Origin of the sequence: Clostridium thailandense, from assembly GCF_019207025.1 — a bacterium.
Classification (GTDB): domain Bacteria; phylum Bacillota; class Clostridia; order Clostridiales; family Clostridiaceae; genus Clostridium_AM; species Clostridium_AM thailandense.
Window position 1 is genome coordinate 57,672 of sequence record NZ_JAEEGC010000026.1, and the last position, 57,671, is coordinate 115,342.

A 57,671-nucleotide genomic window follows, 5' to 3' on the forward strand; every position below is an offset into this window, starting at 1 on the left:
ACAAGGGGACTTTGTTTATGCTTATACTTTTAAGATTGAAACATATACTTTACCACTTTTTACACTTACTAAAAATTTTACTGAGTAATCCTTATTATTTTTAAACTTTAAATCCTTGTATCCATAACTTACTGCTGCATCTTTTCCATCAGGGATATAAGATACATCTCCGCTATGTTCATGTCTTTCTATGATTTCCATGTTAAGTTTTAATGCAGTATTATATATAGTACTACTTAACTGACAAATTCCTCCACCAACGTCTTCACTTGTTTCTCCATTCACTAAAATTTTTGCGCTTTTATATCCAGTTTTGGTTTCTCTCTTTCCCACTACTTCATTAAATGAAAAAATTTCTCCTGGTTTAAGTGTAAAACTATTTATTTTTTTAGCTGCAAGCCTTATGTTATTTACCCTATTCGGATCACTATCTAATATATTTGTATTAAAGCTAGCCAAAATTTTATTCTCATTGGTTTGTTTTTTTATTGGATCTTTCTTTGGAGCTGGTTTCTGCACCTGTGCCTTTGAACCACTATTTTTTTGAGATTGCTGCTGATTTTTATTTGGTTCACTCGGTTTTGGTTCACTCGGTTTTGGTTCACTCGGTTTTACTTCACTTTGCTTAGGAATACTTTTTTCTGTTGTCTCTTGCTTTGGAATAATTTTCTCCATAGACCCTTGCTCCGGAACATTTTTACTTGTTTTGCATGCAGTAAAGAGAAATATACTTAAAACTAAAGTAGATATTATTTTTCTTGACATGCTTATCACCTCTATGGATAATATTTGCTCATGTCAGAAATATAATACATAAATTTTACGGTATCATCTCTTCGAACTCTTCTTCATCTTCAATACATGGTAATATAAGCTTAAAGGTTGTTCCCTTTCCCAATTCGCTCTCTACTTCTATTCTACCTTTATGTTCCTTAACTATTGTATAACATACATTTAATCCTAGTCCAGTTCCAGTTTTTTTAGTTGTAAAAAATGGCGTTCCTATTTTTTTCAAAGTTTCTTTTGACATTCCTTGGCCATTATCTTCTATTCTTATAAACAGTTCATTTGTCTTTTCATCATATCCTGTTCCAATTATCAATCTAGCATCCTCTGTATTTACCATTGCATCAACTGCATTTTTACAAATATTTAGTACTACCTGCTTTATTTGTGATTCATCACATAACAAGTATTCTTCATCTTTAGATAAATAAAAACTAATATTTACACCTTTCATAAGAGATGATGTTTCAACTATAGATTTTATTGATTGAACCATATCATAAATAGAAACCTCTTCTAAATGAAGCTCTCTTGGTTTTGACAATGATAGGAACTCACTAATAATTCTATTTACCTCATTAATATCTTTATTTATTTTTTGAGTATAATTTCTTACCTTTTCTTCTTGTGTCAGTATATCTATCAATTGACAACTTCCCTTTATAGTCGTTAAATAATTTCTTGTCTCATGCACAATGCTTGCACCCATCTGCCCCAGCAATGCAAGCTTCTCTTGTTGAATCATCTTTTCCTGCTGCTCTCTTAAATTTGTCATATTAGAAGCTACTCCTATTTTACCTACCATTTTGCCATTTGCATCATATATCGTAGATATATCACATAACAATCGTTTTTTTTCTCCATATATATTAGTGACCGTTATCTCATAACTCCTTTTTAAATTGCTATCACTATCATTTTTTTTATATTCCTTCTCCAAAAATACTTTATTTTTCTTCATATACTCACTATAATTCATGCCTATAACCTGTTTTACTGGTATCCCAAGAATTTCCTCATGTGCTCTATTACACATAACTATCTTGCCATCTTTATCTACTATTAAAACCAGCTTCTCCATGGCATTTAGTACTATTTGTGTTTGAAATTGTAAATTTTTTAACTGAGCATTCTCATTTTCAGTTTTTCTATTTTTATAGGCTATGGCACTAACAAATACAGCCTTATACAAATAGTAATAATATGCTATTTTCAAAATGTGCACACATATACTATTATTTATATTGATATTCCTTAACAATATAAAACTCAATTGTGTACAAAATAATAAAATCAGTACCATAAGTATATATTCATATGAAGCAATATTCTTATTTTCCTGCTTTTTCTCTAAACTATAAATGCTTATAATTGCAAATAATAAAATAATAAATCTTATATATATCAATATGTGTTCTATTTTTATCATTTGTAAAGCTTTAGGAAAATATAATATTATTATGGATATAATAACAGAAAAAACAATAGTTAATAAAAAACCTAGCTTTTTGTTTAATTCAATCATTCCTATTTTTGAAGATAGCATAATCAGAACTAAAACTTCACATAGTTTGCCTAACATAGACTGCCTAATAGAAATATTGGTATAGACTCCATTAAACCTTGTATTAGTTAAAAAATAATATAAATGAAATAAATTAAAAATTGCAATTGCAATAAATCCCAGCCAAATAAGATAATTTATACTCAACTTTTTTTCATAGGTGCTTCCAATAATAAGAACTATAGAAACAATTAAAAATATACATATAACTTCAGAGGCAGCATATATTATGTAATAACTTCTACTTTGTAATATCTGTGATATTACAAATGACAAAAGAAAACTAACTATTAGTATTAAAATACACTTACCAAATAATTGATCAGCATCATTAAAAGCTAACTCATTTTTGGTCTTCAGCTCACTCATTGTCCTTTTACCTCCAGAATAATAATTGTTATTATGTAAATTATTCCCTTATAAGCAACTATATCACATTTTTAAAAATAATAAAAGCATTAAATTTATTGTATTTAAACGTTTACTTAAAATGCAATTAAAATATTATTATGGAGCAATAAGCCTCATAAATTTATAAGGCTTATTGCTCCATAATAATATTTCACATTTTTTCTGTCTTATTTATAAATTCATTGAAACAACTTCAAATATCTATTTCTTTAGGGTCTTTACTTGACGCTATTATCTTCCACTCATCCTCTTGAAATTCAGAATCTGTAATTTTATCAACTGGCATTTTAAAATACTTTCCCTGTGCAGTTACTGCAACCTCCCCATTACTAAGTAAAATTTCTCCTGTGCCTTCAAACACTCTTCTTGTGTCTTTTATAATTCTTCCAACCACTTTTAATTCTTCATTTAAAGGCACTGGTTTTTTATATTTTAAATTTAATTCAATAGTTACTCCCCACATATTAGGATCTTTAATCATAATTGCTCTACCTATAGTTTCATCTAATATAGCAGAAGCTATCCCTCCATGCAATCTCCCAGGATAACTTTGATGTTCCTCAAGAGACTTAAATATCGCTACTACTTCATTATTTTCTATTTCATAAAAGGATGCTTTTAATCCTAAATTATTCTCCATTCCACATACTATACATTTTTTACTGTTATGCTGCTTTTTCAACACTCTATATTTCATTCCATACCTTTCCTTTCAATCCAATATGTTTCTTAGTAATATTATTTTATCACATTATTCTTGATCACAAACTAATTTTATTTCCATTCTTTTCACTAATGTAACATAACATTAATGATAATGTTGTATAATATTCCTGTAATAAATAATAGGAAGGTAGGTGTTTTAAGAAATGAAACCTGTAATTATGTTCATAACTAGTTGGTGTCCATACTGCAAACAAGCTTTTTCATTTATGGAGAACTTAAAAAAAGAGCATCCAGAATATGCAAAGATTGATGTTAAAATAGTAGATGAAGAAAAAGAACCAGAGTTTGCTAGACAGTATGACTATTACTATGTTCCTACATACTATGTTGATGATATTAAAGTTCATGAGGGCGTTCCTTCAATGGATATTGTGCGCCAAGTATTTGAAAAGGCACTTAAATAAAAAAACTTATGAGGGAACTGTTGCACTTATAGATAACCACACCAGACACTTAACTTATACTATGAGAATTATCGGTAATAATTGGGAGATGCAAACATATTTCTAGAGGACAATTGACAAAGGACATAGGACAGTGAAGGTAAGTTTTCTTCCTTACGTCAGAAAGCTAATTTATTTTTTTAGGCTTGTTTTGTGAGTGTAAAACATCGCTTATTCAAATACTCAGAAAGTAGAAGTTTCTTTTAATTTAAAGATTTTTCGTAGTGTAGCGGAGAAAAATCCTCCTTTACTGTCCTATGTCAATTGTCCTCTGTCCTCTAAAAAAATATTTAATTTGTGTTAACTGTTACCAATAAATATTTTTTATAAGTTAATTTTCGGCCGTGGATGTCTATAGTAGTGCAACAGGCTCCCTATAATTACAGCATTTAGCATAGCAGTACCTCTTTTCATGATATTGTGAAAAATTACCTTTTAACAATAATATTATCATAAAAATAGGTAAACCACACTGAACATAACTTATAAATTGATAAATAATCTAAATAAGGAAGCTTTTTTCACCAGTATAATAAATACTTAATTCATGAAGGGTTCTAGTACATGCTACATACAACAATCTTCTATCAAAATCATTTTTATATTTTTCAGCACAAGCATCATATATAATAACCACATCGAATTCTAACCCTTTTGCTAAATAGGCTGGAATAATAAAAGCACATCCTTTAGTCTCAGTGTCTGCATCTTTTAGTGCTGCAACTTTTGTCAATTCTTTTAATCTTTGTTCTATATCACAAGCTTCCTGCATTGTTTTACAAATGACTGCTATTGATTCATATCCTTTTTCAAAGCACTTATTTATATCTGAAGCAATAGCTTGATCCATTGAAGTTCTATTTTCCATATGCAGTACCTTTGGCTCAGCCTCATGTCTCTCAAAAGAAACAAGTTCACACTTTCTATTTAATAGTTTTTGAGAAAATAAATTTATTTCAACAGAAGATCTATAACTCTTATTCATAAATATCTTAACTGATTTTCTTTTATCTAATATTTCTTCAATATCATCATACAAGTTTTTATTTCCACATTTCTCAATAGTTTGATTAAAATCACCTAAGATAGTATATCTAGCTCCTTTAAATAGAAGTTTAAAAATTTGATATTGAAGCGGATAATAATCCTGTGCTTCGTCCACTACTACCTGTTTAATCTCCGAAAACTCTTCAATTCCTTCTAATTTTAGCTTAATATATAAAAGTGCAGCACAATCTTCATAGGAAATATAACCTTTTTCAAAATTTTTATTAGTTTGTTCTGCTATTTTATCTATAGTTTCAGGAAGTTGTAAACCTTCAGATAACTTAACCAAAAGTTCTTTTTTGCTAAAAAGCAACTTATACAATAGCATATAATCTATTTCTGTAAAACTATGAAGATGTTTCATAAATCTATTTGCCTCTTTAATTGCTAATAATCTGCTAAAAGGTTTTATCTCAAGAATGTGATTGCCAGACTTTTCTACAACCCTCTCAATTTTTTCAAGTCTTTTCTCTCTTAAAGGATGAATTTTATTTAATATCATATTTTCAATTCTTTTTAATCTTTTGGATATAGGCATATCTATTTTGTTTATAAGGAAAAAATTTTTGATCTCCTGTCTTGTTTCAATTATTTCACCATCGTAGTATATATCTCTAAAATCAATTAAGTTTTTTTCATAGTACTCTATCAATCTATCTAGCACCTTATGGAAAACATCTGATCCCTTAAACTGAATGCTCTGAATCCTAGACGAAAAGCTCTCCTCATCCTTAAGAGTAACTAAAGTCTCAAGCTGAATCTGCCTGCTTTCAATAGAAAATCTTTTTCCTAGAAATTTTAATATAATATCATCAAAGGTAATTTGTTCTACATTCTCCTCTCCAAGCTCTGGAAGAACATCTGAAATATACTTACTAAATATAGAGTTAGGTGAAATTATAATAACGTTGTTTATACCAAGCCTAGAGTTTAATCCTTCATAGAGTAAAAATGCAATTCTATGCAAGGCTATAGATGTCTTTCCACTTCCTGCTACTCCCTGTACAATCAGCAGCTCATTTTCAGTATCTCTTATAATAAGATCTTGCTCCTTTTGAATAGTTTCTACTATACTTCTCATCTTAGAAGATGCACTGCGACTTAAAACTTCCTGTAATATTTCATCATTAATTCTTATACTGCTGTCAAAAAAATACTTAAGCTTACAATCTTTAATTTTGTACTGTCTCTTCAAAAGTATATCTCCATTTATTATACCAACAGGTGACTTATAAGACCCTTTACCTAATTCACATCGATAAAATATACTAGAAATTGGAGCACGCCAATCATATACAAGAATATCATCATTATCTGAATCCATTAGATTATATAGTCCAATATAAATTTTTTCTACATCATCAAAACTCTCTTCTATAAAATCAAACCTTCCAAAGTAAGGAGATTTCATCATTTTATTGTATCTTTGTATACGCCTTTCCGTACTAATATAGTCTTTAGTTCCCATATTGACCTCAGAGAGGAAGTGATTCATTTCTGGTATTCTATCAAAGTCCTCTGAAAAGTGAACACTTTCCTCCCACATTTCTTTTCTCGAAGCTACAACATCGCTAAATTTATTCTTTAAAGCATCTTCTTCCCTCTGAAGTTCCTTTTTAATTACATTTAGCGTCTTTTTAAGATACAAAGTTTCCTCTTCTTGATTTTGTTTAAAATCACTCATTTTATCACCCACCTATATTTTTTTCAAAAAACTATTGACACTATCATTAATTTTGTGCTATGATAATAGCATAAATTACAATATTAATGATATACTTGTGTTAAGTGTGTCTAAAATTTAATTATACTCTAAGTTTCTTTTAATGTAAATATAGTATATTTTTCCTTGCAAAATTTTAGATGAGCGATTTGCTGATCTTTTTTTATTATCAGTTCAATAAGCTATAAATGAATTTTTAAAATCAGATTTTAGTTTATAAATTTTGTATAAAAAGAATCTGAGTAAGTATCACTAAAATATTTTAGTGATACTTACTCAGATTCTTTTTCATATAGTCAATAAATAGCTCGTACAATTCATTTGCACTAGTTTTCTCGTAACTCAAAAAGTCTTTATCTATTTTTTTTAATTCTATTGATTTTACATATTTCTCCTTATCACTGTTATATATATTTATAGCTTGAGTTAACATTGATGATACATGCTTTTCTCCAATTTTCTCTAATATAGCAAGTGTTTCTGTAACATGTTTTGAATTTAGAAATAAGAACTGTTCAAAGCCACTACTTATCTTTTTATAATTTGGCATAACGGAATCATGCTTTAGCATACAAATTAAAGTATCAATTAACAGCAACTTACTTTCTTCTTCAAGCAAGTTTTCTTTTCCTATCACTATAGCTTTACCTCGTATAATCTCTAATATTTCATTAAAGCTATCATTATAGTTTTCTAATTTTGAAGCTTCCTTTATATAATCGTTATTTACAAAAGATATATATATATCTTTGGCAACAACTCTTAATTCACTATTATCAAGTAGTACCTGATATTCAAATTCACCTTCATTTGAAAGATAAACTTCACTATGTAACCAGCTGCTTCCTTCAATATTTCCCTCTACCTCCACGACTTTAACACCTTCAAAGTTTATATATGCCTTCCCCCAATCTCCATCTTTATATTCGACACACAATTTATCTGCAGAAGGTTGGTTTAATGATATTATTTTTTCTTCATGCATTTTGTAATACGGAAATCTTTTCATACTGCTTGGTAAATACTGCTTTATCGCTTTATATTGTTTATTATATCCATTACATGCACTTCTCCAAGTATACTCTATTTCTGATTTCCACTTTAGCAGCTTTTCATATAAATCCTTGGATAATAGATTTAACACTAAAAGCCTATAATCACATATATCTTTTTTAATGTAATCTGGCAAATACTTTTTTAACAGCCTTGTCTTTTCATCAATATAATCTTCATAATCTTTTTCAACATTATCATATCTATATATTTTTTTCACTTCATTTGGTAATTCTAAAATCACTTTTATTCTTTTTTCTATTTCATTTTTTAAAAACGTTTCAATATTATCTCCAGTATAACTCTTTAAATTTTTTTTGGGACTTAACTCAAATTCAATCCAAGAAGCAAATTGAATTTGTTCATATAATTCTCTTGTTATATACCTCATCGCCCATACCACCCTATAATTATATTAATCCCTATTATTTTTCTTCCTTTTTTATAAGTCTAATTAGATTGTCCTTATGTCTAATTATTATTAAAATAGCCGCTATTGTAGTAGCTATTGTTATTGACAAAGGTAATTTCATTATAGCGCATACTATAGGTATGGTTACGCCAAGGCTGATAGATCTAATTGATACTATACCTGTGAATAATCGCAAAATAAAATAAACAGCTACTCCAGATAATGTTGCAATAGGCGTAACAAATACAAATGCTCCAAGCGTTGTGTTTACACCTTTTCCTCCTCTAAAAGCAAGAAATGGAGTATAATCATGCCCTAATATTGCTGCTACTGCAATGCTGGAAAGATAAGCAGCTTTTGGAATAGGCAAGCTCATTGTATTTGATATGTATATTCCTATAATTACAGGAATCATACCTTTTGCAATATCCATTACTTGTGTAATAAGCGATGGTTTTCTTCCGACTATCCTTTTTACATTTGTTGAACCTATATTTCCACTGCCTTTTGTTCTAATATCAATTCCATACATATTCTTAGTAACTAAGTATCCTGTTGGTATTGATCCAAATAGAAAAGATATTATCACCGTTATTATAACAACCATTTTTTCACCTCTAACTATACAGAATTTATCTTACTTATGCTCAGTTTTTCTATATACTATATTTTACCATAAACCTATGAAAAAATATAATTTTCTCATTATTACTCTAAAATTGTAACCCTAAAAACCTGTAACTTTTTCCCCTCAAAATTATACTATATTTTTCTTAACAATTCCATTTAAAGCACAATAATCTGCAATTTGTATACATATAATTCTTTTTACTTATATATACTTGTAAAGAACGAAAAAAACTTATAGTTCATTGACAAAAACCTTATAAAACATTATAATTTAATCTATAATACATTGCTTATCAAACCCTTTTAATAAATATAAATAATTGTTAAGATCAAGCTTTCATAAAAACTCTAGATAAAATATTGCAAATTTAATTATATATTAATAATAAGAGGTGTGTTTAATGAAACTTTTTGCTACCGATTTAGATGGAACTCTTTTAAATTCAAATCATAAAATCAGCAAAGAAAATGCCGAAGCCTTAAAACTAGCTCAACAAACTGGAATGGAGATATCGATTGCTACTGGAAGGATCTACTCTGATGCCCTGCATCTGTGTAAAGAAGCCAATATAAATACACATATAATATCAAACAATGGTTCTATGGTTTTTTCTAAAGAAGGAAAAAAACTAAAGGCCTGGACTATAGATAAAGAGCTTATTGAATTTGTGTTCAATTGGCTTAACAAAAATGAATACTTCTATCAGATATGCACCGATAAAAATATATTTCTTCCATATAATGCAAAAGGCCTATTAAAAAAGGATTTTGACAATGTAAAAATAAATAATCCTTTTCTTGGCGAAGACCTTATCAATGATGTATCAAATTTAGTGTTTGCTCAGGAAGGTCTCAAATTTGTAAAGTGTAAAGATGATATTTTAAAATCAAATTTAGATTTTTGCAGTATAACAGCTATTTCCCTTGACAAAGACAAGCTTAATTGTGGTAGGGATTATTATAAAAATTTCAAAGAATTATCTATGGTAATTTCACATGAGTATAATTTCGAATTAACTAATAAAGATGCTTCTAAAGGTAATTCTTTGGAATATTTAGCTGATTATTTAGGAATTCCTCTAAGTGATGTTGGAGCAATTGGAGATAACTATAATGATATATCTATGTTTAAAAAAGCAAAAATAAGTGTAGCTATGGGAAATGCTGATGCTGCCATAAAAGAAATCTGCAGACATGTTTCTGTTTCAAATGATCTTAATGGAGTAGCTCATTTTATTAACAAATTTATGAATAAATTAAAAGCTCAATCCACTCCGGCGTAACCTTTTAGGCGTAACGGAAGGATTAGATAAATACTACCGAAAGTAGACTTACACTCCGGTATATAAGTCTACTTTCTGGTGTGTTTATCTATAGATATCTACATTTCAAATACTTCTAAAAATAATTTCTCATAAGATCTTCTAAATTATCTCTCCTTCTAATAACTTTTATTTCTCCATTTTCTTTGATAAGAACCTCCGCAGGTCTAAGTCTATTATTATAATTAGAACTCATTACATAACCATAGGCCCCTGCATCTAGTACACCCACAATATCCCCTTCTTGTATTTGTGGTAAAATTATATTTTCAGATAGTATATCTCCACTTTCACATATATTCCCTACTATAGTAACCTCTTCACTTTCACTAGTTAAATTATCATTCTTTTTATATACTTCAATATCATGATGTGAATTGTATATGACAGGCCTTGCAAGAACATTAAATCCTAAATCTGTACCCACATATTTTCTATCATAATTCATTTTTATAGCATGTACTGTCCCTAAAAGCACACAACATTCTGCAGGTATATATCTTCCTGGTTCTATTTTAAATTCAAGTTCTTTTCCATGCTTTTTAGTCCAATTATATATTATAGAGTCAAGTTCCTTTCCTACAGCTTCTAAATCTAATCTTTGCTGATTCTTCTGCTTTTTATATGGTATACCGAAGCCACCTCCCATATCAATAAACTCAAGTTCTTCAAAGTTTTCAGCAATAGAAAGTAAAGCTTTCACACTTTCTAAATAGGTACTTTTTTCCATGAAGAGGGAGCCTATATGCTGATTTATGCCTATAAGTTTTAATTTATACTTATTGACAATCTCTTTAACCTCATTAATATATTGTGGATCCACACCAAATTTAGTCTTTTTCCCTGCTGTAACTACTTTTTCATTATGTCCTACACCAACCCCTGGATTAAATCTAATCGCTACTGAACCACCTCCATTTATTTTTCCAAAAAGCTCTAGTTGCGAAAGAGAATCTACACTTATAGTAACTCCTTTTTCTATAGCATATTTGAATTCTTCAGCAGACACATTATTGGGGATAAAGAAAATTTGCTCCGGTTTAAATCCAGCCTCAAGCTGAACATATATTTCCCCAGGAGACATAGCATCTACATTAAGACCTTCTTCTCTTACAATTTTTAATATATGAAAATTGCTATTTGCCTTTGCAGAAAAACTAACAGAAAATCTATCATACTTTAAAAGATTTCTCATTTCCCTGCATCTTTCTCTTAGAATTCCTTCATTATATACATAAAGTGGACTTCCATATTCCTCTATAAGTTCATTTGGTGTTGTGTTTCTATAAAAGTTCAAATTTTCTGTAATCTTATTAAATTCATTATCCATAATTTTTTACAACTCCTTTTAATACAGTTTCATTATAGTTATTATAAGAATCTATTGTCTTTATATAAAGTGACAGTTATACTTATTTTAATGATGACAGATTATATAAATCTAAGGAGGTAAAAGTGTTAGAATTATTGCCGCATTTAAATTATAAAGAAAAAATTCCTTTGTATATACAGATTTATAAATACATTAAAGATGAAATTTTGTCTGGAAAAATCCCCTCTGAAAGTAAGCTTCCATCTATAAGAAGCTTGGCTAAAGATTTAAAGCTTAGCAAAAATACAATTGAATCCGCCTATGAACAGTTAATTGCTGAAGGCTACGTGAAATCTAAAAACCGTTCTGGTCTATATGTAGAAAGACTGGACAATGAATTTAACTACTTAAAAAGTATCAATTTAAACTCATATAAAGAAAAAGTTAATAATATTTACGAACCAATAGTAAGGTATGATTTTAGTAGTGGCCAAATTGATTTAACGTCCTTTCCCTACACTAAGTTTAGGAAAATATTAGAAAACTGCGTAAATGAATATTCTAAGGAACTGCTTTTATATGGTGATCATAAAGGTGATTATGGTTTAAGACACGAAATTTCCAAATATATTCATCATTCTAGAGGAGTTACTTGTTCACCAAATCAAATAGTAATATCTTCAGGAACCCAACAATCCTTAACTTTATTAGCTCACATACTTTCAAATATTCATACATCTATAGCTTTTGAAGAACCTAGCTATTTAGGTGCAAAAGCTGTATTTAAACATTTTAACTTTAATATCACTCCTATTAACTTAGAAATAGACGGTATAGATATTGGATCTTTGTATAAAAGTATATCTCAAATTGTATATGTTACTCCCTCTCATCAATATCCTTATGGTATGGTTATGCCTATATCAAAAAGACTAAAACTACTTCAATGGGCTGAAGAGAAGGATGGACTCATAATAGAAGATGATTATGATGGAGAGTTCAGGTACAAAGGAAGGCCTATTCCATCATTACAGGGACTTGATAAGATAAACAGAGTTATATACCTTGGAAGCTTTTCAAAATCACTAATGCCATCAATGAGAATAAGCTATCTAGTACTTCCAGAAGCACTTCTCGATATTTATGAAAAACAATATAAAATTTATGAACAACCTGTACCTAGATTGCTACAAAAATCTCTTGAAATTTTCATGAAAGAAGGTCATTGGGAGAAACATTTAAGAAAATTAAGAGTATTGTATAAGAAAAAACAGGAGATACTAATAAGTTCTATAACAGAGCATTTAGCAAAGAGTGTAACTATTATTGGTTCCGATTCCGGTCTTCATATATTGCTTAAAGTTAATACAAAAATAAGTGAACAAGAACTGGTTGATAAAGCTTTGAAAGCTGGTATTAAAGTAAATCCTACTTTAGTTAACTGGATAAATCCTCCCACAAATTCCTTGCCAGTTATTTTCATAGGTTTTGCTGGAATAGAAATAGAAGACATAACAAATGCCATAAAGGATTTAAAAGAATGTTGGTTTCAATTTTAAGTTTCTCTATAAATAAGGGGGCCGTCGCACTTAGGTAAGTACGGCAGTCCCTTTATTTAGAAAACACCTTTGATTTTCCTATTAGCTGTATCTTTTTACATATGCACACCTTTTGCATAACTCTTCTACAGCACGTCTTCTTGAAAATCCATCATATAAATTTTTTGCTCTTTCTGAAGCCAATATTTTGTCTATGGGAGTTTCGAATATATTTCCTAATGCTATATTACTTTCACTATCTAAACAGCAAGGGACTACAGTTCCATCTACTAATATTCCCATTTGATCCCTTAATCCATAACAAAATACTTTATCATCTGTATTAATTTTGTTAATATCAGGCCACTCAAATTTTTCTGCCATATTTAAATACACATTGTTTCTTAGCTTTACACTATGAGATTCTTGAAGCTTTTCACTTAATTTAAAGTCTAGTTTTAGCTTAGTTTCTAACATATTTAATATATCTTTATTTGCTTTATTACTTCCCTTTAGCAAGGCACTATCCATATTCCATAATCTAATAGAGCAAATAATATTACTTTTTTCATTTGCCTCTAATATGAAATCTACTATATTATCTATATACCCATTTAAATCTTCAGCTTTATCATTTGCTTCAAAGCTACTAAGTGATATATTAACTTGTCTCAATATAGATGATGAAATTAAAATATCCTTAACACTATTTATTAAAGTTCCATTAGTGGTTATGTTAACCTTTAGCCTATTATCATGGCTTATTTCTAGAAATCTACCTAAGTTAGAGTGCAAAAGAGGTTCCCCCATCAAATGAAAATATATATGATCTGTATAAAGTTTTACAGATTTCACTATATGTTCAAAAGATTTCTCATCCATAAATTTTAACTTTCTCTCTGTTTTAGGGCAAAAATTACAGCTTAAATTACATATGTTCGTTATTTCAATGTATACCTTTTTGAATTTCTTCATTCGTTAACTCCTGTTTTCTACAAGTATATTTTAATTAAGAATCCCTTGATTTTATTTTTTAGTAATATTTAATAATTTTAGAATTATTACTCAATTATATAAATTTTCTAGGATTACTTTTATCATATTGTAGTATAACAGGATTATTGTATTTTTTACAATCTTTTTATCTAAGGAAAATATATTATATTAAAATTCTTTAAGTACTTTTCCTAACCTTTTAATTCCCTCTATAATCCTCTCATCTGGCATATTGGAATAGTTTAATCTAAAAGAATTTTTATTATTACCATTTGGAAAGAAAGATTCACCAGATACAAAGGCTACATTATTCTCTATTGCCAACTTAAAAACTTCATTGGTATCAATGTTTTTCGGAAGTTCTACCCATATAAATAGTCCGCCGTCTGGTAAAGTGTATTTTGTACTTTCCGGGAACTCTTCTTTAATACACTTTATCATTAATTCTCTTCTATGCTTATAGGTTTCTCTAATTTCAGATATATGAGCCTCTATATCAAACATTTCCATGTATCTTGCTGTCATAATTTGTGCAAATATATTAGTATGCAAATCCATACTTTGTTTAAATGGTACATACTTCTCTATAAAACTATTATCTGCACATATCCATCCTATTCTTAAACCTGGAGCAAATATTTTTGAAAAGGTACTTAAATAAATTACCCTTCCTTCTGTGTCAAAATGCTTTAAAGGCGGCAACTTTTCCCCTGAAAATCTTACTTCTCCATAAGGATTATCCTCTATTATAACTATGTCAAATTTATTTGCTAATTCTATTAATTTTTTTCTTCTATTTAAACTCATAGTTCTTCCTGTAGGATTTTGAAAATCTGGTATAGTATAAATAAATTTTGCATTAGGATTGCTAGTTAATGTTTTTTCAAGTTCCTCCATAATCATGCCTTCTTCATCCATAGGAACCTCTTGAAAATTTGGCATATATGCATTAAAGGCATTAATTGCCGCAAGATAAGTTGGGCTTTCACATATTATAGTATCACCTTCATCAATAAACACTTTACCTGAAAGATCTAGTGCCTGCTGTGATCCTGTAGTTATTATTACGTTTTCTAGAGAAGTTTCCACTTCTAAGTTTTTCATTCTCTGACAGATAGCCTCCCTTAAAGGTACATAGCCTTCAGTAGTGCTATATTGAAGAGCTGCTTGTCCATTATTATTTAAAATATCTTCACATACTTTTTTTAGTTCTTCTATAGGAAAATGCTCTGGTGCTGGTAACCCTCCAGCAAAAGATATTATTTCTGGTCTTTCTGTAACCTTTAATATTTCGCGTATTTCTGAAGCTTTAACATAATTATTTCTTTTAGAAAATCTATTTTTCATTTACGAATTCCCCCTTAATAAAATTTTAAAAATTTAGCGTATTAAAATTTGCAAGGATAACTCTGTTTTTATTAGTTTTTATAGATAAACTAACCTACAGCTGCCTCATAATATAAAATCCTGTTTGTATACCTAAAGCATTTATAAAATTATACTATAGGCATTTTAAAACATTCTGCATCTTCAAATGAATAAGCGCTTTTTTCTATTGTTTCTTTTACAGCTTCTACCAATTTACTTATACCTTCATTTATATTTTTAATGCTTTCAAAGGTAAAGTTTAACCTAATGTAGCCTTCTCCATCATTTTCTTCTGGATAAAATACATTCCCAGGAGCATATATTACTCCTTTGCTTGATGCCTTCTCAAATAATTCACGCTGTGAAATCCCTTTAGGCAGCTTACCCCATATATAATATCCACCCTCTGGAATATTGAATTTAATACATTGATTTTCATCTTTTTTAAGCGCTTTAATCATAACATCCCTTTTCTTTGAATAATTTTTGCAAATCAATTTTATATGACTTTCATAAAATCCTTCACGTAAAAAGCTATCCAGCAGATATTGAGCTGGTGCATTTGCATGAAGGTCTGTCATCTGTTTTATCATAGAAAACTTTTTAATTACCTGGGTTGATGCAGCTACCCAGCCTATTCTCATGCCTGAAAACATAGCTTTTGAGAAAGTTGATAAATAAATAACATAATTATGCTTATCAAGAGCTTTTAAGGTCGGTATAGGTACACCCTCATATCTAATCTCTCCATAGGGATCATCTTCTATTATGGGTACCTGATATTTATAAGAAAGTTCTAAAAGTCCATATCTCCTCTTTAAACTCATAACTGTACCGGATGGATTTTGAAAGGTAGGCAAAGTATATATAAACTTAGGTTTATATTTATTGAGCAATATTTCTAATATATCTAACTGCATTCCCTCTTCATCCATTGGCACTCCTACAACTTTTGCTCCTGACAACTTAAAAAGTTGAATAGCTCCCATAAAAGTTGGTTCTTCTACAATAACTACATCTCCTGGACTTATAAAAGCTCTTGCTGAAAAATCTATTCCTTGCTGTGAACCTGAAAGTATCATTACTTCTTTAGGTGCAACCATTATATCTTTAGCTCTTAATAATTCACTTATGCTCTCTCTAAATGGATAATATCCCTCAATAGGACTATGAATAAGCATATCTTTTCCAGACATCTTCCATAGTTTATCCTGTATCTTAGTTATATTATCTACAGGGTACAGTTCCGGATCAGCTATGCCTGCTGCAAAAGATATTACATTTCTACATCCTAATGCATTCATAATGTCCATAATTGTATGTTCATTTAATATAGCTATATTGGAACCAAAAAATTGATACCAAGACAAAGGTATTACTTTCCTTTCTTTTTTAGAACCTTCACTGCAACTTTGAATAATAACTCTAGTTCCTTTTCCCATGTGAGATTCTACAAGACCTAATGCTTTCAATTCTTCATAAGCTTTAACAACTGTGCTTCTACTTACTCCGAGAGTTTTTGCAAGCTTTCTCTCTGGCGGAAGTAGGAAGTCCTTTGTCATTACACCTTTATAAATCATTTCTCGTATTTGGTTTTTTATTTGTATATAAATTGGTATAGTTGAGTTTTTTTCTATGGAAATGCGCATTTAAACCACTCTTTCTGAAGTTTCATAAATGTTACGGTACCATTAGATATAATAATATCACTTTTCTCCTAGATTAAAACTACCAATTGGAATATTCCAAAGCAGTCCAATATATATACCCGCACCAGAAAGTAAATTTATACGCGGGGAGATGTTACCAAAGCCGAAGGCACATATAAAAACTTTTTTATATGCTCTTATTATTCAACTATAACTAAATTTACATTATTTTTTTCTAGAATCTTCATGAATTCTTCTTCTGGATATGCATCTGTAATTATTAGGCTTATACTTGAAAGATCACACACCTTAAAGCCTGATATCTTATTAAACTTTTTATGATCCACTAAGACTATAGACTCTTTTGATTGCTCTACCATTTTTCTCATCACTGCTGCATCTTCATCATCAGCAACAGTAATTCCATTAGCAGACACAGCCAGTGCTCCTAAAATAGCTTTATCAGCAAAATAATATGACAACATATTTATAGTAGCAGTTCCATATAAATACCTATCTTTATTGTTTAATTTTCCTCCGAGAAGAAAAATTTTTATATTAGACTTTTGAGAAAGTATATCTGCTACATTTATTGAACTGGTTATTACATTGCAAACTTTATCTTCAAGTAATTCTGCACATGCCTGAACTGTTGTTGAAGTATCTAAAATTACAGTATCTCTTTCTTTAATAAGAGAAGATGCTAATCTTGCTATTTTATGTTTTTCTTCTACATTAGAAAGAAGCCTTTCAGAGTAATTTTTTACTTCCTCATTTGTTATTGGAAGTATTGCACCTCCATGAGTTCTGACAATGGACCCTTGTTTCTCTAAGTTTACCAAGTCTCTTCGTGCAGTGTCCCTTGAAACTTTATAAAGTTTACATATTTCTTCTACACTTATTCTTCTATTTTTATTTAAATACTCTAATATAAGCTGCATTCTTTCCTCTTGATACAAATTTACCACCTCTAAACAAATAATATCCTCATTTTATATTACCACTTCTTAAATAATAGTAAATGCCTATTAGCTAAGTTCCCAAATATCTATTTGTGTTTAGATAAAACTTGTAATATGATTAATTCATGTTATAAATGCTGAGAAGGTGAAGTTAATGAAAATAACAATTCTTATAGAAAATAATAAGGACGATGCAAGAGATTTAATAAATGAACATGGGTTATCTCTTTACATAGAAAAAGATGATACACGTATACTTTTCGATACTGGCAAAAGTGATAACTTTATCAAAAATGCCGAAAAATTAGGAATTAACTTAAAAGACGTGGATCTAGTAGTTCTTTCCCATGGACATACTGATCATGGCGGAGGGCTTTTAGCTTTTTTAAAGATAAATAGTAAGGCTAAAATATATATGAAAAGAAAGGTACAAGAGAAATATTTTACAGGGTTTTTACTTTTTAAAAAAAATATTAGTATAAGTAGAAATATATTTGAAAAGCATTCTAATAGAATAGAGTATGTGGATAGCTTTACCGAAATAGTAAAAGATATTTTTATCATCACTGATATAAATAAGCATTATAAAATTCCAGATGGAAACAAATATTTGTTTGTAAAAGATGGAAATAGGCTTGTCAAAGATAGCTTCGATCATGAATTAATTATGGTTATAAAAGAAAATGAAGCTATATGTATGTTTACTGGCTGCTCTCATAACGGCACTGTCAATATGATAGAATCTGTTAATAGTTTTTTTCCACATGCTCATATTAGAGCCTTAATAGGCGGCTTTCACTTAGTTAAAATACCTGCTATAGATGCCATTGGCCCCTCAAAAGAAGAGATTGATTTACTGGTAGATAAAATTATAAGTAAAAATATAAATGAAGTATATACCGGACATTGTACAGGTGAAAAATCCTATAAAAAATTAAAGTACTTTTTAGGGGACAAAATTCAATATATGAAAACTGGAACTCAGATACAAATATAGACCAAGTCGTGTATAAAAAGTACTATCCACTTTTTGTACACGACCTTCTATTTTAGGCTACTATTTGTTCAACTTGAAATAAGTCTTCTTTTATTAAAATGTTGGCATGTTATCTAAGTTGTCACCCTCATTATCATTAGGATTACTTCTTAAATACTCTCTTCCGTTTCTTGCCTTGCCTACATTCACTCCTTCAATTAAATCGTCTTTAACCATCATAATTGCCTCATCAATTGAATAAATATTACCATTCTCTAGCATTATGTCAGTAATATCCCCATCATTATTTTTTTTAACTTTTACTACTTTTGATTTATTATCCACAATTACTACCTCCTGCTTTTTTAATGAATACTGCTGGCCTATAGTTATTAAGTATTCTATTATTAGTATCTGAAATATTTTCTCCGATATACCTCAACTATTACCTTTTTATTTTAATTTAAGCATTAATTAGAATAATTGCAGATGAATTAAGTTAATCATCGGCCGTAGGTATCTATAAGTTTGGCACATAGCTCTTCAATACTTTTAGCTTTCCTTTAATCTCATATTCCCCAAGAGCTGCTGGAATTAAAAAACTATCTCCTTTTTTTATAGCTTCACTGACTCCTGAACTTACGATTTTGCCTTCGCCATCTACACATGTAAAGATATAAAACCTTTCCTTGTCACTACTTTCTTTCACTTTATCATAAATATCATACATTTCTAATATGAATTTTTCACAAGTGCAGTACTTTATCTTGTTATAACCATTATAACCAATCTTTTTGCCAACATTTCTCTCTCCCTTTAACTCAAGATTAACAACATCTAAAGCTTTTTGAATATGAAGTTTCCTTCCTCTGTTATAATCATATACTCTATAAGTGGTATCACTGTTTTGCTGTATTTCTGCTATTATAACACCTTCTCCAATTGAATGAATTAACCCACTTTCAACAAAATATACATCACCTTTTTTTACAGAAATTCTATTCATATAATTTTCAAGTTTTCCTTCTTCAATAGCTTTCTTAAACTGTTCTTTTCTACATCCTTCCTTTGTTCCAACCACTAAATTTGCACCTTCAAAAGCTTCAACAACATACCATACCTCTGTTTTTCCACTCTCGCCTTCTACTCTCTTTGCATAACTATCATTAGGATGTACCTGAACAGATAAACTTTCCTTTGAATTTATTAGTTTAATCAAAAGTGGAAATGCTGTTTTATCAACTTTTGTTCCTAGTAATTCTTCTCCTTTCTCTTTAATCAATTCATCTAATCTCTTACCCTTAAATTCACCATTAGCTACAACACTCATACCGTTTTTATGACATGCCACATCCCAGCTCTCTCCTATATTCCCATCCGGTAGGTTGTCTCTAAATAGTTCTAAGTCTCTTCCTCCCCATACTTTTTCAAAATATAAATTTTCAAATTTTATAGAATACATGTTATACTGGTTCCTCCCAAAATAACATTTCTATATCATATTCAACTCTCTATCTAATGTTGACTGTAACCTTTGCATCTTCTCTAAGTTCATATACCTTTCCACAATCCTTGTCATATAGCTTATATTTCCCTTGTTTACTTAAAACAGGCAATTTAGCTAGCCTTACATCCTGCGTTTTATCTTCATTAACTTTCATCCTTGAAGCTACCTCCACTGCATTGCCTCCTATTCATGGTGTATTCACCTTAGCTAAAGTTTTTTACATCTATTAGATAAATAAGGACGAGAAAATGTTCACATTAATGTAAAAAAATTACCTCCAACTATCTTAGAGGTAATTTTCATTAATCCATTAATATGTTATTATGACTTATATTTCATGTTAAAGTTTACTTATCTTCTAAACTTTCCATTATAGCTAAAGCAACAGATCCTACTACACCAGATTGCTTACCCAGAGCTGCAGGAACAACTCTACAGTTTTCTCTTAAAACCTTAAAACATCTTTCGCCGACTACTTTGTTAACTCTATCAAAGACTATATCCCCCGCCAAGGACACGCCCCCTCCTAAAACTACTACTTCTGGGTCCATAATAGTTATGATGTTTGCTATACCTATTCCAAGATATTGAAGACATTTATTTAGCACATCCAAGGATAACTTGTCGCCTTTTTTAGCTTCTTGAAAAACCTCATAAGAAGTCACGACCTCATAGTTTTTCAAGGAACTATCTGCTCCAGCTTTAAGATGTTCATTAGCAACTCTAGCAATAGCTGTACCCGATGAAAGTACTTCCAAACATCCATAATTTCCACAGTTACATCTTGGTCCATCTGGCAATATAGTACTATGTCCCAATTCTAATGCATTGCAGGTGTTTCCTCGATAAATTCTTCCTTCCACAATAGCACCAGCACCAATACCAGTGCTTACAGTAATATATACCATATTTCTTGTATTTTTACCTGCTCCAAACATAAATTCACCTATAGCAGCAGCATTGGCATCATTTTCTAAATATGTAGGTATTTCAAATCTATCTTCTATAGGCCTAACAAGTTGAAAATTTTTAAAAGGTATATTTGGAGTCTCTATTATTACTCCTTTTTTGGAATCTAACGGACCTGGTGATCCTATTCCAATAGCCTTTATTTCATCAACTTTCTTACCTGTAACTTCTAATATTCTCTCAATAGCATAAATTATTCGTGATAATACCGCTTCTTCTCCATATTTAGCGTTGGTAGGAATAGTATTTTCACTTAATATATTTCCATTTAATTCTGCAAGAGCGGTGCTAATCTTTGTACCACCTAAATCTACTCCAATAACATATTGCTTTTCCATAGTAATTCTCCTATAACTTTAAAATGCATTATTTCAAAATACTTCCTTTGTCCAGCATATACTTTTCTTTGATATTCTCTCTAAACTCAAAACAAATTCTGCTCTGTAATAGTATCTACTTTTCCTCTTTTGAAAATACCTCCTCTCTTTCCTTAATAACTGGAAGCAAAGTATTTGTTTTTACTAATTCTATAAGCTCTTATAGATATCCTCTATATTTATAACTAAATCTCTAATAGTTATAAATAAACACGGCCGACACTTAACTTATGCTCCGGGATATATTTATTGAAAGAAGCAGTGTTTTTAACACATATAAAATACAAAAATGACAAGTTGGTACTTGAATAGGTTAATCTTTAAAGTTAACGATCTATAGAGAACAGCACCAGAAAGTAAACTTATACGCAGGTAGATGTTACCAAAGCTGAAAGAACATATAAAAACTTTTTTATCATTCTTAGCGAAGTATTTTAGAAAATCTTAGAGGCTTTTATATGTTTGAGGTACGAGTTTATAAAAGTTTCTTAGATTTTCTAAATACTGAGCTTTAGAATGATTAAAAGTTTTTATAGTACTGAAGCTTGGTAACATCTACCGGAGCATAAGTTTACTTTCGGTGGTGTTTGTCTATATAGGAGGAATTGTTTATTCCCCTATCCTTTAATGAAAAGCCCTCCAAAAGCCGCCTTTGGTATCTATGATATCCATAATCTCAGTAAATGGAATATCGAAAGTAACAAATCCAGATGAATATGGAGCAATTTCATAAGGATCAAAATAAATATGCAGCGCATCTTCCGTTACATAAAATGGTTGGTTAGGCTTAATTCCTTCGTATTGATCCTTCCAAATTCCTAATTCTTCTCCCTTTTTATCTATCTGTTTTTGTATTATGTCACTTAACCTTTTTACATAATTGCTGTTCTTTTTAAATAAATCTTTAAGTTCGTAAAAATCTCCATTTTTCAAATTAATATGAACATAAATTTGAGTAGGCATACCATGCGCTGCACCAAATGGATAATTATATCCCCAAAGCTCTAACACTAACAAATCTTTTTTATAAAAGGTAATATCAAACCCTCCAAGATAGGAATAATCCAACTGTTCACTGCCTACATCCTTTAGATTAGAAAGTTTCTTAAGCTCATCATTTATTATCCTCTCCTTATTTTTGTCTTTGGCTCCGCTAAGCTGAGGATAGTATACAAGATAGTCCCTATTAGGTTTATATTTTTCTTCATTTAGGATGTAACCATTGTTAAGTGGAACCTCAGTATTCTGTCTCCAAATAAGTTTACCTGCTTTATCATAATAGGAAAGTCTATAATCCACATTAGCTTTAATTATATTGTCTAACAAAGTCAAAGTTCCAGAACCCTCAACTTTAGGTAAGCTATCTACTCTTTTTCCTTGCTTATCAATAAAATAAGTAAATTTATTATCATAAACAGATGCTAAATTATTTTTATATTCTGATACACCATAATAGATAAACCCTGTTAAAACTTTGCCTTTACTATCTGAAATAGCATACTTAGATGGCATATAATTAGCCTCATCCTTAATAGGGATTCCTACAGCAAATCTGTCTTCGCCTAAGAAGTCAATTCTATTATACTTAGGCTGAATAGTATACTCTCCATTTCTATTAATAACTCCAAATTTTATTATGGTGTCCCCTTCACCTACTATAGCAGTTCCATTTTTAAAACTTTCTACTGATCCATATTTAGGAGCAACTATTATTTGTCCATTTTCATCCATCAATCCAAACTTTCCATCAATCTTTTCTTTAAAAAATAATCTTCCTTCACTTATATCCGTCACCTGTTCATACGGAAAAGTCTTTAAAATTTTACCGTTTAAATCGATAACTCCATATTTTTCATTTTCTAGTTGTACTACCGCTCTTCCGTTACTAAAGTTTCCAGCTGATAAAAATTGTGGAGGCACTACTACTTTACCTTGTAAATTAATATATCCATACTTCCACTGATCGCCTTTTTCTACTATTGAAAATAATGCTCTTCCATTATAAAATTCAGATATGAAGTTATCATTTTCAAATAACTCTTTTCCGCTTTCATCAATGACTTTATACTTTTGATTATCTGTAACAATGGCTCTCTTTTCTTTAAATCCTTGGATGTCTGAGTATTTAGGCTGTATTACATAGTTTCCAAATTCATCTATTGCACCAGCCTTATCATTTATTCTTACTATAGCTAACCCATTTTCTTGAAAATCTTCTGCAGAATCAAATTTAATTGGAATTATTAATTTTCCACTAGAATCAATATATCCATATCTTACTCCTTCTATCTCTCTCCTAGATGCTGGATATAACTCTATTTTCTTTCTTGGCACATTGAATGGTTCTTTTTTATTTACAACTTTTTTTAATGTTCCATCCATCCATGTCCATACATTTAACTCATACCACATATCATCAATTTTCCACTTTACGATGATATCTTTCTTGCCATCTCCCGTACAATCTCTTAAGTGAAAATCATATATCCTGTAGATTTTTCCTGGAGTATGTCCTATGTTGTACCAGTAATATCCTTGCTTTTTAAAAATACTCAAATATTGTTTTCCCATAAACGTATATGCTACTACAGCTTCAAACTTACCATCTCCATCTAAATCACCAAGCCTTACTGACTGCTTTAAATATGTGATAATTTCTGCTCCAAAAGGTAAAAGTATAGAGAAAAATTTTTCTATCTTTGAATTTCTAAAGTCCACAAAATCACTCCATAATTATTCATATCTGTATATTTTATGAATCTCACTCAATATTTGTGCAATAAAAACCGCAGAATTTTTCTATCCTGCGGTTTTTTTATATTAAATTCCTAATAATTTTTTTGTGTGTTCTTCTACCATTTCTGGTGTAATATCAGTTTTTCTAGCAACACCAGTATCTATTGCTGCTCTTGCTACATAAGCAGCTACCTTTGGTGCTATTCTTAAATCAAAAGCTTGTGGAATAATATAGTCAGTTTTTACTTCCTCTTCGCTTATAAGCCCTGCTATAGCATATGCTGCTGCTACTTTCATATCTTCATTTATTTCCTTTGCACGTACATCTAATGCACCTCTAAAAATACCTGGAAAAGCCAAAACATTGTTTATCTGATTTGCATAATCAGAACGTCCAGTACCTACTACTGCTGCACCAGCTTCTATTGCTTCTTCTGGGAATATTTCAGGTACAGGATTTGCCATAGCAAAAATTACTGCACCCTTATTCATTGTTTTTACCATTTCCTTAGTAAGCACTCCAGGAGCAGAAACTCCTATGAACACATCAGCACCCTTTATAGCATCTTCTAGAGTTCCTTTTACTTTTCCGCCATTAGTAATTGATGCCATATTAGCTTGAGCTTCATTCATCCAGCTTTCACCTTCACATAAAATACCCTTACGATCTACTAAAATTACATTTTTCAAACCAGCTTTTAATAGAAGCTTTGTAATAGCTATTCCTGCAGAACCAGCTCCGTTAAGAACTAATTTCACCTGGCTAAGTTCTTTCTTTACAACCTTTAACGCATTAATTAATCCAGCTAATACTACTATTGCAGTTCCATGTTGATCATCATGGAATACAGGTATATTTAATTCTTCTTTTAATCTTTTTTCAATTTCAAAACACTCTGGAGCCTTTATATCTTCAAGATTTATTCCTCCAAAAGTTGGCTCCATAAGCTTTACGGTTTCCACAATCTTATTTATATCTTTTGTATCCAAACATATTGGAAAGGCATCTACTCCTGCAAATGCTTTAAATAAAACTGATTTACCTTCCATAACTGGAAGTCCAGCTCCTGCTCCTATATCTCCAAGTCCTAATACTGCTGTACCATTTGTCACTACAGCTACCCAATTTCCTTTTGAAGTGTAGTCATAGATAGTGTCATAATTTTTATTAATTTCTAAGCATGGTTCTGCAACACCTGGAGTGTATGCCATCGTTAAATCTTCCTTATTTTTTACTGCTACTTTGCAATGCAGGGCAATCTTCCCCTCATTATCTTTGTGAAATTTTAATGCTTTTTCCCTTAGCTCACTCATTTGTAAGTCGTTACCTCCTAAATATCTGTTTTCCTGGTATACCAGGTTCCGTTATTACTACAGTATTTAGTATAACATTAAGTTTAACTTCTTTCAAAACTAAGGTTTTTAACCCAAATATTCATATTTTCAAAACCACCACATATATTGCAATTATTTATTAACCTTCCCCTAAATTTATAACCATGTTTACTTAATACAATATTAATACCTGGATTTACCGCTCTGGATAAACTATACAAAGTAATCAATCTTCTATTTCTAAGCTCCGCTTCTAAAAAGTAAATAATATTAGATAATATACCTTGACCTCTATATTGCGGATAAGTTGCACAGTCAGTCATCTCAGCATTTAAATTTTCTTCATCAATATCGGCAGAGGCAACGCCAATTACTTTACCGTCATCAATAGCTACTTTATATAAAATGTTTTTATTCATAGTCTTTCTTAAATATTCTTCATCATAAACAGGAGAAGGATATGTGAAAAACACATTATAGAATAGCTCTATCATGCCCTTTATGTCATTTTCGTTTGCGGTTCTTATCTCATATTTAAAGTTATTTTCACTATACACAAAAGTATTTCCTACATTTAAACTTTTCATTAAAAATATATTTTCTTTATCTCTATTTCTATAGAGCTTTCTGCTACTGTCAATAAAATAAGACATACAAAATGCATCTTCTCCTTTAAAATACCCATCTATTTTACCTTCTAGATGAAAACCTGCTTCAAGAAAACTTACATATGCTTCGTTATCACAATTGCAAATAACTTTACCTAAATGTTGCTTTGCTGCAAAATGCACTATTCTTCTTATATTTTGAGCAGATATATTATGAAATTCAATTATTTTAATACGGCTATTGGTATAGTCAACATATATTTTTGATTGATCTATTTTAGTGTGGTAGTTATCATTATTTAATTTACAGTGCTCTATATTCATTGAGATGTTCCCTCCTTTTTATTCTAACGTTGCTTCTTGGCGTTAAGCAAACTCTTTCATCTCTAAAAAGTTTTTCTAAGCCTTTATATTCATCATTCTTAAACTTTGCACACATTCCACAGTTTTTGCACTCATGCGTTTTATCAGATGGTTCAGTATAGGTGCATAATACACCTTCATAGTTCCTTAAAACTATTTTCTCAGGAGATTGAGATATTAAATATTGAGGATTTATAGGTATTTTTCCTCCACCTCCTGGTGCATCAACTACAAAAGTAGGAACTGCAAATCCTGATGTATGGCCGCGCAAAAGTTCTATGATTTCAATACCAGTAGAAACTGTTGTTCTAAAGTGTTCAATTCCCTCAGATAAGTCACATTGATATATATAATACGGCCTTACTCTATTCTTAACTAACTCATGTACGAGAACTCTCATGATATATGGGCAATCATTAATGTTTTTTAACAACACAGACTGGTTTCCTAGCGGAACTCCAGCGTCGGCAAGCATCTTACATGCTAACATTGATTCCTCAGTTATTTCCTTTGGATGATTGAAGTGAGTATTAATCCAAACTGGATGATACTTTTTGATAATATTACAAAGTTCGCTAGTTATTCTTTGAGGCATTACAACAGGTACTCTTGTTCCAATTCTTATAACCTCAACATGATCTATTTCCCTAAGTTTCTTTAATATGAAATCAAGTTTTTTATCTGAAATACACAGCGCATCTCCACCTGATATCAATACATCCCGTACTTCTTTATGCTTCTTAATATATTCAACGGCTTTTAAAATATTAATATCTGATAATGAGCTGTCCTCATGCCCCGCGAATCTCCTCCTTGTACAATGTCTGCAATACATCGAGCATCGTTCAGTAACAAGAAGTAATACTCTATCTGGATATCTATGAGTAAGTCCGGGGACTGGGGAATCAAGCGTCTCATGCAGCGGATCACTGCTGTCATATTTAGATATCTTTGTTTCCTCAATAGTAGGAATTGCCTGTCTTCTAATTGGACAATTATAATCATTAACATCAATTAATGTTGCATAATAAGGAGTTATTGCCATCTTAAGTTTTTTAAGACTAGCTTTTATGCCTCTTTTTTCCTCTTCTGTAAGCCTTACTACTTTTTCTAATTCCTCAACTGTAGTTATTCTATTAGCTATCTGCCATTCCCAGCTGTTCCACTGTTTTTCTGTAACCTCTCTCCATAGTGATATATCTTTATAGTTTCTTTTCAACTTAAAAACCTCCTTAAAAGGCAATGATAATCATATAAAATTACTTATATAACATCTGCCTGTTTTGATATATATAAATCTTCTATAACTTTTGATAAACATAAGACATCACTCATCTCATAAAAGCCTACTTTATTTTGTAAAAAATTTATTGCGTGAATTGCACCTAATGCAAAAATTTTTCTTGAAAAAGATTCATGAGAAATTGTAATTCTATCATGTTCTCCAACAATTAATACTTCATGTTTACTTATTACACCACCAGCTCGTACTGCTGCTATAGGGATTTCCCCACTGCTAACATCTCTTCCGGAATATATTAAACCTTCTTCTATTTCTTTAGCTATCTTTAATGCTGTACCAGATGGACTGTCTTTCTTATTTTTATGATGAATTTCTGAAATATGAAAATCATAATTGTTTAATAAAATAGATGTCAGCTTTACTAAAACCATCATCACATTAACCCCAAGTGTTATATTTGGTACATAGATTATTCCATTATGATTAACTTGAGTCAAATTTTCTATCTTTTTCAAATCTAATTCATTAAAACCTGTAGTACCAATAACCATATTGATCTTCATTTGCGATACTATCTCAGCATTTTTCAAAGTGGCTTCTGGCCTAGAAAAGTCAACTACCACATCAGGTTTATATTTTAATAAGTTCTCTTCTAATCTATCAGTGCTTTCTATTCTAATACCAGTTTCACTAGTTTCAACTATACAACCTAAATCTTTCCCCTCTTTATCACTACTAGGACTGCAAAAAACTGACACAAGCTCTATATCACTGCGGTCTAACAATACTTTAGCAATTTCCTTTCCTGTTTTACCAACACCAATTAAACATACTCTTATCATACTTAAACCTCCTTAAAATTTTACTAAAAAAGAACAAGCTGTAGAGAAGTCTCTACAGCTCACACAAAGCCTTAACATTCACAGGCATACCAAATAAAGCATATTAAGCATACCAAAAAACTTCTCTTCAACGCTTACGAGATTAGCTGACGGATTCGGGTCGAAGAAACTAACCCTACTTGTCTTAAAGACAAGACTCACCCCAAAAATTGGTTCTCCCGCTCAAATTGATTCAGCGCTTTAAACATTTATTAACTTTTACCGGGGGCATTACCTGTATATATAAACATATCATTATCACATATATATGTCAACATATATATGTGATAATATATATATCGACATATATTGACATGCATATATACAAGTGTTAATATTATATATTGTGGTCATATAAATATAATGAAGTAACTCTGTGTTGCTTTTACAAATTGAAATTTATAAATCATAGTAAGAATAAAGGAATGGAGGAATAAATAAATGATAGAAAGTGATGATAACGCTACTTATAATACTTTATCTCACTGGAATACCTTTAAATTCAAACTTATAATAGAAGGTATTATAGTAGGTATATTGACAGGGTTTATTGTTGTCTTATACAGATATCTACTAGAAAAATCATTGTATGTAATAGATGGTCTTTATATAGTGTTATCTCAAAAATATTGGCTTATCCCATTTTGGATTGTCACTTTAGCAATTATAGGTTATATAGTTGGATTACTAGTAAAAAAAGAACCAATGATTAGTGGTAGTGGAATTCCTCAAGTAGAAGGTGTACTTTTGAGAAAACTCCATATGAATTGGCTAAAAGTCATTATAGGTAAGTTTGTAGGTGGAGTATTATCTATAGGCTCTGGACTTTCACTTGGCAGAGAAGGCCCATCAGTTCAATTAGGCGCCGCAGTAGGTTTGGGGGTTAGCAGAGTTTTTAACAGATTGAAATTAGAAGAAAAATTTCTTATTACAAGTGGAGCTAGTGCTGGTCTTGCAGCTGCCTTTAATGCTCCTTTAGCTGGTGCAATGTTTTCATTAGAGGAAACTCATAAAAACTTTTCTCCACTAGTTTTACTTTCTGCGTTGTCAGCAGCACTGTCAGCTGATTTTGTATCTAGTGGATTTTTCGGTTTAGAACCAGTATTTGATTTTAAAAATTTAACAACACTAACTTTAAATTATTATTTTTACATAGCTATATTAGGAGTTTTAGTTGGAATTTTAGGAGTAGTATTTAATAAAACCATTATGAAAACCCAAGATATATATTCAATGCAAAAGTGGCTTCCCGCTGAATTTAAACCTATTGTTCCCTTAATACTTTCAGTACCACTTGGACTTTTATTACCTCAAGTATTAGGGGGTGGACATACTCTTATAATGTCATTGGTTAAAAATAATTTTCATATAAAAATACTTGTAGTATTATTAGTAGCAAAGTTTTTATTTACTATGGTAAGCTACGGTTCAGGTGCTCCTGGTGGAATATTTTTACCCTTACTTACTGTAGGAGCATTAATAGGAACATTATATGGAACTATATTAGTAACCATATTTCATTTTAATAGCATTTATATAAGCAATTTTGTAATTCTGGCGATGGCTGGATATTTTACTGCTGTTGTTAGAGCACCTATTACTGGAAGCATTTTAATTACAGAGATGACAGGGTCATTTAATCATCTGCTCCCTTTAGCTCTTATATCTATCATTGCCTATATTACTGCAGATCTTTTAAAATCAGAACCTATTTATGAATCCTTGCTTGATAGATTTTTAATGCACAATACTAATAATAAAACTATTAAAGATGATAAAACAAAAGCTATATTAGAAATTGCTGTATACATGGGATCACTGCTAGATGGTAAATGTATAAAAGAAATTGAATGGCCTAATAACTGTCTTTTAGTAGCTGTTAAACGTGGTGAAAAAGAAATCATTCCAAAAGGTAATACTTTAATTTGTCCTGGCGATTATCTCATTGTTCTAACTGATAATTGTGGAGCTTCTAAAGTAACTGAATCTTTGTTATCAATGGCAAATAGCTATGAGTCAAAATTCAAAACTCAATAATTATATTTTATGGAGGTCTCTTATGGATGAAAAACTTGTTTCAAAAAAAGAATTGATACAAAAAATGGAAGGACTTATATCAAATAACGATGGTCCCTTTAGTATAGTGGTAGCTGATGTCGATGATTTTAAGAATTTAAATAACTTATATGGTGAATCAGTTGGTGATGAAGTAATAAGAAAATTTATTTCCATATTAAACAATAATCTATCTTCTATTGATATAGTGTGTAGAAACGGTGATGAATTTAATATATTGCTTGTAAAAAAAGGTGCTGAAAGAAGTTTTATGGAACTAGAAGAAATAAGAAGATATTTATCTGATAATACTTTTGTTATAAATAATGGTGATAAAACAGAAAATATTTATTTTACTTTAAGTTTTGGAGTAGCAAGTTACCCAAGAGATGCTAAAAATGTAGTCGAACTTTTTAGAGTTGCTGATAGTGCTTTATTTAGAGCCAAAGAATTAGGTAAAAATAGAGTATGTCTTTCTGAAGCAGAAAGTATGGTTTTAAAATCAAATTATTTCACTAAAACTCAGTTAGATAGACTTTCCAGACTTTCTAAAGCAACTGATAGAACTGAAGCATTTCTCCTGAGAGAAGCACTTGATGATTTGTTCAAAAAATATAGCCGTTAGAAAGAACTTATACTTACACAATATAAACACTATCATTTTTATAATTACAGTAAATGATAGTGTTTATATTATTATGGAAATATGAATTATATTAAAAGTTATTTTTTATCATTTGTCTTATATATATCAGATTCATTTATATTATCAATACTACTTTTTTCATCTTTATTTTTTCCGTCTGTGTTTTTTTCAAATGAAACCTTAATATTGACCTTTCTATTCAATTTATTTTCTAAGGAACTTTCAATTGATGGAAGTATCTTATTTACTGAATCAGTATCTCCCTGTACTGTTGCTTCAATACTATATACTGCTGAGTTGCTTGAGTATGAGAATTTATAATCTATTAATTTAGCCTTTACTATATTTAAATTTTCCCTAATATTATATTCAATAATTTTATCTGTATTTAGTGATGGAATTGCGTTCTCTTTTATCTTGTCCTTTTCAGCATCTAAATCTGTATTTTTAGATTGAGCAGATTTAGTTAAAGCGTCAATCTCTTGTGCTAGTATTACCTTCATCTTAATCTCTACTGGTTTCTCAAGTACTCTTTCAAGATTATGCTCTGCAATACTTACATCATTGGAATTTAGCTTGTCCATTGATCTAACGACTGTTGTAATAAAATATTTATTATCTTTAAATTCATAAGCATAATTCACCAAGTCCACCCCATTGAGGGAACTAACAGTTGCTTTAAGTGAAGTATCTATAGTTTTTTTAGTTCTTTCTTGCAATATAGTTTTATACATAATAATAGATAAAGGTATAGAAATAGCAATAAAAGCTGCAATAGATATAACCAGTCTATTCCTACTATCTTGTGTTGTAATTGCTATTTCGTTCTGCTCATAAATTTCGTCTCTTGTAGTAAAGCCTGAAACTCTGAAAATTAATGCACTTGCTAAATTTATAGCCACTAAATTTGCTAAAAACAAGAGAAAGCCACCAAAAGCTATTCTATATTCACCTTGAAATAAGCCTGTTCCAACAACACAAAGTGGAGGCATGAGTGCAGTTGCAATAGCTACTCCAGGTATTACTGAACTCTCTTTTTTATGACACATAGTAAAAGCACCAGCCGCACCAGATGCTAGAGCTATAATTAAATCAATAATGGTTGGCTTTGTTCTTGACAAAATTTCATCTGTTAAGCTCCTTGTAGGAACTAAAATTGTTATGAAAATACTAACTATAACTGCTAGCAAGGCTCCAAATATAATATTCTTTACAGCCTTTCTAAACAGATCAGCATCACCAAGAGTCACTGCAAAGGACATTCCTATAATAGGACTCATGATAGGAGAAATAAGCATTGCTCCTATTATAACTGCAGTACTATTTGTAAGCAGACCTAAAGTAGCAACAACAGCTGCTAATACCACTAACAAATAGTAAGTAATTCCCCCTAAAGCTTCATTTTTGATAGTATTATGTAATTCTCTTCTTTTTTCTCTTGAAATCACTGGTAGTGATAATGTCATCCAATTCCCCCTATAATTCTAAAAAAATTTTCTATTATTTAATCTTCTGCTTAAAGTTCTACAAATAACTTAAACATTCAACAAATTTATTATAATTATATTATATATGTTTTTATTGTTCAATAAATAAATCATATTTGAATTTTATTTATAATTACCTTCTAGATATCCTTCTATATCTAGAATGACATTTAACAAATCTAGATATAGAAGTAAGTTAATTATTTATTGTATTGAGGCTCTTCTTGCTTTACAAAGTCAAGTCTTGTTTGTATTGTCTCTGACACGTTCTCCATTGTAGTAGAAAGTTGGTCGAACATTTGCTTTGCTTCTTGACTATCTGTATCCAATGAAAATGTCTTCATGTCTGAAGCTAATCCTTTAGCACTTGCAAGAGCCTGTTCAAGTTTATTTCCTGTTGGCATAAAAAATCCTCCTTTAATATATTTTTATATTATAAATACATAAATAGTATGTTTTTAATTGATATTAATATTCATTTTATTAGAATTACTGTATTATTCAATACCATATTCACCATGAGATTCTTCATCATTCATCTCCTTCTTTGATATACACAATCTTTTAGTATCATCTAATCCAGCATAAAATACTTCGGAAATATCTTTGATATTTTGACTATTAAGTTGAGATTGTAACCATTCTTTATTTAAACCTGCACTTGATAAATTTTCCTCCATTACATTTCCATCTAATATTATATCTCTCATAAGCCCTGTGCTTGTTGCTTGAATGTTCATTTGACCAGGAGTAAGTGGTTGTTTATCAGCTTTTGTTAACACTGACAATTCACCATCATTCTCCATTATGGCAAATTCTACATCTGCTAAATTAAAAGAATTTTTTTCTCTTAGTTTCATCATCAATTCATTAATTGTCAATCTAACATTTTTCATATTTTCTTCTACAATAGTTCCATTTTGTACTAAGGTTACTGGTTCAGAATCTATTATTTTTCTTGCTTTAAAGCTTTTAATATGGACATACCCTGTTATAATTATCAAAACAGATACTAAAATAAGTGCTGTTATAGCAGACATTGATGTGAACTGCTGCCCAACTATAGAATTAGCAATTATAGATCCCATTGAGACTCCTATAACAAAATCAAAGAATGTCATTTGAGCTATAAGCTTTCGTCCCATAAGTCTAGTCAGCAATATTGCCAAAATATAAACGCCGACACTTCTTATTATAGTGTTTAATATAACTCTATCCATTTACTTAATTCCTCCTCAAAATTTATACAAACTCTTGTTATTATTATTTACAATAGATTACCTAATAGTTATTTTTTAAATTTTCTATAAAATATTATATATCGACGCATTATTCCAGAGATTGCCTGAATTTTTTACGGAGTTTTTTGTAATATTAACTATATTTAATACACTATTAAATAGCGAATATATAAATTTTAAATCAAAATGCTATTAATCATAAAAAACAATTATTTTCTTCAGTAAAAAATGAAAAGATTAATTAACAACTAAAACTTAGGAGGATTCTATGGAAAAAGAAACACTTTCGCAGTACTATATCTTTTTAATATTAATACCAGTATTATGTGGAACTTTAGCACGATATCTTACTCTTATTGTTGATTACAGACAATATCCTAGTTATCCAAACGGATATTTAATTCACTTGGTAACTGGATTTATATCCTCTGGAATAGGTGCCATTGCCATTCCAGCACTGCTTGAAAAAAACTTTGAGGCAATCACATTTCTTTTTCTTGCTACTGAGCAATTCAGAGACGTAAGAAGAATAGAAAAAGAAAGCCTTCAATCCCTTGATGATGTTGAACATGTTTTTAGAGGAGAGGCTTATATTGATGGTATAGCAAAAACCTTTGAGGCAAGAAATTATTTTGCACTATTAGTGTCTTTTGTAACTAGTTTAACTATGCATATTGTCCCTCATAAAATAATGTTGATCAATATTATTTTTGGAATTCTTTCTGGAGTAATCACACTCTACATACTTAAAAACTTTTCAAAAGGTAAAGCTGTTCAAGATATCGCTGATATAAGCTTAGCTAAGATAACTGTGAAAAATTCAGATTTATATGTGGATGATATCTTTGTTACAAATCATCTAGGCACAGATAAATCTCGGAAGCTAGTACAAGATAATGGCATTGCTGCAATAATTCGTCCCAAAGAAGAACATTTCAATAGAATACTTAACCATAACGGTCAAAGGCAAGCCATAATATTTGAAATCTGCAGAGTTCTAGGATTAAAAAGATATCACTATACAAGACGTGATTATGAAACAGGAAGAATAGCAGTTGTAATGGTTCCAATTATTTACGACGAAGGAGCATTTATAGAGACTATTAAAAAAACTCCTCTTTTAGAAAGTATAAAAAAGAGTTATAGAATAATGGATTCTAATTTTAACAAATAGAAAGGATTGATATTATGGGAGCAGATTCATATAACACTGGCTATGAAATAGTAGCATATATAACCTTAACTAAAGACAGAGCACAAAATGGCAACCCTTTAATTTTAGTTGCTAGCAGTCTAGAAGAACAAAAACAACTAACAGAAGATGTTTCTAAAGCACTAAAGGCAGAAGTAGTTCAACTTACCTGTGGAGATTATATGATTATTAGTAAGAGTTAAGTGGCAGTAATCTTTATAACTTAATGTAACATAGAGTAAATAGTGGATATGCCCCACTATAGAAAAATATAAAATAAGGGGCTATTTTCTACCCAATATATATCATAATATTATTTTTTCATAGATATTAAACGACTTTAGTTTTATATATTAATTTTCCTAAACTATTAAATTTAATTATTTGATAAAATCGATTTGATTGCATTCTTTATCTCTTCATATCCAGTGCATCTACAAAGATTTGACTGCAGCCATTGTTCTATCACATGATCATTCGCATTTGGATGTATACTAGCTAAAGCATGACAAACCATCAAAAATCCAGATGTGCAATACCCACACTGAAATCCCCAATTCTCTACAAAGGCTTTTTGTATTGGCGCATTTTCTAGGCCTTCAACGGTAACTATCTTCTTACCTATTGCTTCAACAGTCAGCATTAAGCAAGATTTTATAGGCCATCCATCTACAAGAACAGTACAAGAACCACAATCTCCATTTTCACAGCCAGGTTTAGCACCTGTAAGTCCTAATTCATCTCTAAGAGTATTTAGTAGAATATCCGATGGTTTTGCCACAACCTCTTTATTTTCTCCATTAACATTTAATTTTATTATTGTTTTACCAGAGATTTTTAACATTTATTATCCCTCCAGCTTTTCTAAAACTTCTGTAAGCATTTTCTGTAACATAAATTTTCTAAAATCGTCTGACCCAGACAAATCACTTAATATTGAATCTGGCATATTATCGATTATATTATTTATTCTTATATTACTTGGAAGAATGGAATCATTTAAATAATCTTCAATTAAAGAAGACCTAAATGGGAAACTACAAACTCCACTAAAAGCTATGTTTATTCTATTATTATCCTTAAGTGCTACAAGAGTAATTAGTGGATAATCTATTTTATCATTTTTAGTTCTTTTCACATGTAAATATGGTAAGGACAGAAAATGATTCTCTACTTCTGCACTTACTATAAATTCTCCTTCATTAAGTATTATTTTCTTATTGAATATATCCTTTAATAAAACCGTATTTCTACCATTTGAATTTGCTATAACCACTTCACTATTACATATTAAAAGTGGTAATACAGCTTCTTTATATATAATTGTCCCTGCTATATTTCCACCTAAGGTGATTTTATCTTGCATAGTATGGTCTGCAATTCTTTGTACTGTCAGGCCAAGTAAAGGGAACAAGTTTGCTTCTGAAACTTGTGTAAGTGTAACTGCGGATCCTATAATTAGCTTATTATTTCTTAACTCATGAACATTACAATCAGCAATTCCTTTTATATCAATTACTGCATCAGTATATACATTATAGGCTCTTGACATGCTTATAATTTCACTTCCACCGCCATAATATAAAGGTTTCTTTCCTTTAGCTTTCAATTCAAAGTATAGTTCAATAGCTTCTTCAACACTTTCAGGTTTATAATAATCAAAATCAAAAGGTATCATATTTTCCTCCAGTCTTAAATTTCCAAATTTCTTCAGGTGTAATAGGTAGTTTATCAAATTCACACTGGGCTGCCCGTGAGATAGCGTTTGCAAATGCAGCCGGAATTGCTATTATGCCATGTTCTGCAAGTCCTCGTGCTCCAAAAGGTGCATCAATCTGAGGCGTTTCAATAAATTCAACCACATATTCTGGATTTTCACCGAACCGCATAGGTTTATAAGTTCGCAGTGAAGTGTTTTGAAGCTTAGCTTCAAAATCATATTCAAAGGCTTCTCTTGTAGCAATTCCAAAGCCCATATTAACTCCTCCCATTATCAGCCCTCTTGAAGTTTTAGGATTGAGTATTTTACCTGCATCTAAAACAGTAATTGCTTTTAAAAGCCTGTATGTAAAATTATTAGGATCATATTCGATTTCAACTGCTTGAGCACCTACAGTCCATGCTGGTCCTGGTTTACCTTTTCCTGTTGCTTCATCCAAATCAGTAATATGAAACATTATAAAACTGCCGCGGCCAAGTATTTGTCCTTCAACTGCAAGGCCATTTGGTTCTTTATGACCTCGAACTAAATCCTTAAACGAAACATATATCATAGGATCTTGCTTTAAGTAAACTTTTTCTTCTGCAATATCTAAATCTTCTGGGGGAGATTTCATAATATCAGCAGCTGAACTTTTAAGCTGTTTTATAAGATCATCAGCAGCCCTAAGCACTGCTCTGCCTGCCATATAGGTTGACATACTTGCAACAGTTTTCCAATGCTCTGGTGAAACTTGAGTATCAACTCCCATGAATACATGAATTCTCTCTACATCCATTTTTAATTTTTCAGCAAGTATTTGAGCCAGCGTAGTTTTGGTTGACGGACCAATTTCAACTGCACCAGAATTAAGATTTATACTTCCATCACTATTAAAGGTAAGAAAAACACCTGAAACCGCATTAACTGGTGAATCAGAAGTCTTCCAAAGACATCCTATTCCCTTTGCCTTTATCATACCTTCTTTTGTGTATATTACTTGCCCTTCATCCCATTTAACTAATTGCTTTAATTTTGTAAGGCAATCTGATAAACTACCCATATTACTAATGGTTGTTTTAACCTGTGTAGGTGTATATTGTCCAGGCTTTATAGCATTCTTAATTCTTAGTTCTAAAGCATCAATGCCAGTGCTTGCTGCTAATTTATCCATCATTCTCTCCATACAAAAGGTATATTCTGCATGACCAAAACCACGATAAGAAGTAACATAAGTATGGTTAGTATAAACGCATATTGCATCACACCACACGTTTTCAATATTATAAGGCCCTGAACAATCTGCTGCTATTGCTTTAGCCATACGTGGGCCAATGTCTGCATAAGCTCCTCCATCAACCATATATCTAGCTTCAAGAGCTTTAATAATTCCATCTTTTGTTACACCTATCTTTATATTTGCTTCAACACCAATCCTACAAGGAGAAGTTTTAATATCATCTTCCCTGGAATTTGATATTCTAACTAATCTGCCATTAACAGCCTTTGAAGCTAGATATGCTATACTTTCTAGCTGCATAGCTGCCTTTCCACCAAAACCTCCACCTACAAATGGAACTTTAACAATTATATTTCCTTCTGGTATTTTATAATATTCACTTAAAAGTTTTTTCACAGAATAAGGTCCTTGTGAAGAAGTATAAATTATTACTCTTCCATCAGTCATAATTTGTGCTCTTGCATTTCTAGTCTCCATTGCAAGATGATCTGATTGGGGAAGTGAAAAATTTCCTTCTACTATGACTTCACTTTCTGTCCAACCCTTTAGCATATCACCTTTTCTTATTTGAATCCGATCAGAAATATTAGTATTTTGTTCAGGATATATATCATGAACAGCATGTTTATACTGCATTAAATTTTCATGTATAAGAATTGCATTTGGTTTTAAGGCATCATTTATTGAGTTAACAACAGGTAAAGGTATATATTCTACATTTATCATCTTTAAAGCTTTCATTGCTTCCTGCTCACTATTTGCAACAACTACTGCGACTGGCTCACCGTAATATCTAACTTTATCCCTTGCTATCGGCGGCCTATCCTCCAGAACAGTTCCACAAAGAGTAGGAAAATAATCTCCTGTTATTATAGCCTGAACACCTGGTAACTTCTTTGCTTCAGTTATATTTATAGATTTAATCTTTGCATGTGCATAGCGACTTCCAAGAATTTTAGCATGTAACATACCTGGAAGAGATACATCGTCAGTATATCTTGCTGCTCCAGTAACTTTATCAAAAGCCTCTTTTCTTGGTATGCTTACTCCGATCCCATTTATATTACTCAAGTGCTCTTACCTCCCTTATTAAAATCATATCTTATTAATTAGAATCTAATAACTTTAAAATACAGATTTAGTTTTTTCTGTTTTTTATGATTTATTCAGTATTGATAAGTTTTATATCTCACCTTAATTTTATGTATAGTATTTAATTAGTTAGTTCTGAACTTATAAGATATAAAGCTAATATAAGTTTTGCTTTTTAAACATTTTAAGTTATTTTATTTTTATTTAATTATGATGTAATCTCCACAATGAAGCTGTGATACATCTGCTTTCATTGCCTTGGCTATATCTTTACAAAGTAACTTTTGTTCATCAACATCTTTAGCTATAAGAATTAATGGATTTCCTCCAAAAACTCTTTCTTTATCTAATGTAATATACGCTACTATTTCAGCTTTACTTGACGATTGTGACATAACATTATCTCCTTCATCTATAAAAAATTATTTATTTTCAAGTGGATCTTTCATAAGAGCATGACTTTTTTTAACATTTTCTAATAAAGGAGTTTTCTTTATAGTTTCTATGAATGCTCCTTCATCTCGTATTAATGGAACTATAGCTATAGCTATTCTACCATGTTTATATTCTTTTCTTATGTAATTATATCTCTTAATACCAAATGTTCTACAAAACTCAAAAAGTATTGCCTGCCTCTGCCCAAAGTTATCTAATGTAATTCTATAATGCTCTTCTTTAGGATATATGACTGCCGCTATACCTTCAGATTGAACTAATTTTCTTGAGTTATCCGTTCCTAAATAATTTGTTACAAACATATCATCTACATATAGTTCAGAATCACGAACTTCAATTTTACCTAATTTAACTTCTGCAATGTCCCCTATAGAATGACCTTTAGAAAAACGTCTTAAGATAACAAATATAACAGTACCAGTAATAATTCCTGATAAAATATTCATCCACATTATTTTACTATTAATTATGTGCATAGTAGCCTCTGTAACTAAGGACACTACTAATGCAAAGTAATTCCTAGCCTCAAAAGTTTTCGCAATACCGTCGATATATGCATCTCCTCTTCTAGCATATTCAGTATTATCAAGAGCCTTCAAACTTTCCTTTTCTACTTTTCTCACATCTCTAAATTGTTGAATAGCTAAAGACAAAAAAGTAACTGCAGCAAAATTTTTAGTTAATAAGGCAGGTACTGCAACAGCTCCTAATCCAGCGGCAATAACCCCTGTTATTAGATTTATTAAGTATGCATTAGGATAACTTGGATATTGTCTGTAATCTTGAATTATGGTTAATATTCTTGCTAAACTCCCCATAATAATTGCGGTTACTATAAATATAATGTATTGTTGTGATATAATTCCTTCCCTCATAATATCCTCCATATTAATAATTTACTATTTACAGATTATTGACACTTGATATTTAATTATACAAACTAGTTACAATATCATATATAATAAGGGTAAGCGCTGGAACACATACTGTACAAAAAACCAGCTTCGCATATTAATGTGAAGCTGGTTTTTTGAGATACGATATGTGTTTCAGCGCTTACAGATTTTCATTTATTCTAACAAAAATATAACTCCTATGCAAGTTAACATAGGAGTTTTTAATTCTTTTAGTCTATCTATATAATTCGTCCTAGATTGGAGGACATATTTGAAAATTATGAGATAGAATCACTTATTAATAATTATTACATATTAGCCATTGTTCTGCATTCATCTGAACACATACGGCATACTTCTGCACATTTTTGACAGTGTTCATCTTTAAACATACTGCATTCTTTTGCACATGCATCACAAATAGTAGCACACATTTTACAATGTTCCTTTGCAAATTGTCCATTCATTGACATAATTCCTACAGACATTTCACACATTTTTGCGCATTCAACAAGACCTTTAACACAACTTCTTCTCGCATTTAAGTCTGGTTCGTTAACACATGCCTCAAAACATTCATAACATGCCTGTGCGCATCTGCTGCATGCATCTATACATGATTGATAGTTTATTTGTTACCATCGTTACTACTCCCATTTATAACACTCCCTCTAGCCTATAATTTATTCAACAAGATATATTGTAAACAGAAAAAACATATCTATGCTGTAAATAAATTCCAAATAAGACATATATAAAAGTGTTTCCCTTAGTATATAAATAGGTTAAAAATAAGCTTGCTCATCAACTTAGTTTAAAATTTTAATGCTTTAAATTAATATTAAAACTCCAAAATATTATTCATTAAAAGTTAGCTATTCATCTAGTTTTAATTTTCTGGCCAATAGAACTGCTGTACTTGCCTGTAATAATAATGTCAGTATTATAGCCATAAAAGTTACTGCCGAAATAAGTTCCGCATTAGGAATCTTCATGCTTACAAGCATCCCTGCTAAAGCTGCAGGAATCACTCCTGTCTCTTTAGTCCACATTAAGTAAATGATCTCCCTATAATTCCATTTAGCCTTTTTATCTAAAATAACAGATGGTAAAACAGAAGCTGGCCTAGCAATAAACATTAAGATTATAATAATGATTGTAGCTTTTAACCAATACTGAGCTAGTATAGCAAAATTCATTTGAGTTCCTAGCAGCACAAATATCATTATTCTAAGTATCATAATTGTTACTTCTTTAAAACTAATATGAATTTCCTGATGACTTTTATCTACATGTAAATTAAAAATCTCCTTGTTTCCACATATAATTCCAACTATAAATACCGCCATAAAACCACTAAAGTGGAAATGTTCAGCTAAAATATATGCTCCTAATACTGAAGCAACAGAAATTTCTCCTGGATATCCACTTAAAATTCCTCGTCTTCTTTCTGACACTAAAGAAGTAGAGATATACCCTATAATTAATCCTACAATTACACCTCCACCTGCTTTTGTAAGAAGTTCAAACACACTTGCTCCTATAGAAAATTTTCCTCCAGCAATTATTCCTAATATTGAAAAAGTCATAATTGCTGCAGCTGCATCGTTACATGCTGATTCCGAAATTATAGTTTGTTTCAATTTATTGCTTATTCCCATGTTTTTAAAAAGTGGAACTAATACTGATGGATCAGTAGATACTATAACTGAGCCCATTAGTAATGCATAAATAAAATCTATATTTAATATCTTAGATGCAGAAAATCCTATTATAAATGAGGCTATAACTACGCCCAATGTAGCTAGCAATATAACTGATACTTTAATTCTATTCAATATTCTTAACTCAACTTCTCGTCCACCATCATAAAGTATATATGCAGCACCAAATGTAAGTATAAGCTGGTTAGCTACTGGATATTCTTGAAAGTTTATTACATTTAATACCTGCGGTCCTAAAACAATACCTGCTAATATAAAAAGAATAACATCTGGCAACCGTATTTTGCTGCTTAATTTAACGCAAATTATACCTGTAAAAATTATAATTGATAGCATTTTCATTAAATCTTCAGTTAATATTATTGTATTCCCTTCCATAACACCCTCCTAAACACAAACATACTTAATTAAATTATTTTTCTCTAAATTTTATCACTTAATTCAAAACAATTACTTATAAAATAAAAGGACGAGAATCCCTATAAAGGATTTCCCGCCCAAGAAATCTATTTACCCTTGAAACAAATCTCTACTTGTTCAACCGCTAAATATTCATATTAAATATATTGTTATTATATAGGTTTTCTTTATAATATTCAATAGTTATTAAAACTTAAAAATAATTTTTAGCAATTATTAAATTTTGAAATTAATATTTTTTAGTTATTATGCTAAATAAAAATATTAATATCAGCTAGTACAAATATCACTTTATAGCTATACTGTGAATTTTATAAAATTCATCTATTTTCTCATTTGAATTAAGTGTTTCCTTAAAAATTTCCTTTTCCCATAGGGCTGTTTTATTAGCATACTCGTTTAAATCTCTTCCATAAAAATTCTTAAGTTCCTCTCTAGAGATGCTAAATGATTGATGGTTAACATTAAAGTTAACTGTAGCTACGTTATTTATTAATATAAAAAGTGTAGTTGCATTATTTAAAAATATCTTTTTAGTATTTTTTTCACTCCAATATTCTTTTAAATTACTTTCTTTAACATTAGTATCCTGTCTTAATCCATAATCTACTGATATACCGAAAGGTGAACTTTTTGTTTGTAATGAAATTTGCTTTACATATAGTGCTCCTGGCAAATTAGAAAGTATATTAGAAACGGCTAGATTATTTCCTACATCCGAATCTTTATATTTTATTAAACGTGTCAAGCTTATCTGTTCTGTATTGTTTACATTGCTAGAATTGTTGGATTGACAACTAGTTACAGATAAAAGAATTATTAATAAAGTGCAAAATAGACTAAATCTTCTTTTCATTTGCTTTACCACCTTTTATCAAAAGTTCTTAGGTAAACTCTTGGTTCTTATCAATACTGTTCTAAAATATCAAATTGTTATTTAATCATAATTTATATTGATTATATCACAATTTATATACCATAACACTACTTATTTAATTTATTAATAATTTTCATATATGTATTTTCTAGTCCATGGTATCTCATTATTTATACCTTTGGAAAATACTTTATCAATATCCATAACAGTATTCATGATAATTCCTCCAAATTTAAATAGTCGTTTATTAAAAAACACCAAATTGTACTTTATATATAAAATAATTAACTAAATTATATGCTTTATTAATAAAAAATATTACAAATAAGTAACACTTTTTATTAAATTACATATTTTACAATAATATTAATTTCAAAACAAAGGCTCCTTTGCAATAGGCTTTATATCTTCATATATATAATTATTAATTTGTTTTGATAGAGCCTTCAAATCAGGCTCCGGAATCAGATACCATACCTTATTGATAATCGCTGCTTTACAATAACCATCAACAGGGAATCTCTGCTGATCCACAGTTAAAATATTATTCATAACAATTTTACTTCCTAAAGCAATAATATTAGATTTAGACATACTAGTTTCAATATATGAAGAAAACTGTGCTGCTAAATATGGATATCTTGTGATATCTGTATTCCTTATTTTATTAAAAATTTCCTTCAATATTATTCTCTGCCTGTCCGTACGTTCAAAATCACCATCTCCAACCTGCCTTATTCTACAGTAAGCAACAGCTTGAATTCCATTTAAATTTTGAGAACCACTTCTATAAACAGGAGTATACTTAACATGCTGTAATTCTGATAATTCTGCTATCCATTTATTAATCTCTCTAATCTCATATTGTTTTATATTAGCAGTTATACCTCCTAAGTTATCAATAATTTTTGATAATCCTTTAAAATCTACTGTGGCATAGTCTTTTATATCTAAATTAAAATTTTCATTAAGTGTTCTAATTGCTAATTTAGGGCCACCATAAAAATACGCTTCAGTGATTTTAGTTTTACCATGTCCATTAACTTCAACATATGTGTCTCTCATTATAGAGGACAACTTTATTTTATTATGGTTATTATCTATAGTTGCTATAATTATACAATCTGAATGAGGCACATCAGCCTTAGAATTTCTGCTGTCAACTCCAAATAATGCAATATTTAATATGCTATTATCTTGTTTTTCCTCTCTTTCGAATATTTTATTTTCGTTTACACCACCTTCATTAACATTAGATTTGATACCTAACTCACTATTATCCTTTGGCAGTGGGGTAATAACAATATTATTAAGCTGTCTATTAATATAATATAAAAAACTTATTCCAAAACTAAATATGATAACTAAGATGCAAATCAGTATTCTTTTAAAATTTCTCATTCTATTTATATTTTTCCCCATAAATCTCAGCTCCTAGTATCATTAATAATATTTTTATTATTTGTATTCAGAAAAAATTTATTTTAACAATTTAGACCACTTTTTTTCAATAAAAAACCACCAGGTGTTAATTTTAACTACCTGGCGGCATGTTTGCTAATATATTCAATTTTGTATAAAATTAGATTTTCATAAACTTATCTACATCAACCACAAATATAGTTGCACCTCCAACTTCTACCTCAATATCATAGGTATAAGGAATGTTTATTCCTGTTGAATCTGCTACTGGGTAAGGTGATATTATAGTCTTTTCTCTTTTTTTGCATTTACTTTTTATTATATCTATAACTTCCTCTACTTTTTCACTTTCAACACCTATGAAAAGAGTAGTGTTTCCTGCTCTTAGAAAACCTCCTGTAGATGCGAGCTTTGTAACCATAAACTTTCCTTCAGTTAACACTTTTATTAACTCAACAGAATCCTTATGTTGAACAATCACTATAACTAATTTCATTCAAGTCATCCCCTTTCATATTGAGATTTAAAATGGACGCTTAAATACTATAACCATATAAAAACACTTAAAGGTTAAGACAAGTATACACCAAATATCTCCAAATTTCAATATTCAAGACTTACCACTTAATCTTTTATTATATAACATTTAATAATTTAGGATATTTGAGGAATACTAAAAAAAAAATGTGTTAGGTGATTTTATGAGTGATACTGAAAATATTCTACAACAAAATATAGATAAAATAAAAAGCCTTGTAAAAAGCAATAATAGTTTAATCATCAAGAGTTTCGATATAGGAAAAAAATCTCCTGTAGAAGGGTCAATTCTCTATATAAACGGATTATCTAATAAAGAACTAATAGACAGAGATATATTAAAGCCTCTTATGCTCTATGTAAAGGAAGATTTATCAACTATACAAAACTTAGAACAATTCTTAAATAAAAAATACATAACTATTAGTAACAGCTATATTGAGACAGATATAAATAGAGTTTCAGAAGCCATCAAAAGGGGGAAAAGTGTACTATTAATTCAGGGGTGCAATAATTTTATAATAATTGATACTACTGGAGGAGAATACAGAACTATATCCGACCCAGAAAATGAAACTGCTGTAAGAGGACCAAGAGATAGTTTTGTTGAGAAACTAGAGTCAAACATAAGCGTAATGAAGCGACGAATTAAAGATAAAAATCTAATGATAGAATCTTTTACTCTAGGAAGAAGATCGCAAACGGATACAGTGCTTATGTATATAGACGATATAGTGGATAAAAAAATTCTTGAGGAAATACGAAATAGAATATCTTCCATAGATATAGATAATATTCAAGGTACTTCTATTGTTGATCAATGCATAGAAAAACATCCTTTTAGCTTTTTCCCTCAAACTATAGCTACAGAAAGACCAGATAAAGTACAGGCAAAACTAATGGAAGGAAAAATAGCCTTAATAGTTGATGAAAATCCTTTTGTTTCAACTTTTCCTACTACTTTTTTTGAATTTTTTCAAACTGTAGAAGATTATTATTTTAGAACTATTGTATCCAGCTTCACAAGATTAGTAAGATATTTAGCTGCCTTTATTATATTATCACTTCCTTCCATCTATATTACATTAATAAAATTTAATGCGGAGCTAATACCCTCTGAATTTATAAAATCTATCGTTGAATCGAGAAAAGGTATAGTTTTAACACCTTTCATGTCAATACTCTCTATGAATCTAATAGTTGAGTTTTTACGCGAAGGGGGACTTAGACTTCCTGGAAAAATAGGTCAGACTCTGAGTGTTGTAGGTGGTATTATAATAGGCGATGCAGCACTTAAGGCTAAAATAGTAAGCTCTCTTACATTACTTATTGTAGGGACTACAACAGTAGCTACTTTTTTAATACCTAACTATGAAATGGCACTTTCAATAAGACTTATAGGATTTATAAATTTAATAATGTCAAACTGGTTAGGTATGCTTGGTTTAACAATATCTTTGTTCTTTTTATTAGCTTATCTTTGTTCTTTGGATAGCTATGGAGTGCCTTATTTAACATTTAAAAAGAGTAATGAAAAGACTGCCATTATACGAGCGCCTATCTGGATGTTGAAAAATAACTCTGATACCACCCCAAATAACAATCCTGTTAGGCAAGGAAGCTATAGATGGAAATTTAGGAGGAAGAAAAATGGATAAAGATACTGACAGCCTTATAAGTCCATCGCAGTTAACTCTTATACTGGTCGGTACTATGCTTGGAATAGGTATATTAACTATAACTAATGATGTTGTAAAAGATTCAAAGCAAGATGGGTGGATATCCTGTATATTAGGTGCAGCATATCCTACATATATGGTTTTCATGGCTGCCTACATGTGTAAAAAATTTCCTAAAGATAATATATTAAAATTAAGTCAAAAATGTTTAGGGAAAATTTTAGGAAATTTTTTAAATATAATATTTATATCTTATTTTATTTTATTAGGCACAGAAGTAGCTTCAGGAATTAGCAACGTACTTAGAGTATATATGGTTTCTTTTCTTAAAAATTATCAGCTTTTAATAATAGTTTTTTTAGCACCAGCCTTTATTGCTTATAAAGGAATTAAAACCCTAGGTAAAGTAAATGAACTAATTTTTTATTTATCTCTAATAATATTCTTTATTCCAATAGCAGTATTAAAACAAGGAAGTTTTTTAAATGTAATGCCAGTATTTGGATCCGGATTAATAAAAATATTAAAATCCAGCAAAGAAACTTCCTTTGCTTATTCTGGTATAGAAATTTTATTTTTAATATATCCATATTTGAGAAATAGCAAAGATCTCAAGAAATCTGGCTTAAAAAGCGTGCTTATTATAATGATTATCTATACCTGGGTAACCTTTGCCGTTATATATTATCTAGGATCAGACATTGTTCCAAAGTTTTTTTGGTCCACAGTCGTTATGAGTGAAGCTATAGTAATACCTGTAATAAATAACTTCCGATATATTTTCATGCTTTTATGGTCTTTTATAATGCTAAAAACTATATCTAATTATTATTATGCATCTACCTATGCTCTAAGTCAGGTAACAAATATAGCTGAAAGAAAAACTTTTGTTTACTTAATATATCCTATACTTTTTTATGCTTCTTCTAAATATGGTAATCCAACTACAAGAGGAGACTTTTTAAATAAAATTACGCCCATATATATAATATTTCATTTGGTGTTTGTTTCTACAATATCACTTATATTATTCATAAGAAAAGGTGATAAAAATGGCCAAAAAATTTAATGCTAAAATTTTTATATATTTAATGATAGTTATATTTTTCTTGTATGCTTTCCTAGGATCAAAGGGAAATCTAGTAGAAAACTTAGAAATTCCTATTGCTGTAGGCTATGATTTGGGAACAAAAATAGAAAAAGATGTAATCTATAATATTCCTATTTCTTCATACTTATTTGAAAATGGAGAAACAGTAGATAGTGAGACTTTAACTGGTGAAGCTAGCACTATAGGAGAAACAAGAGAAAACCGGCAATTAAAAGCTAGTAAAACCTTTTTATTAGGACTTGAAAGAATTTTTTTATTTAATGAGCAAGCTTGTGAATATAGTTTAAATCCTATTATTGATATATTGCTTAGCAATCCTCAAATTAATGATAGAGCGCTAGTAGCAGTCTGTAAGGAAAAATCAGAGGATATTTTAAAGCTTAATATTAAAGGTTATTCAAATTCTGCTGAATTTATTGAAGGTCTAGTAAAGAATGCTAAACAATTTAATTTTTTTCCTGAACAAAATAAACTTATGGATATATTTGTTAGGCTCGATGCAGAGGGTCGGAGTACTTTATTGCCTTATATAGAACTAAAAGATGAAACTATTAAACTAACAGGTCTTGCTATATTCAAAAAGGATAAAATGGTTTTAAAAACTGATATAGAAGAAGGTAAAATTATAAATCTATTAAAAGAAAACAAAGTTAAGGGTATGCTAACAATACAAGACAGTTCCAAAAATTATATAAATTACTATGCAGAGTCTAAAAGGAAGGTTAAATGTTCTAAAGAAGATGGTAAGTTAAAATTTATAATAGATTTATCTCTAAACGGTACAATTGTGAATAATACTTTATATTTAAATCTTATAAACAATCCAAAGATTTTAAAGGCTTTTACAAAGAATATGGAGGAAGGTTTAAAAGAAAAATGTCAAAGTTTTATTAATGATAAAATTAAAAAAGAATATAAAATTGATGTTTTGGATTTAGGAAGAGTCGCTGCTGCCAAATATGGACGGGAAACAGGTACTGATTGGGATAAAGCAATATCTCAAGCCCTTATAGAAGTAAATGTTAAGGTTAAAGTTGATACTGAAGGAAGAGGAAGCTATCAATTGATATCTGAAGAATAATTTTACATTACTTCACTCACAAATTTAGCCTTAAGTTCAATATAATAATATATTTATAAATTAGAGCAATTTATTCTATACACTGTGGAGGATAGAAATGGATAAAGATACTGATAGTCTTTTGACTCCATCACAATTAACATTTACATTGGTAGGTAGTATACTTGGCTTGGCACTGTTAAGCCTTCCTAATTATGTTATAAAATATGCAAAACAAGATGGATGGATATCTTGTATATTGGGTGCAATATATCCTATATATATGGTTTTTATAGCTGACTATATGTGCCATAAACACCCTAAAGACAATATATTAAAACTGAGCAAAAAATATCTCGGAAAATTTTTGGGAACTATTTTAAATATAATATTTATATCCTATTTTTTCTTTCTTGCTACAGAAATAGCTTCTGGTATAAGCAACGTTCTCAGAATCCACATGACTTACTTCATAACAAATTATAAACTTTTATCAGTACTTTTTTTAGCACCAGCCTTTATTGCTTATAAAGGTGTTAAAACCTTAGGTAAAGTAAATGAACTATTTTTTTATCTAACCATTTCAATAGTTTTCATTCCAATAGCTGTATTAAAATATGGCATATTAGTAAACTTATTGCCTGTATTTGGTTCAGGAATAATAAACATAGTAAAGTCCACGGGGCAAACAGTATATGCTTATTGTGGCATAGAAATTTTATTTTTAATATATCCATATTTACAGGATAGTAATGCTCTTAAAAAAGCTGGCTTAAAAAGTGCAATTATTATAATGATTATTTACATCTGGTTTACCTTTACAGTTATATATTACTTAGGAATAGATATTATTCCTAAATTCCTATGGTCAACAATTATAACAAGCGAGGCTATAAAGGTACCTGTAATAAATAACTTTAGATACATATTTATGGTTTTATTTTCCTTTATAATGCTAAAAAGTATAGCTAATCATTATTATTCGTTAACCTATGGATTGAGTGAGTTAACAAGCATTGCTAAAAGAAAAACCTTTGTTTTTTTATTGTATCCTCTGCTTTTTTACGTATCCTCTAAATATGGTAATCCAACATTTAGGCGAGATTTAATAGACAAAATAACTCCTATTTATGTAATATTTAATTTTGTATATGTTTCTATAATATCACTAATATTATATATAAAAAAAGGTGATAAAAATGATTAACAAACTCAATAATAAAATTATTATATGTTTAATTATAGTGTTGATTATTATATATTCTTTTATAGGCCCAAAGGGTGATTTAGTAGAAAATTTAGAGATCCCAATTGGCATAGGATATGATTTAGAAAAACAAAGTAAAAATAATGTAACTTATAGTATTCCTCTTCCTATATATCTGTTTCAACCATCAAAGACAGATAGTACTTTAGTGACCGGTGTTGCCAAAAGTCTAGGAGAAACTAGAGAAGATCGTCAGATTAAAATTGATAAAACTTTTTTATTGGGGATGGAAAGAGTTCTTTTAGTTAGTGAAGACTATGCTGAATATGGTATACGAAATATAATTGATATATTACTGATTAGTCCCCAAGCAAATGACACTGCATTAATGGCCGTATGCAAAGGAAAATCAGAGGATATCTTTAATCATAAGGTTAAAGGTTACTCAAATTCAGCAGAATTTATTGAGGGGCTAATAAAAAATTCAAAACAATTTAACTTTTTTCCCGAAAGTGAATACAGTCTTATGAATGCAATTGTAAGAATAGATGCTGAAGGCAGAAATTTGGCATTACCTTACATAGAATTAATAGATGAAGATATAAAGTTAACAGGCCTTGCTCTTTTTAAAAGAGATAAAATGATAGCAAAAACTAATATTGAAGAGGCCAAACTTATAAATATATTGAAAAATAATAAAGCTAAAGGTATGTTGACTATACAAGATAGTTCCAAAAAGTATATAAATTTTTATGCTGAATCTAAAAGGAAAGTTAAATGTTATAAAGAAGATAATAAATTTAAATTTACAATAGCTTTAGATTTAAATAGTACAATTGTAAACAATACCTTATATTCAAGTTTGAAAAGCGATCCAAAACTTCTGGAGGAAACTTCAAATAATATTGCTGAAAACTTTAAAAAAACCTGTGAAAATTTTATCACAAATAAGATTAAAAGTCAGTATAAAGCTGATATTTTAGGCCTAGGAAAATTTGCTGCTGGAAAATATGGAAGAGGAAAAGGTATTGATTGGGATAAAGTGGTAAGCGAGTCTATTATAGAAGTAAATGTTACGGTCAAGGTGGATAACCAAGGGAGAGGAGATTATTAAGTAGTAGGATTTTTGCACTTATAGTGCAAAAATCCCTAATTCTACTTTTCGCTATTACTATTTTGGGATTTTATCTTTCTGGAATTGTTGCTGCAATAAAGCTCTTGTAATTTTCTAAACGCTGCTTATATTTATCAGTTTGCTTCATGCCCATAATTGTAGTTATAGTTTTTCCTATATCTTCTACATGAATAAACTTTCCTGGAAGAGTGTCATGTGCATGTCCTAACTGTTCCTGTGGGAATTCAAATTTTACTTTACCATCTATAATTTTAATCTCACCTTCAATACCACATAATTCACAAATAGCATGTGTGGAATTACTGTCTAGATAAAAGTTTCTGCAATGGCAATGTGGGCAAACACCTTCTTCTCCTTGATAAGTCGCATTTTCAATATCTTTTGCAGCATTTGCAAGGTTAGTTCCTATTTGATGTACTTTTGTAACTCTTTCATCTTCTACAATAATGCCAGAGGAGAATGGAAATACTTCATTATTGATAATCTTCCACATAGGAGTTAAGGCATGCATTGCTGTGCCGCATTGTAATTTTGTAGTCCAATCAGAACCGCCAATTCCAATATAGGAAACTACTTTATCCTTTATAATTCTTGGGTCTGGGGCTTTTCCACCATTTTCTTGTGCATTTTTAGTTGCTATTACATTGTTTCCTCTATCCATTCTTGGTCCAAAACGATCTGTAATTGTTTGAAAAATACCAGGCACGCCTTTTTCAAAAATTGGAATTGCAAAAACTATTCCATCTGCATCTAGCATCTTATCTAATAGCCAATCGAAGTCATCTTTTAGCACACACATATTTCCTTTTCCTGAAAAAAGTGCTCCAACACAAGCTGTGCATCCAATACAATGTTTTATGTCTAAATCCATAAGACGGATAAATTCAACTTCTGCTCCCATCTCTTTTGCACCCATAAGAGCTTCTTTACACATGGCATCATTATTACCATTCTTTGTTCCACCTGAAATACCTAAAATTTTCATTTTTTACCCTCCAAATATAAATATTTATTTAACGAATATTTAATAGTATATATAAAATTAAACAGTACAACGCACAATGTATAATCCATCCATATATGTGTCGATGTAAATATAACCACGATCATCAACTAATACATCTTCTGTTATTGCAACTCTTGCTCCTGGTACTAGATTTCCTTCTTCATTATTAAATAGATCTTTTTCTGGGTCTGGAGGAAGAAAATATGCTATTTCTTTTGGAACAAAAGGATCACTTACATCATAAACACGAAGTCCTGCATTGAAGTGACAGCAATAAACCCTATTATCACATTTCTTGTATACATCTTGTCCAAATGCATCGAAAATGTTATGTGGTCCAAATGGAACACGAACCCCATCAACAATGTTAAAGTTAGTTCCATGAGTGTAACCTTCTGGTACTTCTGGATATGGAAAAATTGAAATTAAGCTTGGATTACTAACATCTGTAACTTCTACTATACCAAGCATATTCATAGGCTGAGTTACAATTTTCTTAAATAAACCTTCTGTTGTTTCATTACTGAAATAACGTGATCTTTCTCCTTCTGTTGTAACAACTACATAAGGTCTGTCTCCTAGTGGTAAAACAGAGTGTATTGGGGCTCCAGCAGAACCACCTCCAAACGGTGGATTAAGTGAAAGACAATTTAGCATCTTAGGTTGAGTTTTATCCTTTACATCCAGCATGATAAAGCCTTTATTTGCATATGCCATATAAACGATATCATCTTTAACAACACATGCATGAAGGAATGGTGCAGATAATGCTTCTGCTGATCCATAACGAGCACTGCCTAAGGATACTTTATTATTTATAAATTGTTCATCAGCCCACCATCTTCCAACTTCTACAGGGTTTTTAGGATTTTCAATATCCACAATTCTTAAAATGAATCCGTTAAATCCTTCTGCATTTCCGGTTACGTATACATATCTTCCACCATTATAGAAGAATCTGTGAACTCCAGCTCCGCCTTTGCATTCAAACTTAGATAATAAAATTGGGTTTTCTGGATCTGTTTTTACATCCCAGATCATTATACCGCCCCAGAATGGTAAACCAATTTCTGTACCATGTAGTTCTTTCATTGTTCCACCGTGAGCTGTAACCATAATTCCATCAGCAATCTGAATCTTTGGTGTTCCCTGTCCATCATGTAAATCCTCAGATAGCCATGGCCCTTCTAACCATTTAACGTTTCTTGGATACGCTGGATCAGTAACGTCGATTATATTCCATCCATTATGTCTAAAGGAAGCTGTATAAATATAATATTTATCACCAGACTTTTGCATAGCCATTTGAAATCCTGGCTTTCCATTCATATCATCATAACCTATAAATTCAATGTTCTTACTTAACATTTCAGTTCTTCTACTCATAAACTTGCCTCCAATTTTCTATATAATTTTTATAAATTACAAATTATATTTGTTTTAAGTATATTGACCTTTAGTAAAATAGTATCAAATATTTAGAGGTAAGTATAATGCCGAAAATATATGAAAACCCATATCAAATTTGATATGGGTTTTTGAAAAAATAAAAATTTAGAATGACTAAACTTTTTTACTATAGTTTAAAGCTTATAAGGATTTATTTTGATTTAAATAAGCCATAATCTCATTTACCAATACCCGTACAATTTCACTTTTATTTGACCTACTCCACGCCATACTTATTTCATGATTCGAATCAAGTAAAATGTATTTAAATGAAGATGTATTTATATTTTGTCCCCATGTATCAAAAAACATCACACCTAAGCCATTTTCTACAGATGCAAATATGGATTCCATATTTGGCGCTCTCTTTAAACGTGGCACAAATCCATAAGATTTACAATAATTACGAACTTCTAATTCACTATTGTGGGCTTCCTCATTAGCAACAATATAAAAAGTCTCATTTCTAAAATCATAAGGTGTCAAATCTTGTTTTTTTGCTAAATCTTGAAACTTAGAATATAAAATCAGCCTTTGAATTTCAGTGATTTTTTGTTTCTCAATACCCTTGATTCCCTCCAGACAATCATCCAATATTAATATTACATCTAATTTATTAGCAATTAATGCTTGGATCAACTCATCCATCTCTAAACATTCCACTGAAACAGAAATATCAGGAAACTCTTTTGAAAAGCTTCTTAAAATATCAGGCAAAAAGGACGAAACGCTCCATCCTACAATATAGCCTAACCTTATGTTGCCTTGTCTTTGACAATTTAAATCATGAACCTTCTCCCTGGTGTTTTCGAATTCCACCTGAAATCTGCGAAAGAAATCATAATAAATCTCCCCTGCAGGTGTCAATGAAATCTGCTTGTTGGTTCTGTCAAATAAAGATATTCCAAGTTCTTTTTCGAAAGCTGCTATATACCGACTTATAGCTGGCTGCGTAATATATAGCTTATTAGCTGCCTTTGTAAAACTTTTTTCATATGCAATCTCTAAAAAACATTTAATTTGAATATCATTCACTTTATCACCCCGTGTTTCTCCAGGTTACTTGTCTGAGTTTAATTTCATCAGTATTATAATATCATAAAAATATATACGTCTCAAAGTAGAATTAATTTTTCAAAATCAACCAGAGTGTTTTTTAACATTAATTTCACAAAATCCTCAAATATTCCTCAAACTTTTCCTTTATTCTTTAAATGATTAATTGCATAATGGAGGAAAAATTATGTTAGGAAAAGTTACAAAACGTTTATTATCCATTTCATTAGTAAGTGTTTCTATTTTTGCTATGGTGGGATGCTCTAATTCTCAATCTTCTAAAAGTAGTGATGCTTCAAATAAACCAGCAGCTACATCTTCTGCTAAAAATACTACTGCTGTACTTCCTTCTGACAAAGCACCTGATCTTTCTAAATTGAAGGATGCTCCCTCAGTAGAGCCTGCTAAAGTTTTTGATAATTTATATTTTTTAGGAAATCAATTTGTAGGAGCATGGATGGTAAATACTTCCGAAGGTATTATTTTAATTGACTCAATGAACAACAGTGACGATGCTGAAAAAATTATCGTGCCTGGTATTAAAAAGTTAGGTTTTGATCCAGCTAAAATTAAGTATGTATTAGTAACCCATGGACATTGCGATCACTATGGTGGTGCTAAATATATACAAGATAATTTTGGTGCTAAAGTACTTATAACTTCAGTCGATTGGAGTTTTATGGAAAAAAATCTAAAAGACAGACAGGAAGCTGAAGCTGCTGGAAAAGATACTTCTAAACTTATGCCTACTCCACCACTCCCAACAAGCCATACAGAAATTACTGATGGTCAGAAATTGACATTAGGAGATACAACTATTACAATTGTTTCTACTCCTGGTCATACTCCAGGATGTGTATCTTTGATTTTCCCTGTAACTGACAATGGAGCTAAACATATGACAAGTATATGGGGTGGTACTGGACTTCCAAAATCACTTGAGGATAACAAAAAATATGAAAGTTCAGTTGATTACTTCAATAAATTTACTGATGAATCTAAAGTAGATTCAGAACTTAGTGCACATCCATTTGTAGACAATGCTCTTGAAAGAATAGATACTCTTCGTAAACGTAAGAGCGGAGACCCAAATCCTTTTGTTCTTGGTGAGGAAGGCTATAAAGCTTACATGGCTAAAATGAAAGAATTTGTTACTAATAATATTACGAAATTGTCAAAATAAAATTAGCAATCATAAAAAACTTCCAAACTCTAATGTTGAATTTGGAAGTTTTCTTTTAAAATTTATTATTTAAAAACATTTCTACTTTATCTGCCTTTTCTTTTAAATAAATTTCATCCTTTATAATAAAAGAATTACTTTCCTCTTTTTCAATAATGCCATCATCTTGAAACTTATTTAAAATATTATATAAACTTCTTCTGCTTATATTTAAGGTATCACAAATGTCGTAAATACTCTTATAAATAAATTTACCACTATTTGATCTCTTTAAAATATAATACGCTACAATCTCAGATTGATTGAATAAATTACTCATAAGCATTTTTTTATACATTTGATAGATTCTGCTGCTTGTTTTATAATAAAAAACATTGGAAAATTCACTATTATTCATTAACTTATCAAGTATATTGTTATCTATTGATAACAACTTTAAATTTGTTGCAGCAATAATATTACAATATAAATTGGTATTTCTCATATAACTTATTTGTCCTGTGAACTCATTTTCGGATATCTCATCTACAAGTACTTTTTTCCCTATATCAGAAATGCTTTCTATTTTAACTTTTCCTTCTAAAATATAGTAAATTTGATTATCTTTATTAAAAGCCTTAGAAACATACTCTCCCTTTTTTACATTTATAACAGGAATTTTATCTAAATAATCTTTAATATATTTGTATATATTAGTATCTTCAATCAGCATTTTATTACCTCTTATTAATTCTTTTAAACGAAAAATGTAAAATATTACTTCAAATACACCAATTCGAGCAGAAGAAATAATTGCTACCTTATTTTCTTCTGCTCTATTAAATATAAATCAAAAGGGAGTATTATCACCTATATAGCAAGCTA

52 protein-coding genes, 1 riboswitch and 1 other annotated feature (1 of these 54 only partly in view) are annotated in these 57,671 nt (G+C 30.1%); of the genes, 14 read left to right on the top strand and 38 right to left on the bottom strand.

Annotation, left to right across the window (positions count from 1 at the left end; genetic code table 11):
- Window positions 1-21: 21 nt before the first annotated feature.
- The 3 genes from I6U48_RS06225 to I6U48_RS06235 all read right to left on the bottom strand — a co-directional run bounded on the left by I6U48_RS06225 (window position 22) and on the right by I6U48_RS06235 (window position 3,458).
- The gene (locus I6U48_RS06225) at window positions 22-765 is read right to left on the bottom strand and encodes a VanW family protein (protein WP_218319548.1); all 744 of its coding nucleotides are present in this window, start codon (window positions 763-765) and stop codon (window positions 22-24) included.
- Window positions 766-820: 55 nt separating this feature from the next.
- Window positions 821-2,719: an ATP-binding protein gene (locus I6U48_RS06230; RefSeq protein ID WP_218319549.1), complete on the bottom strand. Its 1,899-nt coding sequence runs from the start codon at window positions 2,717-2,719 to the stop codon at window positions 821-823.
- A gap of 235 nt (window positions 2,720-2,954) precedes the next feature.
- Window positions 2,955-3,458 (bottom strand): PaaI family thioesterase, encoded by a 504-nt coding sequence (locus I6U48_RS06235; RefSeq protein ID WP_218319550.1) that lies wholly within the window; start codon window positions 3,456-3,458, stop codon window positions 2,955-2,957.
- Between the two features lie 172 nt (window positions 3,459-3,630).
- Between I6U48_RS06235 and I6U48_RS06240 the strand changes: the two genes are divergently transcribed.
- Window positions 3,631-3,891: a thioredoxin family protein gene (locus tag I6U48_RS06240; RefSeq protein ID WP_218319551.1), complete on the top strand. Its 261-nt coding sequence runs from the start codon at window positions 3,631-3,633 to the stop codon at window positions 3,889-3,891.
- 541 nt (window positions 3,892-4,432) lie between these two features.
- Here I6U48_RS06240 and I6U48_RS06245 read toward each other — a convergent pair.
- From I6U48_RS06245 to plsY, 3 genes are all read right to left on the bottom strand, one after another.
- Entirely contained in the window at window positions 4,433-6,661 is a 2,229-nt protein-coding gene (locus tag I6U48_RS06245; RefSeq protein ID WP_218319552.1) for a HelD family protein, read from the bottom strand.
- A 301-nt stretch (window positions 6,662-6,962) separates the two neighbouring features.
- A complete protein-coding gene (locus I6U48_RS06250; protein ID WP_218319553.1) occupies window positions 6,963-8,144 on the bottom strand; it encodes a DUF4085 family protein in 1,182 nt (393 codons plus the stop codon).
- Window positions 8,145-8,178: 34 nt separating this feature from the next.
- The gene (gene plsY / locus I6U48_RS06255) at window positions 8,179-8,772 is read right to left on the bottom strand and encodes a glycerol-3-phosphate 1-O-acyltransferase PlsY (protein WP_218319554.1); all 594 of its coding nucleotides are present in this window, start codon (window positions 8,770-8,772) and stop codon (window positions 8,179-8,181) included.
- 424 nt (window positions 8,773-9,196) lie between these two features.
- Here plsY and I6U48_RS06260 point away from each other — a divergent pair, with 424 nt between their 5' ends.
- On the top strand, window positions 9,197-10,078 hold the full coding sequence (locus I6U48_RS06260) for a Cof-type HAD-IIB family hydrolase (RefSeq protein WP_218319555.1): 882 nt from the start codon (window positions 9,197-9,199) through the stop codon (window positions 10,076-10,078).
- A 115-nt stretch (window positions 10,079-10,193) separates the two neighbouring features.
- On the opposite strand, the gene lysA is transcribed toward I6U48_RS06260, so the two are convergent.
- A complete protein-coding gene (gene lysA, locus I6U48_RS06265) occupies window positions 10,194-11,447 on the bottom strand; it encodes a diaminopimelate decarboxylase (protein WP_218319556.1) in 1,254 nt (417 codons plus the stop codon).
- A 125-nt stretch (window positions 11,448-11,572) separates the two neighbouring features.
- Here lysA and pdxR (I6U48_RS06270) point away from each other — a divergent pair, with 125 nt between their 5' ends.
- Window positions 11,573-12,988 (top strand): MocR-like pyridoxine biosynthesis transcription factor PdxR, encoded by a 1,416-nt coding sequence (pdxR, locus tag I6U48_RS06270; protein WP_218319557.1) that lies wholly within the window; start codon window positions 11,573-11,575, stop codon window positions 12,986-12,988.
- Between the two features lie 81 nt (window positions 12,989-13,069).
- Here pdxR (I6U48_RS06270) and I6U48_RS06275 read toward each other — a convergent pair whose 3' ends face one another.
- The 4 genes from I6U48_RS06275 to I6U48_RS06290 form a co-directional block, all read right to left on the bottom strand.
- Window positions 13,070-13,942: a radical SAM/SPASM domain-containing protein gene (locus I6U48_RS06275; RefSeq protein ID WP_218319558.1), complete on the bottom strand. Its 873-nt coding sequence runs from the start codon at window positions 13,940-13,942 to the stop codon at window positions 13,070-13,072.
- Between the two features lie 189 nt (window positions 13,943-14,131).
- Window positions 14,132-15,310: an aminotransferase-like domain-containing protein gene (locus I6U48_RS06280; protein WP_218319559.1), complete on the bottom strand. Its 1,179-nt coding sequence runs from the start codon at window positions 15,308-15,310 to the stop codon at window positions 14,132-14,134.
- Window positions 15,311-15,459: 149 nt separating this feature from the next.
- Entirely contained in the window at window positions 15,460-16,980 is a 1,521-nt protein-coding gene (pdxR, locus tag I6U48_RS06285; protein WP_218319560.1) for a MocR-like pyridoxine biosynthesis transcription factor PdxR, read from the bottom strand.
- 200 nt (window positions 16,981-17,180) lie between these two features.
- Window positions 17,181-17,939, bottom strand: coding sequence for a DeoR/GlpR family DNA-binding transcription regulator (locus I6U48_RS06290; protein WP_218319561.1), 759 nt, complete (start codon window positions 17,937-17,939; stop codon window positions 17,181-17,183).
- A 157-nt stretch (window positions 17,940-18,096) separates the two neighbouring features.
- Here I6U48_RS06290 and I6U48_RS06295 point away from each other — a divergent pair, with 157 nt between their 5' ends.
- Window positions 18,097-18,939, top strand: a complete 843-nt coding sequence (locus tag I6U48_RS06295; RefSeq protein WP_218319562.1) for an MBL fold metallo-hydrolase — start codon at window positions 18,097-18,099, stop codon at window positions 18,937-18,939.
- Window positions 18,940-19,032: 93 nt separating this feature from the next.
- Here I6U48_RS06295 and I6U48_RS06300 read toward each other — a convergent pair whose 3' ends face one another.
- The 9 genes from I6U48_RS06300 to dapB all read right to left on the bottom strand — a co-directional run bounded on the left by I6U48_RS06300 (window position 19,033) and on the right by dapB (window position 28,898).
- Window positions 19,033-19,263 carry a DUF3892 domain-containing protein gene (locus tag I6U48_RS06300; RefSeq protein WP_218319563.1) on the bottom strand — a complete coding sequence of 77 codons (231 nt, stop codon included), beginning with the start codon at window positions 19,261-19,263 and terminating at the stop codon, window positions 19,033-19,035.
- Window positions 19,264-19,438: 175 nt separating this feature from the next.
- Window positions 19,439-20,380, bottom strand: coding sequence for a type I phosphomannose isomerase catalytic subunit (locus tag I6U48_RS06305; protein ID WP_218319564.1), 942 nt, complete (start codon window positions 20,378-20,380; stop codon window positions 19,439-19,441).
- Between the two features lie 49 nt (window positions 20,381-20,429).
- Window positions 20,430-20,579: a hypothetical protein gene (locus tag I6U48_RS06310; protein ID WP_218319565.1), complete on the bottom strand. Its 150-nt coding sequence runs from the start codon at window positions 20,577-20,579 to the stop codon at window positions 20,430-20,432.
- A 193-nt stretch (window positions 20,580-20,772) separates the two neighbouring features.
- The gene (locus tag I6U48_RS06315; RefSeq protein ID WP_218319566.1) at window positions 20,773-21,732 is read right to left on the bottom strand and encodes an ROK family protein; all 960 of its coding nucleotides are present in this window, start codon (window positions 21,730-21,732) and stop codon (window positions 20,773-20,775) included.
- A 663-nt stretch (window positions 21,733-22,395) separates the two neighbouring features.
- Window positions 22,396-24,489: a WG repeat-containing protein gene (locus tag I6U48_RS06320; RefSeq protein WP_218319567.1), complete on the bottom strand. Its 2,094-nt coding sequence runs from the start codon at window positions 24,487-24,489 to the stop codon at window positions 22,396-22,398.
- Between the two features lie 102 nt (window positions 24,490-24,591).
- Window positions 24,592-25,821, bottom strand: coding sequence for an NAD(P)-dependent malic enzyme (locus I6U48_RS06325; RefSeq protein ID WP_218319568.1), 1,230 nt, complete (start codon window positions 25,819-25,821; stop codon window positions 24,592-24,594).
- An 83-nt stretch (window positions 25,822-25,904) separates the two neighbouring features.
- Window positions 25,905-26,774 carry a putative beta-lysine N-acetyltransferase gene (gene ablB / locus I6U48_RS06330; protein ID WP_218319569.1) on the bottom strand — a complete coding sequence of 290 codons (870 nt, stop codon included), beginning with the start codon at window positions 26,772-26,774 and terminating at the stop codon, window positions 25,905-25,907.
- Entirely contained in the window at window positions 26,755-28,032 is a 1,278-nt protein-coding gene (gene kamA / locus I6U48_RS06335) for a lysine 2,3-aminomutase (RefSeq protein ID WP_218319570.1), read from the bottom strand. Before kamA ends, ablB begins: the two co-directional genes overlap by 20 nt.
- Before the next feature lie 44 nt (window positions 28,033-28,076).
- Window positions 28,077-28,898: a 4-hydroxy-tetrahydrodipicolinate reductase gene (gene dapB, locus I6U48_RS06340; RefSeq protein WP_218319571.1), complete on the bottom strand. Its 822-nt coding sequence runs from the start codon at window positions 28,896-28,898 to the stop codon at window positions 28,077-28,079.
- Between the two features lie 116 nt (window positions 28,899-29,014).
- A riboswitch (cyclic di-AMP (ydaO/yuaA leader) is annotated at window positions 29,015-29,146 on the bottom strand.
- Between the two features lie 232 nt (window positions 29,147-29,378).
- On the opposite strand from dapB, the gene I6U48_RS06345 reads away from it, so the two are divergent.
- Together I6U48_RS06345 and I6U48_RS06350 are read left to right on the top strand one after the other, a co-directional pair.
- Entirely contained in the window at window positions 29,379-30,974 is a 1,596-nt protein-coding gene (locus I6U48_RS06345) for a ClC family H(+)/Cl(-) exchange transporter (protein ID WP_218319572.1), read from the top strand.
- A 22-nt stretch (window positions 30,975-30,996) separates the two neighbouring features.
- A complete protein-coding gene (locus tag I6U48_RS06350) occupies window positions 30,997-31,617 on the top strand; it encodes a GGDEF domain-containing protein (protein WP_218319573.1) in 621 nt (206 codons plus the stop codon).
- 98 nt (window positions 31,618-31,715) lie between these two features.
- On the opposite strand, the gene I6U48_RS06355 is transcribed toward I6U48_RS06350, so the two are convergent.
- From I6U48_RS06355 to I6U48_RS06365, 3 genes are all read right to left on the bottom strand, one after another.
- A complete protein-coding gene (locus I6U48_RS06355) occupies window positions 31,716-33,104 on the bottom strand; it encodes a TIGR00341 family protein (RefSeq protein ID WP_218319574.1) in 1,389 nt (462 codons plus the stop codon).
- 221 nt (window positions 33,105-33,325) lie between these two features.
- A complete protein-coding gene (locus tag I6U48_RS06360) occupies window positions 33,326-33,529 on the bottom strand; it encodes a DUF1657 domain-containing protein (RefSeq protein ID WP_218319575.1) in 204 nt (67 codons plus the stop codon).
- A 93-nt stretch (window positions 33,530-33,622) separates the two neighbouring features.
- Window positions 33,623-34,345, bottom strand: a complete 723-nt coding sequence (locus I6U48_RS06365) for a YetF domain-containing protein (RefSeq protein WP_218319576.1) — start codon at window positions 34,343-34,345, stop codon at window positions 33,623-33,625.
- 289 nt (window positions 34,346-34,634) lie between these two features.
- Between I6U48_RS06365 and I6U48_RS06370 the strand changes: the two genes are divergently transcribed.
- A complete protein-coding gene (locus I6U48_RS06370) occupies window positions 34,635-35,540 on the top strand; it encodes a YIEGIA family protein (RefSeq protein ID WP_218319577.1) in 906 nt (301 codons plus the stop codon).
- Window positions 35,541-35,554: 14 nt separating this feature from the next.
- On the top strand, window positions 35,555-35,761 hold the full coding sequence (locus I6U48_RS06375) for a capping complex subunit for YIEGIA (protein WP_218319578.1): 207 nt from the start codon (window positions 35,555-35,557) through the stop codon (window positions 35,759-35,761).
- A 173-nt stretch (window positions 35,762-35,934) separates the two neighbouring features.
- Here I6U48_RS06375 and I6U48_RS06380 read toward each other — a convergent pair whose 3' ends face one another.
- The 10 genes from I6U48_RS06380 to I6U48_RS06425 all read right to left on the bottom strand — a co-directional run bounded on the left by I6U48_RS06380 (window position 35,935) and on the right by I6U48_RS06425 (window position 45,880).
- Window positions 35,935-36,402: a (2Fe-2S)-binding protein gene (locus tag I6U48_RS06380; RefSeq protein ID WP_218319579.1), complete on the bottom strand. Its 468-nt coding sequence runs from the start codon at window positions 36,400-36,402 to the stop codon at window positions 35,935-35,937.
- 3 nt (window positions 36,403-36,405) lie between these two features.
- Window positions 36,406-37,236, bottom strand: coding sequence for an FAD binding domain-containing protein (locus tag I6U48_RS06385; RefSeq protein ID WP_218319580.1), 831 nt, complete (start codon window positions 37,234-37,236; stop codon window positions 36,406-36,408).
- Window positions 37,223-39,568 carry a xanthine dehydrogenase family protein molybdopterin-binding subunit gene (locus I6U48_RS06390; protein ID WP_218319581.1) on the bottom strand — a complete coding sequence of 782 codons (2,346 nt, stop codon included), beginning with the start codon at window positions 39,566-39,568 and terminating at the stop codon, window positions 37,223-37,225. The genes I6U48_RS06385 and I6U48_RS06390 overlap by 14 nt, the downstream gene beginning before the upstream one ends.
- Window positions 39,569-39,789: 221 nt before the next feature.
- On the bottom strand, window positions 39,790-39,984 hold the full coding sequence (locus tag I6U48_RS06395; protein WP_218319582.1) for a capping complex subunit for YIEGIA: 195 nt from the start codon (window positions 39,982-39,984) through the stop codon (window positions 39,790-39,792).
- Window positions 39,985-40,011: 27 nt separating this feature from the next.
- A complete protein-coding gene (locus I6U48_RS06400) occupies window positions 40,012-40,920 on the bottom strand; it encodes a YIEGIA domain-containing protein (protein WP_218319583.1) in 909 nt (302 codons plus the stop codon).
- A gap of 329 nt (window positions 40,921-41,249) precedes the next feature.
- A complete protein-coding gene (locus tag I6U48_RS06405; RefSeq protein ID WP_218319638.1) occupies window positions 41,250-41,573 on the bottom strand; it encodes a four-helix bundle copper-binding protein in 324 nt (107 codons plus the stop codon).
- Window positions 41,574-41,816: 243 nt separating this feature from the next.
- Window positions 41,817-43,043, bottom strand: a complete 1,227-nt coding sequence (locus I6U48_RS06410; protein WP_218319584.1) for a cation:proton antiporter — start codon at window positions 43,041-43,043, stop codon at window positions 41,817-41,819.
- 109 nt (window positions 43,044-43,152) lie between these two features.
- Window positions 43,153-43,208 (bottom strand) — a sequence feature (sodium ion sensor (DUF1646 type); this cis-regulatory element may regulate processes involved in with the transportation of sodium ions).
- Window positions 43,209-43,371: 163 nt separating this feature from the next.
- Window positions 43,372-43,941, bottom strand: coding sequence for a DUF4825 domain-containing protein (locus I6U48_RS06415; RefSeq protein WP_218319585.1), 570 nt, complete (start codon window positions 43,939-43,941; stop codon window positions 43,372-43,374).
- A 393-nt stretch (window positions 43,942-44,334) separates the two neighbouring features.
- A complete protein-coding gene (locus tag I6U48_RS06420) occupies window positions 44,335-45,384 on the bottom strand; it encodes an LCP family protein (protein WP_218319586.1) in 1,050 nt (349 codons plus the stop codon).
- Between the two features lie 160 nt (window positions 45,385-45,544).
- On the bottom strand, window positions 45,545-45,880 hold the full coding sequence (locus tag I6U48_RS06425; RefSeq protein WP_218319587.1) for a cyclic-di-AMP receptor: 336 nt from the start codon (window positions 45,878-45,880) through the stop codon (window positions 45,545-45,547).
- 205 nt (window positions 45,881-46,085) lie between these two features.
- Between I6U48_RS06425 and I6U48_RS06430 the strand changes: the two genes are divergently transcribed.
- The 5 genes from I6U48_RS06430 (at window position 46,086) to I6U48_RS06450 (ending at window position 52,092) form a co-directional block, all read left to right on the top strand.
- The gene (locus I6U48_RS06430) at window positions 46,086-47,579 is read left to right on the top strand and encodes a spore germination protein (RefSeq protein ID WP_218319588.1); all 1,494 of its coding nucleotides are present in this window, start codon (window positions 46,086-46,088) and stop codon (window positions 47,577-47,579) included.
- The gene (locus I6U48_RS06435; RefSeq protein WP_218319589.1) at window positions 47,572-48,669 is read left to right on the top strand and encodes a GerAB/ArcD/ProY family transporter; all 1,098 of its coding nucleotides are present in this window, start codon (window positions 47,572-47,574) and stop codon (window positions 48,667-48,669) included. The genes I6U48_RS06430 and I6U48_RS06435 overlap by 8 nt, the downstream gene beginning before the upstream one ends.
- Entirely contained in the window at window positions 48,653-49,792 is a 1,140-nt protein-coding gene (locus I6U48_RS06440; protein ID WP_218319590.1) for a Ger(x)C family spore germination protein, read from the top strand. Before I6U48_RS06435 ends, I6U48_RS06440 begins: the two co-directional genes overlap by 17 nt.
- A 97-nt stretch (window positions 49,793-49,889) precedes the next feature.
- Window positions 49,890-50,978: a GerAB/ArcD/ProY family transporter gene (locus tag I6U48_RS06445; protein WP_218319591.1), complete on the top strand. Its 1,089-nt coding sequence runs from the start codon at window positions 49,890-49,892 to the stop codon at window positions 50,976-50,978.
- Window positions 50,971-52,092: a Ger(x)C family spore germination protein gene (locus tag I6U48_RS06450; RefSeq protein WP_218319592.1), complete on the top strand. Its 1,122-nt coding sequence runs from the start codon at window positions 50,971-50,973 to the stop codon at window positions 52,090-52,092. Before I6U48_RS06445 ends, I6U48_RS06450 begins: the two co-directional genes overlap by 8 nt.
- Window positions 52,093-52,162: 70 nt before the next feature.
- On the opposite strand, the gene I6U48_RS06455 is transcribed toward I6U48_RS06450, so the two are convergent.
- The 3 genes from I6U48_RS06455 to I6U48_RS29565 form a co-directional block, all read right to left on the bottom strand.
- Window positions 52,163-53,098, bottom strand: a complete 936-nt coding sequence (locus I6U48_RS06455; protein WP_218319593.1) for a flavodoxin family protein — start codon at window positions 53,096-53,098, stop codon at window positions 52,163-52,165.
- Between the two features lie 57 nt (window positions 53,099-53,155).
- Window positions 53,156-54,505, bottom strand: a complete 1,350-nt coding sequence (locus I6U48_RS06460) for an LVIVD repeat-containing protein (protein WP_218319594.1) — start codon at window positions 54,503-54,505, stop codon at window positions 53,156-53,158.
- Window positions 54,506-54,709: 204 nt separating this feature from the next.
- Window positions 54,710-55,603 (bottom strand): LysR family transcriptional regulator, encoded by an 894-nt coding sequence (locus I6U48_RS29565; protein ID WP_218319595.1) that lies wholly within the window; start codon window positions 55,601-55,603, stop codon window positions 54,710-54,712.
- Window positions 55,604-55,811: 208 nt separating this feature from the next.
- Between I6U48_RS29565 and I6U48_RS06470 the strand changes: the two genes are divergently transcribed.
- Window positions 55,812-56,807, top strand: coding sequence for an MBL fold metallo-hydrolase (locus I6U48_RS06470; protein WP_218319596.1), 996 nt, complete (start codon window positions 55,812-55,814; stop codon window positions 56,805-56,807).
- Window positions 56,808-56,862: 55 nt separating this feature from the next.
- On the opposite strand, the gene I6U48_RS06475 is transcribed toward I6U48_RS06470, so the two are convergent.
- On the bottom strand, window positions 56,863-57,519 hold the full coding sequence (locus I6U48_RS06475) for a Crp/Fnr family transcriptional regulator (RefSeq protein WP_218319597.1): 657 nt from the start codon (window positions 57,517-57,519) through the stop codon (window positions 56,863-56,865).
- A 117-nt stretch (window positions 57,520-57,636) separates the two neighbouring features.
- Window positions 57,637-57,671, bottom strand: the final stretch of a protein-coding gene (gene hpdA / locus I6U48_RS06480; RefSeq protein WP_218319598.1) for a 4-hydroxyphenylacetate decarboxylase activase. The gene runs 904 nt beyond the window's last position; the window shows 35 of its 939 coding nt (coding positions 905-939); its start codon lies off the right edge, out of view; it ends in the stop codon at window positions 57,637-57,639.

Bases quoted from the DNA above. Each gene is read 5' to 3' on its own strand.
- I6U48_RS06425 (WP_218319587.1), bottom strand. From the start codon at position 45,880: ATGAAATTAGTTATAGTGATTGTTCAACATAAGGATTCTGTTGAGTTA.
- I6U48_RS06355 (WP_218319574.1), bottom strand. From the start codon at position 33,104: ATGACATTATCACTACCAGTGATTTCAAGAGAAAAAAGAAGAGAATTA.
- I6U48_RS06345 (WP_218319572.1), top strand. From the start codon at position 29,379: ATGATAGAAAGTGATGATAACGCTACTTATAATACTTTATCTCACTGG.
- I6U48_RS06445 (WP_218319591.1), top strand. From the start codon at position 49,890: ATGGATAAAGATACTGATAGTCTTTTGACTCCATCACAATTAACATTT.
- I6U48_RS06315 (WP_218319566.1), bottom strand. From the start codon at position 21,732: ATGGAAAAGCAATATGTTATTGGAGTAGATTTAGGTGGTACAAAGATT.
- I6U48_RS06415 (WP_218319585.1), bottom strand. From the start codon at position 43,941: ATGAAAAGAAGATTTAGTCTATTTTGCACTTTATTAATAATTCTTTTA.
- ablB (WP_218319569.1), bottom strand. From the start codon at position 26,774: ATGAATATAGAGCACTGTAAATTAAATAATGATAACTACCACACTAAA.
- I6U48_RS06420 (WP_218319586.1), bottom strand. From the start codon at position 45,384: ATGGGGAAAAATATAAATAGAATGAGAAATTTTAAAAGAATACTGATT.
- I6U48_RS06250 (WP_218319553.1), bottom strand. From the start codon at position 8,144: ATGAGGTATATAACAAGAGAATTATATGAACAAATTCAATTTGCTTCT.
- dapB (WP_218319571.1), bottom strand. From the start codon at position 28,898: ATGATAAGAGTATGTTTAATTGGTGTTGGTAAAACAGGAAAGGAAATT.
- I6U48_RS06305 (WP_218319564.1), bottom strand. From the start codon at position 20,380: ATGTATTCTATAAAATTTGAAAATTTATATTTTGAAAAAGTATGGGGA.
- I6U48_RS06275 (WP_218319558.1), bottom strand. From the start codon at position 13,942: ATGAAGAAATTCAAAAAGGTATACATTGAAATAACGAACATATGTAAT.
- I6U48_RS06295 (WP_218319562.1), top strand. From the start codon at position 18,097: ATGAAAATAACAATTCTTATAGAAAATAATAAGGACGATGCAAGAGAT.
- I6U48_RS06235 (WP_218319550.1), bottom strand. From the start codon at position 3,458: ATGAAATATAGAGTGTTGAAAAAGCAGCATAACAGTAAAAAATGTATA.
- I6U48_RS06310 (WP_218319565.1), bottom strand. From the start codon at position 20,579: ATGAAAGTTAATGAAGATAAAACGCAGGATGTAAGGCTAGCTAAATTG.
- I6U48_RS06280 (WP_218319559.1), bottom strand. From the start codon at position 15,310: ATGAAAAATAGATTTTCTAAAAGAAATAATTATGTTAAAGCTTCAGAA.
- I6U48_RS06370 (WP_218319577.1), top strand. From the start codon at position 34,635: ATGGAAAAAGAAACACTTTCGCAGTACTATATCTTTTTAATATTAATA.
- lysA (WP_218319556.1), bottom strand. From the start codon at position 11,447: ATGGATAATGAATTTAATAAGATTACAGAAAATTTGAACTTTTATAGA.
- I6U48_RS06400 (WP_218319583.1), bottom strand. From the start codon at position 40,920: ATGAGGGAAGGAATTATATCACAACAATACATTATATTTATAGTAACC.
- I6U48_RS06455 (WP_218319593.1), bottom strand. From the start codon at position 53,098: ATGAAAATTTTAGGTATTTCAGGTGGAACAAAGAATGGTAATAATGAT.
- I6U48_RS06325 (WP_218319568.1), bottom strand. From the start codon at position 25,821: ATGAGTGAGCTAAGGGAAAAAGCATTAAAATTTCACAAAGATAATGAG.
- I6U48_RS06450 (WP_218319592.1), top strand. From the start codon at position 50,971: ATGATTAACAAACTCAATAATAAAATTATTATATGTTTAATTATAGTG.
- I6U48_RS06365 (WP_218319576.1), bottom strand. From the start codon at position 34,345: ATGGATAGAGTTATATTAAACACTATAATAAGAAGTGTCGGCGTTTAT.
- I6U48_RS06375 (WP_218319578.1), top strand. From the start codon at position 35,555: ATGGGAGCAGATTCATATAACACTGGCTATGAAATAGTAGCATATATA.
- I6U48_RS06410 (WP_218319584.1), bottom strand. From the start codon at position 43,043: ATGGAAGGGAATACAATAATATTAACTGAAGATTTAATGAAAATGCTA.
- I6U48_RS06245 (WP_218319552.1), bottom strand. From the start codon at position 6,661: ATGAGTGATTTTAAACAAAATCAAGAAGAGGAAACTTTGTATCTTAAA.
- I6U48_RS06350 (WP_218319573.1), top strand. From the start codon at position 30,997: ATGGATGAAAAACTTGTTTCAAAAAAAGAATTGATACAAAAAATGGAA.
- I6U48_RS06380 (WP_218319579.1), bottom strand. From the start codon at position 36,402: ATGTTAAAAATCTCTGGTAAAACAATAATAAAATTAAATGTTAATGGA.
- I6U48_RS06435 (WP_218319589.1), top strand. From the start codon at position 47,572: ATGGATAAAGATACTGACAGCCTTATAAGTCCATCGCAGTTAACTCTT.
- I6U48_RS06460 (WP_218319594.1), bottom strand. From the start codon at position 54,505: ATGAGTAGAAGAACTGAAATGTTAAGTAAGAACATTGAATTTATAGGT.
- I6U48_RS06260 (WP_218319555.1), top strand. From the start codon at position 9,197: ATGAAACTTTTTGCTACCGATTTAGATGGAACTCTTTTAAATTCAAAT.
- I6U48_RS06440 (WP_218319590.1), top strand. From the start codon at position 48,653: ATGGCCAAAAAATTTAATGCTAAAATTTTTATATATTTAATGATAGTT.
- pdxR (WP_218319560.1), bottom strand. From the start codon at position 16,980: ATGCGCATTTCCATAGAAAAAAACTCAACTATACCAATTTATATACAA.
- I6U48_RS06225 (WP_218319548.1), bottom strand. From the start codon at position 765: ATGTCAAGAAAAATAATATCTACTTTAGTTTTAAGTATATTTCTCTTT.
- I6U48_RS06395 (WP_218319582.1), bottom strand. From the start codon at position 39,984: ATGTCACAATCGTCAAGTAAAGCTGAAATAGTAGCGTATATTACATTA.
- I6U48_RS06240 (WP_218319551.1), top strand. From the start codon at position 3,631: ATGAAACCTGTAATTATGTTCATAACTAGTTGGTGTCCATACTGCAAA.
- I6U48_RS06230 (WP_218319549.1), bottom strand. From the start codon at position 2,719: ATGAGTGAGCTGAAGACCAAAAATGAGTTAGCTTTTAATGATGCTGAT.
- I6U48_RS06385 (WP_218319580.1), bottom strand. From the start codon at position 37,236: ATGATACCTTTTGATTTTGATTATTATAAACCTGAAAGTGTTGAAGAA.
- plsY (WP_218319554.1), bottom strand. From the start codon at position 8,772: ATGGTTGTTATAATAACGGTGATAATATCTTTTCTATTTGGATCAATA.
- I6U48_RS06430 (WP_218319588.1), top strand. From the start codon at position 46,086: ATGAGTGATACTGAAAATATTCTACAACAAAATATAGATAAAATAAAA.
- I6U48_RS06475 (WP_218319597.1), bottom strand. From the start codon at position 57,519: ATGCTGATTGAAGATACTAATATATACAAATATATTAAAGATTATTTA.
- I6U48_RS06470 (WP_218319596.1), top strand. From the start codon at position 55,812: ATGTTAGGAAAAGTTACAAAACGTTTATTATCCATTTCATTAGTAAGT.
- I6U48_RS06360 (WP_218319575.1), bottom strand. From the start codon at position 33,529: ATGCCAACAGGAAATAAACTTGAACAGGCTCTTGCAAGTGCTAAAGGA.